The 53,512-nt window shown below is 47.8% G+C and carries 56 protein-coding genes and 1 tRNA gene (1 of these 57 running past the window's edge); 19 read left to right on the top strand and 38 right to left on the bottom strand.

Translation table 11 applies throughout. From position 1 onward, the window contains the following. Positions 1–246: 246 nt before the first annotated feature. Complete coding sequence (locus tag WBL42_RS01600; protein ID WP_424719513.1) at positions 247–456, top strand: hypothetical protein; 210 nt, start codon at positions 247–249, stop codon at positions 454–456. Between the two features lie 20 nt (positions 457–476). On the opposite strand, the gene WBL42_RS01595 is transcribed toward WBL42_RS01600, so the two are convergent. After that, positions 477–1,334, bottom strand: coding sequence for a DNA-3-methyladenine glycosylase family protein (locus WBL42_RS01595; protein ID WP_424719512.1), 858 nt, complete (start codon positions 1,332–1,334; stop codon positions 477–479). 168 nt (positions 1,335–1,502) lie between these two features. On the opposite strand from WBL42_RS01595, the gene WBL42_RS01590 reads away from it, so the two are divergent. Next, complete coding sequence (locus WBL42_RS01590) at positions 1,503–1,832, top strand: hypothetical protein (protein WP_424719511.1); 330 nt, start codon at positions 1,503–1,505, stop codon at positions 1,830–1,832. Positions 1,833–1,865: 33 nt separating this feature from the next. Continuing rightward, positions 1,866–2,360, top strand: a complete 495-nt coding sequence (locus tag WBL42_RS01585; protein WP_424719510.1) for a hypothetical protein — start codon at positions 1,866–1,868, stop codon at positions 2,358–2,360. Between the two features lie 41 nt (positions 2,361–2,401). Here the strand turns inward: WBL42_RS01585 and nifB are convergent, their stop codons facing one another. Further along, positions 2,402–3,295, bottom strand: coding sequence for a nitrogenase cofactor biosynthesis protein NifB (nifB, locus tag WBL42_RS01580; RefSeq protein ID WP_424719509.1), 894 nt, complete (start codon positions 3,293–3,295; stop codon positions 2,402–2,404). A gap of 190 nt (positions 3,296–3,485) precedes the next feature. Here nifB and WBL42_RS01575 point away from each other — a divergent pair, with 190 nt between their 5' ends. Then, entirely contained in the window at positions 3,486–4,055 is a 570-nt protein-coding gene (locus WBL42_RS01575; RefSeq protein WP_424719508.1) for an FKBP-type peptidyl-prolyl cis-trans isomerase, read from the top strand. An 80-nt stretch (positions 4,056–4,135) separates the two neighbouring features. Here WBL42_RS01575 and WBL42_RS01570 read toward each other — a convergent pair. The 6 genes from WBL42_RS01570 to WBL42_RS01545 all read right to left on the bottom strand — a co-directional run bounded on the left by WBL42_RS01570 (position 4,136) and on the right by WBL42_RS01545 (position 8,224). Beyond that, a tRNA-Val gene (locus WBL42_RS01570) sits at positions 4,136–4,209 on the bottom strand. Between the two features lie 244 nt (positions 4,210–4,453). Then, positions 4,454–5,350 carry a pyruvate synthase subunit PorB gene (gene porB / locus WBL42_RS01565; protein WP_424719507.1) on the bottom strand — a complete coding sequence of 299 codons (897 nt, stop codon included), beginning with the start codon at positions 5,348–5,350 and terminating at the stop codon, positions 4,454–4,456. 2 nt (positions 5,351–5,352) lie between these two features. Beyond that, a complete protein-coding gene (gene porA / locus WBL42_RS01560) occupies positions 5,353–6,507 on the bottom strand; it encodes a pyruvate synthase subunit PorA (protein ID WP_424719506.1) in 1,155 nt (384 codons plus the stop codon). Continuing rightward, the gene (locus WBL42_RS01555) at positions 6,508–6,768 is read right to left on the bottom strand and encodes a 4Fe-4S binding protein (RefSeq protein WP_424719505.1); all 261 of its coding nucleotides are present in this window, start codon (positions 6,766–6,768) and stop codon (positions 6,508–6,510) included. Further along, positions 6,768–7,310: a pyruvate ferredoxin oxidoreductase subunit gamma gene (locus tag WBL42_RS01550; RefSeq protein WP_424719504.1), complete on the bottom strand. Its 543-nt coding sequence runs from the start codon at positions 7,308–7,310 to the stop codon at positions 6,768–6,770. Before WBL42_RS01550 ends, WBL42_RS01555 begins: the two co-directional genes overlap by 1 nt. 41 nt (positions 7,311–7,351) lie before the next feature. Next, a complete protein-coding gene (locus WBL42_RS01545) occupies positions 7,352–8,224 on the bottom strand; it encodes a methanogenesis marker 12 protein (RefSeq protein WP_424719503.1) in 873 nt (290 codons plus the stop codon). Positions 8,225–8,263: 39 nt separating this feature from the next. On the opposite strand from WBL42_RS01545, the gene WBL42_RS01540 reads away from it, so the two are divergent. The 5 genes from WBL42_RS01540 (at position 8,264) to WBL42_RS01520 (ending at position 13,346) form a co-directional block, all read left to right on the top strand. After that, positions 8,264–9,199: an NAD-dependent epimerase/dehydratase family protein gene (locus tag WBL42_RS01540; protein ID WP_424719502.1), complete on the top strand. Its 936-nt coding sequence runs from the start codon at positions 8,264–8,266 to the stop codon at positions 9,197–9,199. An 8-nt stretch (positions 9,200–9,207) separates the two neighbouring features. Continuing rightward, a complete protein-coding gene (locus WBL42_RS01535) occupies positions 9,208–10,359 on the top strand; it encodes a cofactor-independent phosphoglycerate mutase (protein WP_424719501.1) in 1,152 nt (383 codons plus the stop codon). 219 nt (positions 10,360–10,578) lie between these two features. Beyond that, positions 10,579–11,703, top strand: coding sequence for an ORC1-type DNA replication protein (locus WBL42_RS01530; protein WP_424719500.1), 1,125 nt, complete (start codon positions 10,579–10,581; stop codon positions 11,701–11,703). A gap of 82 nt (positions 11,704–11,785) precedes the next feature. Continuing rightward, entirely contained in the window at positions 11,786–12,733 is a 948-nt protein-coding gene (gene mch / locus WBL42_RS01525; protein WP_424719499.1) for a methenyltetrahydromethanopterin cyclohydrolase, read from the top strand. Positions 12,734–12,968: 235 nt separating this feature from the next. After that, entirely contained in the window at positions 12,969–13,346 is a 378-nt protein-coding gene (locus WBL42_RS01520) for an ArsR family transcriptional regulator (protein WP_424719498.1), read from the top strand. Between the two features lie 130 nt (positions 13,347–13,476). Here the strand turns inward: WBL42_RS01520 and WBL42_RS01515 are convergent, their stop codons facing one another. The 14 genes from WBL42_RS01515 to WBL42_RS01450 all read right to left on the bottom strand — a co-directional run bounded on the left by WBL42_RS01515 (position 13,477) and on the right by WBL42_RS01450 (position 24,317). Next, a complete protein-coding gene (locus WBL42_RS01515; RefSeq protein WP_424719497.1) occupies positions 13,477–13,977 on the bottom strand; it encodes a DUF350 domain-containing protein in 501 nt (166 codons plus the stop codon). Between the two features lie 282 nt (positions 13,978–14,259). Continuing rightward, on the bottom strand, positions 14,260–14,781 hold the full coding sequence (locus WBL42_RS01510) for a DUF5803 family protein (protein ID WP_424719496.1): 522 nt from the start codon (positions 14,779–14,781) through the stop codon (positions 14,260–14,262). Between the two features lie 53 nt (positions 14,782–14,834). Further along, positions 14,835–16,040: a threonine synthase gene (gene thrC / locus WBL42_RS01505; protein WP_424719495.1), complete on the bottom strand. Its 1,206-nt coding sequence runs from the start codon at positions 16,038–16,040 to the stop codon at positions 14,835–14,837. Between the two features lie 84 nt (positions 16,041–16,124). Beyond that, the gene (locus WBL42_RS01500; RefSeq protein ID WP_424719494.1) at positions 16,125–16,943 is read right to left on the bottom strand and encodes a nitrilase-related carbon-nitrogen hydrolase; all 819 of its coding nucleotides are present in this window, start codon (positions 16,941–16,943) and stop codon (positions 16,125–16,127) included. Between the two features lie 5 nt (positions 16,944–16,948). Next, positions 16,949–17,149: a hypothetical protein gene (locus WBL42_RS01495; RefSeq protein WP_424719493.1), complete on the bottom strand. Its 201-nt coding sequence runs from the start codon at positions 17,147–17,149 to the stop codon at positions 16,949–16,951. Next, complete coding sequence (locus tag WBL42_RS01490) at positions 17,149–17,802, bottom strand: MarC family protein (protein WP_424719492.1); 654 nt, start codon at positions 17,800–17,802, stop codon at positions 17,149–17,151. The genes WBL42_RS01495 and WBL42_RS01490 overlap by 1 nt, the downstream gene beginning before the upstream one ends. Positions 17,803–18,006: 204 nt before the next feature. Further along, positions 18,007–18,459, bottom strand: coding sequence for a nucleoside-diphosphate kinase (ndk, locus tag WBL42_RS01485; protein WP_424719491.1), 453 nt, complete (start codon positions 18,457–18,459; stop codon positions 18,007–18,009). A 5-nt stretch (positions 18,460–18,464) separates the two neighbouring features. Further along, the gene (locus tag WBL42_RS01480) at positions 18,465–18,659 is read right to left on the bottom strand and encodes a 50S ribosomal protein L24e (protein ID WP_424719490.1); all 195 of its coding nucleotides are present in this window, start codon (positions 18,657–18,659) and stop codon (positions 18,465–18,467) included. Positions 18,660–18,662: 3 nt separating this feature from the next. Further along, complete coding sequence (locus WBL42_RS01475) at positions 18,663–18,872, bottom strand: 30S ribosomal protein S28e (protein ID WP_424027659.1); 210 nt, start codon at positions 18,870–18,872, stop codon at positions 18,663–18,665. A 10-nt stretch (positions 18,873–18,882) separates the two neighbouring features. Further along, complete coding sequence (gene rpl7ae / locus WBL42_RS01470; protein WP_424027660.1) at positions 18,883–19,251, bottom strand: 50S ribosomal protein L7Ae; 369 nt, start codon at positions 19,249–19,251, stop codon at positions 18,883–18,885. A 166-nt stretch (positions 19,252–19,417) separates the two neighbouring features. Then, positions 19,418–21,400 (bottom strand): DUF2298 domain-containing protein, encoded by a 1,983-nt coding sequence (locus WBL42_RS01465; protein ID WP_424719489.1) that lies wholly within the window; start codon positions 21,398–21,400, stop codon positions 19,418–19,420. A 23-nt stretch (positions 21,401–21,423) separates the two neighbouring features. Then, positions 21,424–22,392 (bottom strand): lysylphosphatidylglycerol synthase transmembrane domain-containing protein, encoded by a 969-nt coding sequence (locus tag WBL42_RS01460; RefSeq protein WP_424719488.1) that lies wholly within the window; start codon positions 22,390–22,392, stop codon positions 21,424–21,426. After that, a complete protein-coding gene (locus WBL42_RS01455; RefSeq protein WP_424719487.1) occupies positions 22,376–23,092 on the bottom strand; it encodes a dolichyl-phosphate beta-glucosyltransferase in 717 nt (238 codons plus the stop codon). Before WBL42_RS01455 ends, WBL42_RS01460 begins: the two co-directional genes overlap by 17 nt. Next, positions 23,079–24,317, bottom strand: a complete 1,239-nt coding sequence (locus WBL42_RS01450; RefSeq protein ID WP_424719486.1) for an NAD(P)/FAD-dependent oxidoreductase — start codon at positions 24,315–24,317, stop codon at positions 23,079–23,081. Before WBL42_RS01450 ends, WBL42_RS01455 begins: the two co-directional genes overlap by 14 nt. Before the next feature lie 193 nt (positions 24,318–24,510). Between WBL42_RS01450 and WBL42_RS01445 the strand changes: the two genes are divergently transcribed. Then, positions 24,511–25,689, top strand: a complete 1,179-nt coding sequence (locus tag WBL42_RS01445) for a tubulin/FtsZ family protein (RefSeq protein ID WP_424719485.1) — start codon at positions 24,511–24,513, stop codon at positions 25,687–25,689. Positions 25,690–25,808: 119 nt separating this feature from the next. Beyond that, positions 25,809–26,834, top strand: coding sequence for a hypothetical protein (locus WBL42_RS01440; protein ID WP_424719484.1), 1,026 nt, complete (start codon positions 25,809–25,811; stop codon positions 26,832–26,834). A 400-nt stretch (positions 26,835–27,234) separates the two neighbouring features. Here the strand turns inward: WBL42_RS01440 and WBL42_RS01435 are convergent, their stop codons facing one another. Genes WBL42_RS01435 through tuf form a run of 3 tightly spaced genes read right to left on the bottom strand, consistent with a single transcriptional unit; the run spans position 27,235 to position 30,507 of the window. Continuing rightward, positions 27,235–28,899: a flippase activity-associated protein Agl23 gene (locus WBL42_RS01435; RefSeq protein WP_424719483.1), complete on the bottom strand. Its 1,665-nt coding sequence runs from the start codon at positions 28,897–28,899 to the stop codon at positions 27,235–27,237. A 9-nt stretch (positions 28,900–28,908) separates the two neighbouring features. Then, positions 28,909–29,217, bottom strand: a complete 309-nt coding sequence (rpsJ, locus tag WBL42_RS01430) for a 30S ribosomal protein S10 (RefSeq protein ID WP_015286469.1) — start codon at positions 29,215–29,217, stop codon at positions 28,909–28,911. A 12-nt stretch (positions 29,218–29,229) separates the two neighbouring features. Then, a complete protein-coding gene (tuf, locus tag WBL42_RS01425) occupies positions 29,230–30,507 on the bottom strand; it encodes a translation elongation factor EF-1 subunit alpha (protein WP_424719482.1) in 1,278 nt (425 codons plus the stop codon). A gap of 165 nt (positions 30,508–30,672) precedes the next feature. On the opposite strand from tuf, the gene WBL42_RS01420 reads away from it, so the two are divergent. After that, the gene (locus tag WBL42_RS01420; protein ID WP_424719481.1) at positions 30,673–30,969 is read left to right on the top strand and encodes a hypothetical protein; all 297 of its coding nucleotides are present in this window, start codon (positions 30,673–30,675) and stop codon (positions 30,967–30,969) included. A 182-nt stretch (positions 30,970–31,151) separates the two neighbouring features. Here the strand turns inward: WBL42_RS01420 and cobS are convergent, their stop codons facing one another. Next, positions 31,152–31,862, bottom strand: coding sequence for an adenosylcobinamide-GDP ribazoletransferase (cobS, locus tag WBL42_RS01415; RefSeq protein WP_424719480.1), 711 nt, complete (start codon positions 31,860–31,862; stop codon positions 31,152–31,154). Continuing rightward, a complete protein-coding gene (locus WBL42_RS01410; RefSeq protein WP_424719479.1) occupies positions 31,859–32,293 on the bottom strand; it encodes a phosphatidylglycerophosphatase A in 435 nt (144 codons plus the stop codon). Before WBL42_RS01410 ends, cobS begins: the two co-directional genes overlap by 4 nt. Before the next feature lie 99 nt (positions 32,294–32,392). Between WBL42_RS01410 and cobT the strand changes: the two genes are divergently transcribed. From cobT to WBL42_RS01390, 4 genes are all read left to right on the top strand, one after another. After that, on the top strand, positions 32,393–33,403 hold the full coding sequence (gene cobT, locus WBL42_RS01405; protein WP_424719478.1) for a nicotinate mononucleotide-dependent phosphoribosyltransferase CobT: 1,011 nt from the start codon (positions 32,393–32,395) through the stop codon (positions 33,401–33,403). A gap of 37 nt (positions 33,404–33,440) precedes the next feature. Then, positions 33,441–34,004, top strand: a complete 564-nt coding sequence (locus tag WBL42_RS01400; RefSeq protein WP_424719516.1) for a GMP synthase subunit A — start codon at positions 33,441–33,443, stop codon at positions 34,002–34,004. Between the two features lie 59 nt (positions 34,005–34,063). Next, positions 34,064–35,098 (top strand): DUF3821 domain-containing protein, encoded by a 1,035-nt coding sequence (locus WBL42_RS01395; RefSeq protein ID WP_424719477.1) that lies wholly within the window; start codon positions 34,064–34,066, stop codon positions 35,096–35,098. A 622-nt stretch (positions 35,099–35,720) separates the two neighbouring features. Then, the gene (locus WBL42_RS01390; protein ID WP_424719476.1) at positions 35,721–36,233 is read left to right on the top strand and encodes a nitroreductase family protein; all 513 of its coding nucleotides are present in this window, start codon (positions 35,721–35,723) and stop codon (positions 36,231–36,233) included. A gap of 58 nt (positions 36,234–36,291) precedes the next feature. Here the strand turns inward: WBL42_RS01390 and WBL42_RS01385 are convergent, their stop codons facing one another. Next, the gene (locus WBL42_RS01385; protein WP_424719475.1) at positions 36,292–37,599 is read right to left on the bottom strand and encodes a LamG-like jellyroll fold domain-containing protein; all 1,308 of its coding nucleotides are present in this window, start codon (positions 37,597–37,599) and stop codon (positions 36,292–36,294) included. Between the two features lie 343 nt (positions 37,600–37,942). Between WBL42_RS01385 and WBL42_RS01380 the strand changes: the two genes are divergently transcribed. Then, positions 37,943–39,229, top strand: a complete 1,287-nt coding sequence (locus WBL42_RS01380) for an orotidine 5'-phosphate decarboxylase / HUMPS family protein (RefSeq protein ID WP_424719474.1) — start codon at positions 37,943–37,945, stop codon at positions 39,227–39,229. 5 nt (positions 39,230–39,234) lie between these two features. On the opposite strand, the gene WBL42_RS01375 is transcribed toward WBL42_RS01380, so the two are convergent. The 3 genes from WBL42_RS01375 to WBL42_RS01365 are packed head-to-tail and all read right to left on the bottom strand — an operon-like array spanning position 39,235 to position 42,260. Next, positions 39,235–39,669, bottom strand: a complete 435-nt coding sequence (locus WBL42_RS01375; protein ID WP_424719473.1) for an ACT domain-containing protein — start codon at positions 39,667–39,669, stop codon at positions 39,235–39,237. Beyond that, complete coding sequence (locus WBL42_RS01370; RefSeq protein WP_424719472.1) at positions 39,670–40,971, bottom strand: phenylacetate--CoA ligase family protein; 1,302 nt, start codon at positions 40,969–40,971, stop codon at positions 39,670–39,672. Then, positions 40,971–42,260, bottom strand: coding sequence for a phenylacetate--CoA ligase family protein (locus WBL42_RS01365; protein ID WP_424719471.1), 1,290 nt, complete (start codon positions 42,258–42,260; stop codon positions 40,971–40,973). Before WBL42_RS01365 ends, WBL42_RS01370 begins: the two co-directional genes overlap by 1 nt. A gap of 200 nt (positions 42,261–42,460) precedes the next feature. On the opposite strand from WBL42_RS01365, the gene cas1 reads away from it, so the two are divergent. Then, positions 42,461–43,390 carry a CRISPR-associated endonuclease Cas1 gene (cas1, locus tag WBL42_RS01360; protein WP_424719470.1) on the top strand — a complete coding sequence of 310 codons (930 nt, stop codon included), beginning with the start codon at positions 42,461–42,463 and terminating at the stop codon, positions 43,388–43,390. Here the strand turns inward: cas1 and WBL42_RS01355 are convergent. From WBL42_RS01355 to WBL42_RS01325, 7 genes are all read right to left on the bottom strand, one after another. Continuing rightward, positions 43,380–43,667: an acylphosphatase gene (locus tag WBL42_RS01355; RefSeq protein WP_424719469.1), complete on the bottom strand. Its 288-nt coding sequence runs from the start codon at positions 43,665–43,667 to the stop codon at positions 43,380–43,382. The genes cas1 and WBL42_RS01355 overlap by 11 nt on opposite strands. Before the next feature lies 1 nt (position 43,668). Then, complete coding sequence (locus tag WBL42_RS01350) at positions 43,669–47,226, bottom strand: hypothetical protein (RefSeq protein ID WP_424719468.1); 3,558 nt, start codon at positions 47,224–47,226, stop codon at positions 43,669–43,671. Positions 47,227–47,468: 242 nt separating this feature from the next. Next, positions 47,469–48,824: a phosphoglucosamine mutase gene (gene glmM, locus WBL42_RS01345; RefSeq protein ID WP_424719467.1), complete on the bottom strand. Its 1,356-nt coding sequence runs from the start codon at positions 48,822–48,824 to the stop codon at positions 47,469–47,471. A gap of 15 nt (positions 48,825–48,839) precedes the next feature. Next, positions 48,840–49,262, bottom strand: coding sequence for a molybdopterin-guanine dinucleotide biosynthesis protein B (gene mobB / locus WBL42_RS01340; RefSeq protein WP_424719466.1), 423 nt, complete (start codon positions 49,260–49,262; stop codon positions 48,840–48,842). Next, positions 49,259–50,029, bottom strand: coding sequence for a DUF5806 family protein (locus WBL42_RS01335; RefSeq protein ID WP_424719465.1), 771 nt, complete (start codon positions 50,027–50,029; stop codon positions 49,259–49,261). Before WBL42_RS01335 ends, mobB begins: the two co-directional genes overlap by 4 nt. A 238-nt stretch (positions 50,030–50,267) precedes the next feature. Next, positions 50,268–50,603 (bottom strand): helix-turn-helix domain-containing protein, encoded by a 336-nt coding sequence (locus WBL42_RS01330; RefSeq protein ID WP_424719464.1) that lies wholly within the window; start codon positions 50,601–50,603, stop codon positions 50,268–50,270. 1,494 nt (positions 50,604–52,097) lie between these two features. Beyond that, positions 52,098–52,334: a hypothetical protein gene (locus tag WBL42_RS01325; protein ID WP_424719463.1), complete on the bottom strand. Its 237-nt coding sequence runs from the start codon at positions 52,332–52,334 to the stop codon at positions 52,098–52,100. Positions 52,335–52,766: 432 nt separating this feature from the next. On the opposite strand from WBL42_RS01325, the gene xerA reads away from it, so the two are divergent. Then, a protein-coding gene (xerA, locus tag WBL42_RS01320; protein WP_424719462.1) for a site-specific tyrosine recombinase/integron integrase crosses the window boundary here: on the top strand, positions 52,767–53,512 show its 5' portion. Its footprint extends 175 nt past the window's final position; only the first 746 of its 921 coding nucleotides appear in the window; it begins with the start codon at positions 52,767–52,769; its stop codon lies beyond the right edge, outside the window.

The following is a 53,512-nucleotide window of genomic DNA, read 5'->3' as shown; positions in this document are numbered from 1 at the left end:
ATCAATTAACATCATTTAAGGTTTGCCTATTGTTTCAAAAAGTGAGATGAGAGTCCCAACCTTCTGATAAAATCGAAAGAAGAGGGAATAGACTGGCAGGACTGCATCAAAAAAACGGGATTCCGGGTACCGGATTTGTCTCTAAATTATGTCACACCTACTGAAAACTGCACAAAAATATATCCCCACTTCCGATATAACCAAGGCCAGTCCGGTTCGCCGGAATAACAAGGAGTTGGATAAACTATGCATGAACAGGGAACGGGCCCCGGCATGATGCAGCAGCACGAGATGATCATGGCCGAGATGTGGGATATGATGACCGATGACCAGAAAAAGAGCCTGATGAAGCGCATGATCGACGGGAAGATCATGATGAAAGAGGGCATGATCAAGCACTTCCAGTTCAAGATCGAGACCATGAAAATGGTCAAGAAGATGCTGGACGAGTGCTGAAAAACAGGGAACCCGGAATTTCACACTTTTTTACCTTCTCGTGCCCCGTACAGGTATTCCTGTGCATAGCCACAGTATTCCCCGAAATGCCCCTTTGCGAAACGGCGGATCACGTCGTATTCCCGGCTGGTCAGAGGTGAACCGGTTCTGAGCTCCGGGAGGTACTGCTGCTGCATTATCCGGCGGACCCAGACATCCACCGGAAAAGCCTCGTATTTCTGGAATGCAAAGAGAAGAATGCAGTCCGCCGCCTTGGGGCCGACCCCGGCACACTGCATCAGCTCGCGTCGGGCTTCTTCATACGGCATTGCAGATACCATTGCCTCCCATGCCTCCAGGTCATCTATCCGGCATGCGGTCTTAAACACATAGGGGGAGCGGTACCCGAGCTTGCACCCGTCCAGTGCGCTGCTGCCCTTGCAGGAAATGGCTGGAGGGTCAGGGAACGAATAATAGATCCCTTCATCAGTATCTATTGCCTTCCCGAATTGTTCTGCAAGGTGCGCGATGCGTTTTCGGATGGCCGGAATATTGGAATTCGTGGAACATATGTACGAGACCAGGCATTCCCATTTCGGCTGCCTGATCAACCGGAGCCCTTTGCAGGATGCAATTGCCTTATGAATAAAGGAGTCACGGTCAAAGGAAGCAATCACCGGCCCAAGATCCATATCAAGCGAAAAGTATTCCCGGATGAACTTTCCGGAAACCCCGTCAAACGTAAGTTTTCGGCCGTCCTGGCGTATACGGATCACAGAGTTTCCGATCACGCCGGTCCATGTACCGTCAGCGGCGCGGTTCCACCGGAACACCTGCCCGCAATCGAGTGTCTGGTCGAGCGAGAACGGCTGGCCGGAGGGGATAGTAAGGACTGGCATGAAAATTCACTCGGGCTACTTAGTTAGTATCAATTAAACGCCCCTGATTTTTAATGATCCTGTACCTGCAATCCCTGCATTTCTTATAAAAAATATTCCGGACAGTCCAAATGCTACTTTCGCATCGGAACGAATAACCTTTTAATATATAAATCAAAAGTTCTTGTCATGGAATTAACAGAAACCCTCAGGACATTTATTGAAGAAGGGCAGGACTGGGAACGCAAGCATACCTCGGTGAAAGGTGTCTCGATCATCCGCCTGCCAGCCACCAAGAACCGGCCTGCTTCCCTCGCAATTGATATCAACCCCGTGGGTTCTAACGGCCTCCCGATGAAGAAGAAAGGTATCATGATCATGAATGCAGCCGAGATCGCTGCATTCAGGGCCGCCTTCAACAACGAGAAAGTCGACAGCCTCATTGCCGCGCTCGAGGATGTACTCCCTGATCGCAAAGCGGCAGGCAAAACGGTAAAAACGGACGTCCTTCAGATCTAAAAAAATATGGTACCTGATATCCTGCACGGAGTGATGCATATAAGGGACTGGATCGTTGTATTGGTTGTTTTCCTTCTGGTGGTAGTAGCAGCAGCCGGGTGCCTTGGCGTCAGGACACTCCCTGTAGCTAAACCGACACCCCCCGCTGTCATGCTCGACTACCACCGGGTGGGTGGAATCGCCGGACTTGATGACCGTCTTGTAATCTTTGATAATGGTGCAGCAGTTTTTTCGAGCCGGACCCTCAGCCGGGAACTCTTACTGAACCAGACGGATCTTAATCGGATCACCGCGCTCTTCTCTGAGGCACAGTATTCCATGCTTGAGGGAAATTACACTTCATGGCAGGGAGGAGCAGACTTTATTCACTATACTGTTATGTATCACGGAAAAACAGTGAATACCGAAGATTCTGCCGTTCCCCCGTCACTTCAGCCTATTCTCGATGAGATGAACCGTATTATCAGCGAGGCGTCAAAGACCGAAGCCGCGGGTGAGCCGTTTGCGTCCCTGACGCCACAGACTTAATTTTAATCTAAACCGGATCGGTGGAACCGGCAATAAAAAAATTACTTGTTCTCATACATGCACGACTGGACATCGTGGCCGAGTTTGCCGATTGCATCCGCGCGGCAGCGCTGGCAGTGTCGCATCTGCTTTACATATTTCCCGCACTCGTCCTGCATCTTCCGCTTCATTTCAGGAGTAGGTGGGGCGATATTGGCGAACTTGTACTGGGAAATGAGAGGGATCAGGTTGAACGTATAAACCCCCATTTCTCCGACTTTCTTTGCAATGGCAGGGATATGGTCCTCGTTTATTCCCGGAATATAAACCGTGTTGATCTTGACGATCATGTTCCTCTTTACCGCCTCTTCGATACCTTTCATCTGCTGGGCGAGGAGAAGTTTTGCGCCTTCGAGCCCTTCGTAGCGCCTTCCCTTGTAGTCCACGAACTGGTAGATCTTTGCACCGATCTCCGGGTCGATCGCGTTGAGCGTCACCGTGATATTGCCTACATCGTATTCCTGCAGGAGGTCGATCTTGTCGGGGAGCAGGAGCCCGTTGGTGCTGATGCACTTGATCACGTTCGGGTACTGCTCGTGCAGGCGCCTGAGGGTCTCGAATGTCTCCTCGTTGGCGAGCGGATCGCCCGGCCCGGCAATTCCCACGACCTTGATGTAGTTGTACTTCTCCACGACTTTTTTGACCATCTCCATGGATTCGTCGGGGTTCAGTACCTTTGTCGTTACCCCGGGCCTGCTCTCGTTGACGCAGTCGAAGTCACGGATGCAGTAATTGCACTGGATATTGCATTTCGGGGCGACCGGAATATGGCACCTGCCGAAATTATGGCATGCCTTTTCGGAAAAACAGGGGTGCTCCTGGATCTTGCGCATCTGCGCCGGGTCCCACTGGATTTTTTTCCCTTGTACGTCTGCGATCCTCACTTCATCAGACATGGTGAACACCACTACATTCGTTCTGGAGGTATAAATACCGTGCAATTGTAGTAGCACTCCTGGTAGTACTTTCTGTGACAATTTCCCACGGTTTGACAAAAAACGAGTACAGGTTTGCTTTCCTTAGCTGCCAAACGAGAGGAAAAGACAAATGTATAATGGTCAAACGTTTATGGTACTGGTGGATAATATGAAGAAATCAGAGAAGGAGAAAGGGAAGGCTGCAGTAGCCATCCGCAATAAAAAATTGAAACAGTATGCGATGGTTGCAGCAGCTGTACTGGTTGTCCTTGCGGGCATTCTGTTTTATTTTTTCAACCCGTTTTTTGCAAAAACCGGCGATACTGTTGCAATCTATTATACCGGGACTCTTGATAACGGTACCATCATAGACTCAAACCTGAATTTAACACCCTTTGTATTTACCATAGGACAAACGGAGATCATTCCCTACGGCCTTCCGGATGCCGTAATTGGTATGCAGCAGAACGAGACCAAAACGGTAGTACTGCCACCGGAGAAGGCATTCGGTGTCTACCAGCCATCGCTTGTCCAGACGGTAAATCTTTCTTCGCTGCCCCCGAATACAACCTTTGTTGCGGGACAGCCTTATCAGGTAATACGGAAGTCCGATAATGCAGTCGCCCACGTTAAAATCATCAATGTGACACCCACCACGGTCACATGGGACGGTAATCCAGACCTGGCAGGTCAGAACCTCACCCTGAAGATCACGCTTGTGCAGATCGTGAGAAAATAACTTTTTTGCATGAATAACTGTGGCAATATTTAGCCGGATGTGAATTACTGGCTGTTTTATACACCTGATTTTAAAAACGATGGGCCCGGCCGGATTCGAACCGGCGACCTCCGCCGTGTAAGGGCGACGTCATAACCGACTAGACCACGAGCCCGGTAACTTACTAATGTCGACCTTGGGATTATTAACATTGTTGATTATCCTGCAGGAATGCGGGAGAAAAAACCAGAATAAAAATGGTCATCGTGAGAGAAAGATGCGAGGATCATCATCCTGTTTTTTCCATAGCAGAAATAATTCCATCTTCTCTCTTTTACGAGAGGTCGTGCTGCAGGATCATATTACCGTCCTGATGGTACAGATAAAAGGGGAACCCCCGGAAAAAATGATTTATTCGTTCATTCTTTCTTGAGTTTGATATCGATCCCGTACTTCTCGGCGTTCCGGTCTGCCATTGCCTGTATGGCAGCAATTTCCGCATCCTGCTGTTTTGGCTTGAACAGGTGGCGGAAGCGCTTCTGGGTCTTGAGATATTCAGTTACCGGTTTCCGGACAACCTTCTTTGCCCTGGTGATCTTGCCGTCGAGCATCTCGAAATTTACCCAGAGGCCGGTTTCGATGGCGAGCTTTGCGATAGCGATCGTCTGGTCACCTTCGAATCCCCAGCCGGTACAGCACGGTGCATGGACCTGGACGTAACAAGGGCCGGGTGTGTTTATGGCCTTCTCGACTTTCTGCATGAGGTCGGCAGGATAGGCTATGGATGCGGTTGCAACGTACGGGGCGCCGTGTGCCGCAAGGATCGCCGGCATATCCTTCTTGGGGCGTTTGTTGCCAAACGAGTGAGAGCCGGCCGGGCTTGTGGTGGTGCTGGCATCGTAGGGGGTTGCACCTGAGCGCTGGATGCCGGTGTTCATGTAAGCCTCGTTGTCGTAGCAGATGTACGTGAAATCGTGACCACGTTCGAAGGCACCGCTGATACAGATCATACCGATATCAAACGTTGCCCCGTCACCGGCCATGATTACGATCTTCTCTTTACGGCCCTGTTTTTTCAGCGCAGCCTCGATACCTGATGCAACCGCAGCGGCGTTCTCGAAAAGAGAGTGGATCCACGGGACTTTCCACGCTGTCTCAGGATACGGTGTGGAGAATACTTCCATGCATCCGGTGGAAGAGACGACAATCGTATCTGTCCCGGCCGCTTTTGTTACCAGCCGCGCGGCCAGTGCCGCTCCGCATCCGCCGCAGGCACGGTGGCCCGAGTCGAACAATTCGCATGTCTTGCATGCCATAATCAGAGCACCTCCTTGCGCAGGCCGATGAACTGGTCTCCCTGCCCCTTCTCGACCAGCGAGACGATCTCCCTTATTACCCTCTTTCTCACGTCACGGCCTCCAAGCCCGAGGATATACCCCTTGACCAGGATTGTGGAGTCATAGAGCGCGTCCTTCACTTCAAGCACCGTTGCTCCCTTTGCGCCAAGAGAGATGTTTTTGTCCAGGACGGCAACGCGTTTTGCTCTCTTAAGGAACATTGCCACTTCTTCTGTAGGGAATGGACGGAAGACACGGATCTTCAGCAGGCCGACCTTCTTGCCTTCGGCGCGCATCTCATCAATGGTATCTTTAACCGTGCCGCAGATCGATCCCATTGCTACGATAACCGTCTCTGCATCATCGAGCGAGTATCCCTCGACCGGAGCACTGTAATCCCTGCCAAAGAGCGTTTCGAATTCCTTTCCTGCTTTTGCAATGACATCTTTTGCCCCTTTGAGGGCCCTGTCGGTCTCGTACCGGAATTCGAGATAATACTCCGGCGTTGCGTACATCCCGAAACTGACCGGGTCTTTTGCATCGAGCCGCTCTGGCGGCGCAAACTTCGGGAGGTACTTATCTACGTCCTTCTGAGAGAGAGTGTCGACCGGTTCATACGTATGCGAGAGGATGAACCCATCGAAGCATACGAATGACGGGAGGAGGACTGCGGGATCTTCTGAAACGCGGTAAGCGATATAGTGGAGATCTGTAGCTTCCTGGTTATCCTCTGCATAGAACTGGAGCCAGCCGGAATCCCTAAGAGAGATGGAGTCCTGCTGGTCGTTCCAGATCGAGAGCGGGGCGCCCATGGCCCGGTTGGCAATGGACATGACGATGGGCAGCCGCATCCCGGCTGCATTGAAACAGACCTCAAACATCAGGGCAAGGCCCTGCGAAGTCGTGGCGGAGTATGCGCGCGAGCCTGCTGCGCTGGCACCCACGCAGGCCGAGAGGGCTGACAATTCATTTTCCACCGTAATATATTCGGCATCGAGCGTTCCGTTTGCAACAAAATCGGCCAATGCCTCAACAATATGGGTCTGGGGGGTGATTGGATATGCAGAAACCACCTGAGGGCGGCAGAGCCTGACAGCTTCCGCCACCGCATGTGACCCCTCGGTAATCTCCATCATTTACTTCTCCTCCTGTTTCATGGTGATCGCCTCTTTCGGGCACTCAGCGGCACAGATCCCGCAGCCTTTGCAGAACGAATAGTCCGGATCGAAGAACCCTTCTTCATCTTCGTGGACGCAGCCTTCGGGACAGAGGGTCTGGCACATACTGCATTTTGAACATTTTTCATGGTCGAATATGGGCTTGAAGACGCGCCACGAACCCGTCTTGTTATCCCCTGATTTTCCAGGCCGGGCACGACAACCAACAGCAAGTGCCATTATGCAGCCCCCTTGACGGTATTGAAAGCCTGGCGCGCTGCTTCTATATTCTTGGCCGCAAGTTCCTTTGGGAACCGGTGGATAAGCGCGTTCTCAAGTGCTGAGAACTGGATCTCACCCGTGGCTGCTGCGAACGCGCCCATCAGGGACGTATTGGTGATGGGCAATCCGAGGGCTTTGAGTGCGATGGATGTCGCATCAATCGTGATGAGTTTCACTCCTTCGGGCACCTTGTAATCCGGCATCTTCTCTGTGTTGACGATTACGATGCCGCCGGGTTTAACTCCCTGGAACACGTTGACGTCCTTGATCAGCGTGCTGTCCTGGACAATAATGTAATCCGGTTCGTAGACCTGGCTCCGGAGCCGGATCTTTTTGTCATTGAAACGGACAAACGCCTGCACCGGGGCCCCGCGCCGCTCGACACCGAATGCCGGGAAGGCCTGGGCAAAGACGCCGCCTTCAAAAGCGGCGACAGCAATTAGTTCGGCAGCAGTGACAGACCCCTGGCCACCCCTGCCGTGGATGCGTAGCTCTCTCAAGAAAAATCCCTAATAATCTTACATGATAAATCAATATAAATCTAGAGATCCACACCGAGACCCAGAATGTCCGTACTCCCCGAAAAGACCTCACGGGCAATTTTTGCGAGACCCCGGGAAGCGCACCATTCATCGTATACCGCCACCTCATCTCCCAGGAGTCGCCGGACTTCCGGCGCGATAACCGGCGCAAGGCTCCCGGCCAGGGCAACAGGTGCGCGGGGATTCAGGAGTCTCATCGCGGCACATTCCATGGCCACGAACAGGGCAATTGCAGGCAGGCGCTCTTCTTCGGGAAGGGAAAAATTCACGCCCGCGTGCTGGAACGCATCATTCGCTGTCCATTCCCCTGCATCGACTTTCCGGATTGCATCAACATCCAGCGCACCGTGGAGCGTCCCCGGGGCAAAGATGCAGGCATCGAATGCGCCGATCAGGTTTCCTGCGGAAACCAGCAGGGTGACTGTGTTTGAGCTGACATCCGAGACAATGAGATCGTCCCCAAGGCCCTCGCAGACCTCAAAAGCAATGCCGATCTTTTCCGGGCTGGTCTGGTGGGAGTAGGCCTTGAACCGGGGATCGATAGGTGAGCCCCGGTGGAGTCCGGGGATCGCGACAGCAGGGATCCCGCTCGCTGCTATTTCGTCAAAGACCTGTGTCCCTCCGCCAATATGCTTTCCCGCGCCCTCACGGCTCACAAGGCCACGGTTTTTTATTTTACCGATGCGGGTGATCTTTGAAAAATTGTCACCCATGGAATAACAGACAGCGATCCCCTCGATCTTATCGACCGGGCAGATACGGACAAGATCCGCAATAACAAATTCCTTTGCGGCTTCGCGCGAGATCTTGAACTCGCCTGTTTCCCCGGCGAACCGCATGGCGGTTGTGCCGTGATCGACACCTATGAACATAGCAGTAATCCTATAGCATGTATGACATATTAGGTATTGATGTTTGATGTGGTGACAGGCGGGGCCGGGTTTATCGGCTCGCATCTGGTTGACACCCTTGTTGCCCAAGGCAACGAGGTGCTTGTCATTGACTCCCTCTCTGCAGGGCGCCGCGAAACGATCGCCCGGCATATCGATGACTATAATGTCAGGTTTGTGCAGATGGACCTGCTGGATGATGGCTGGCAGGAACACATCGGAGGTGCAGACCGGCTGTTCCATCTTGCAGCAGATCCCGATGTCCGGCAGAGCGCTGTCAATCCGTATCCGACCCTGAAGAACAATATCCTGGCCACGTACCGGGTGCTCGAGGCCATGCGCCTGCACACTATTCCTGAACTGGTTTTCACCTCTACTTCCACAGTATACGGTGATGCGACAATTATCCCGACACCGGAGAATTATACACCTCTCGAACCAATCTCCGTGTACGGTGCGAGCAAGCTCGCGTGCGAAGCCCTGATCTCTTCGTACTGCTACTCTTTTGGCATGAAGGCCTGGATCTTCCGGTTTGCCAACATCATCGGTGCACGGAGTGGCCATGGTGTGATCACGGATTTCATCCGGAAACTCATCGAGAATCCTGACGAGCTGGAGATCCTCGGTGACGGGAAACAAACCAAGTCGTATCTCGAAGTGCATGAGTGTATAGCAGCAATGCTCTATGCCACCGGCAAGGCCCGGGGCACCGTCAACACATTCAATATCGGATCGGAGGACTGGATAGATGTGAAGAGTATCGCAGAGATCGTTACTGAGGAGATGCACCTCCCCGCAACGAAGTTCAGGTTTACCGGTGGAGAGCGTGGCTGGGTGGGTGATGTCCCAAAGATGCAGCTCTCAGTAGAGAAGATCAAGGGGCTCCGGTGGAAACCGCAGATCGGCTCACGGGAAAGTATCAGGCTCTCGGTCAGGGAACTACTGAAAGACCGGTGAGGTATTTTATGAAATACATCGTCGTTCTCGGAGATGGCATGGCGGACGAGCCGCTTGCCGAGTTGGGGGGAAAGACCCCCTTGGAATATGCGAAGATCCCTAATATGGACCGGCTGGCCAGAGAAGGCGGCTGTGGTATGCTGTCCACGATCCCTGACAGATTTGAGGCCGGCAGTGACATCGCGAACATGTCGATTCTTGGTTACGCCCCGGAAAAATACTACACCGGGCGGGGCCCTCTAGAGGCGTTGAGCATGGGGATTGACCTTGCGGCGGAAGATGTCGCGTACCGCTGCAATCTCGTAACCGTAAAGAATGAAATCATGACCGATTTCTCATCCGGCCACATCTCCAATGCGGAAGGAAAAGAGCTCTTCGCTTCGCTCCAGCTCGAAATTCCCGAGGTGATGGTCCGGGCCGGTGTCAGTTACCGGAACCTGCTGGTGGTCCGCGGTGGAAACGGGGTCACCTCCACGCCTCCACATGATATTGTGGAACAGGCGATAGCTCCCTACCTGCCCAAAGGAAGCGACGCGGAGCTGCTCCTGCGCTGTATGGACAAGAGCCGCGCGGTGTTCGCGAACCACCCGGTGAACCGTGCCCGTATTGCCGCTGGCAGACCCCCGGCAACCCAGATCTGGCCCTGGAGCGGGGGGCACAAGCCTGTGTTCCCGATGTTCGGGAAAAAGTACGGGAAAACCGGCGGGATCATATCTGCGGTGGACCTCCTCAACGGTATTGCCCGCTGCGCGGGAATGGAAGTCATTACGGTGCCGGGTGCCACCGGCTATCTGGATACGGATTATGAAGCCAAGGGGAAGTATGCGCTCGAAGCGATAAGGCATCTCGATTTCCTTTATCTTCACATCGAAGCACCTGATGAAGCCGGGCACCTTGGCAGTGTTGAAGAGAAGATCAGGGCGATCGAAAATGTGGACATGGTTGTCGGAATGATCCTTGACGGGTTCGATGGCATTGTTGCGGTGCTCCCGGATCATCCGACACCGATTCGCGTAAAGACTCATACCCGTGATCCAGTACCGTTCGTGGTAAGGGGGAAGGGAAAAGACGGCACTACTGTGTTCTCGGAAAAAGCGGCACAGACCGGCATGTTCGGCAGGAAAAACGCAGTGGAGTTCCTTGACTTCCTTTTCGCCTGAGTAGTGCGGCATCAGTCCCCTGCGTCATCATGGATCAGTGGGGGTAACTTTCATCATCTGCCGCACATAAGGCCCGTTTTTTGTTTCGCGTCTAGGGCGATATAGGTTTGTCCGCGACCACAAAACGCTTTTTGATAGCGATCCTATCTGATGTATAATTCTTGAAACCCTGCAAAAAAGCCAATGCAGTTAATACCGATCGCGTCGAGGTGTAGTGAGATGAAGAAAAACCTGCTTATGTGGGATGAGACCTTGTTCCGGGACCCTGAGGTACTGGAGATCGATTTCGTTCCCGAGCAGTTCGAGTTCAGGGACGACCAGATGCGTGAGCTAGCGTTCCAGATCAAGCCCGGGCTTCGTGGCGGCAGGCCGATGAATACGGCCTGCAAGGGCCTGCCCGGTACGGGAAAGACTACAAGCATCCGGAAATTGTTCCAGGAGATCGAGGAAACGACAAAAAAACTCGTCCCGGTCTACATTAACTGCCAGATTGACAATACCAAGTTCGCTGTCATCTCCCAAATATACAGGAAACTTGTCGGGCACCTCCCGCCCTCATCGGGCACTTCGTTCAAACAGGTCTTTGATGCCGTGGCCCGTCATCTGACGAAGGAAGAGATCGTCCTCCTCGTTGCACTCGATGATGCAAACTACCTCCTCTATGAGAACGAGATCAACAAGGTACTCTATACGCTGCTCCGCTCCCACGAGACGTACGAGGGAACTCGTATCGGCGTGATCGTTATTATTAGCGACATGGACGTGGACCTGTCCCGGGCTGTGGACGCACGGGTTGCATCGGTTTTCCGGCCTACTGAGATCTACTTCCCGCCTTATGGCGATCAGGAAGTCCGGGACATCATGAAGGCCCGCGTCACGCAGGGCCTTTTCACCGGAGTTCTCTCTGATGAACTGCTCAGCCTTGTCATCGGACAGACCCAGAAAAGCGGGGATCTCCGGGTTGGTATTGACTTGCTGAAGCGTGCAACCCTCAGCGCGGAACGGGCTGCCCGGCGCAGCATCGAACGTGACGACATATGCGGGGCATACGAGATCTCGAAGTACCTCCACCTCTCGTATACCGTGAAAACGCTCAAGGGGGAGGAGCGGCAGATTCTCAAATCCCTTGCCGAACGGAGCGTAAAAGAGCATGAGATGAATGCGGGGGATGTCTACAAAGCCTTCAAGGAGATGCAGGCCATCGGCTATACGCGCTTTTACGAGATCGTTAAGAAACTGGATGCAATGCGCCTCATCAACCTGCAGTACCGCGAAGGCAAAGGGAGGACGCGGATCATCACCCTCCGGTATGACCCGGTAAAAGTGCTCGATTATCTCGCATAGCCGGGTAACCCGACCCTGTTTCAATATTTGAAAAATCTTATCTATTTCCAGACCATCTGTAATAATGCAGGGGTTTTCTATAATGCTGAGTGTTAACGAACTGGCACTGGAAATATTTGATAATCTGGCAGATCTTGCCGAGGAATTTAACTGCGCATACCATGAACTGGACAATGGCGCACGTATCGTCGATTGCGGTGTGAGCGTCCGGGGCGGATACGCAGCGGGCAGGGCCTTCACCGAGATCTGCATGGGCGGTCTCGGGGAAGTCAACTTCCGGAATGGAGAGATCACGGGCATTCCGATGCCTTTCATCGATGTGAACACGGACTTCCCGTCCATTTCCTGTCTCGGCGCACAGAAGGCAGGATGGACCGTGAAGGTTGGCAATTATTTTGCGATGGGAAGCGGTCCGGCCAGAGCGCTCGCACTCAAGCCGAAGCACACCTTTGAAGTGATCGAGTACGAGGACGACTATGATTGTGCAGTTATCTGTCTCGAGAGTGATCACCTGCCTAACGCGGACGTCATGAACAAGATCGCTGAGGAATGCCATGTGGATGTGGCAAATGTCTGCGCAGTTGTCGCTCCAACTGCTTCGATGGTCGGCTCCATTCAGGTATCGGGGCGCTGTGTCGAGACCGCAATCTACAAGCTCAACGAACTCGGATTTGACACAAAGAAGATTATCTCCGCTATGGGTTCCGCCCCCATCCCACCGGTTAAGAAGGATGCAACCAGGGCAATGGGTACCACCAATGATGCAACCATTTACTATGGTCGGATATCACTGTCAATGAAGGCGCCCGAGATCAAGGACTATCTCGAGAAGATCCCGAGCAACAAGTCTAAGGGTTACGGTAAGCCGTTCTACGAGATCTTCAAGGAAGCCAAGTTCGACTTCTACCAGATCGATACATCGCTTTTCTCACCAGCTGAAGTGACCATCAACGAGCTCACCGATGGTGTTGTTTACCATGTCGGTGCAGTGAACCCTGAAGTGACCCTTAAATCCTTCGGGTACCAATAATTTTTTCCCATATTTTTTATTCTTTTGCCTGTATTCCGGAACATATTGTATCCCTTCCGCAGGTCATTTTTATGTTTCTTTTCCCGGTAAATGCTCCTCATATAATTATATCCGGTTAACATTCAGCCTCTCTTCGAAATTGTATCTTCCCGAGTAATCTGCGCGATCACTGCCTTTATGTAGCCCTACGGAATATATCTACAAAATTATTTCGTGAAAAATGTGGATGTGATGCATGAAGACAAAATCTGTGGTTTATTTCACTCAGAAAGAGGAGGAGCTTGTCCAGCTTCTCGTGGACATAGGGATCAGGAAAGTGACCGCAAAAGTGCTGGTATTCATGGCCGATACTCCTGAGGCTACATCGAGAGAGATCGAACGGGGAACGGATCTCCGTCAGCCGGAAGTCAGTATTGCCATGAATTACCTTTCTGAACAAGGCTGGATGTCCAGCAGGAAAAACAAGGCGGCAGGCAAGGGACGCCCACTGAAAATTTACCGGCTCGCAAAATCCTTTGCACAGATTATGCAAGTTATCGAGAAACAGAAGAAGGAAGAGGCAAAAAACCATCTTGAACTTGTGCAGAAACTCAGGTCCTATACCCCTCGTTGAAGGCACCGATCGCACTTACGATCTCCCTTCACCTGCCATATAATCAGCTTTTTTTGCTGATATGGGCCCGGCGTTCTTTTTACGATACAGCTGCACGGGATTGTGCCGGAACAAATAAAAAAGAAGCAATTCAGGCAAGTGCTGCAGTGATTCCGATAACACCGGACTGGATGATCCAGGCCACAGCGATGATGACCCCAGCCATTTCCAAGGCAACAGCAACATTTCCTTTTTTGAGTTCCTCAAATTCCTTAACATCTTTTGTCAGCTTATCAAGGATGGTGAGCGCGAGATAGATTGATCCAACCGCAAGGACAATGCCGAGAATAAGCTGGAATACTGCAAGACCCACAACCATCAGGCCATCCGAGGTGAAAAGACCAAAGGCGAGCGCTTTGTTGATCCCCGCTGAAAGGCCACTGACACCGGATTCAATAACGAGAGCGATAGCGACAAAAACTGCTGCTACGACAATCCCGACTGCCGCATTTCCTTTTGCAAGTTCTTTCTCTTCATCTATATCCCTGGTGATCCTGTTGAGCACTGAGAAACCGATATACAATGCCAGTACAGCAAGTACTATAGCGAAGACCAGCTGAACCAGACCTACAAATATATTTTCAAGAAGCATGACCAGACCTTTTTTATTTTATTGGGTATATTGCGGTAAAAACATTTCTACCGCCGGAGTTAATGCGAAGAACTCTGTGGAAGATCCATAAAAACCGCCGATTCCCGATTACATTCACGGATCATATCGGCCCGTCGTACCAATGATACTATGGCATCTGTTTCAGGTAAAGACGGCGCATTTTAGGAATTACAATGGCGATTACTTTTGACAAGTGAAGTTTCGATGGCTTCAGGGACGATCCGGTTATCCTGCATACTTGAAAACAATATAATGAGGGTTTCACTCTGCTTTTTTCAAGGAGAGCAACCATGGAATAACAACAAGTATCAACACGAGAATTCCCATGAACTGCAGGAAGAACCAGAGGAGTTCCTCGTGTCCGCTATCATAGAACCTTACATTGAATGTGACCGTATTGTTCCACTGAACTGTTGTTGTATTATCCCCATCACGGGTTACTGTTGCACCTTGGCTGATGCCTGCAAGCAGCGGGTTCCGTACATCGAATTCTTCCGGAATGGTAACATTTACCTGATATGGACTATCGAAGGTTCCCTGAAGTGTATTATCCTGGAGCGGTGCGAGATAGGAGACTGTGTAATTCCCTTTTGCAAATGTGATGGATGACGGAGCACCCCACGGCATGCTCCAGTTATAGGTACATGGTGAACAGTTCCCTGAGAGCTGGACGTTTCCCACCTGGACCGGCACATTCTCTCCCATGATTCCGACATCGGCAAACACATACTCCGAGGCACCGGTAATCTCGACTGACGCGTTGTACGCCGTTCCGTTTGGCAAAACGGTATAATCCGCTGAAAGAGCCCCTGCAGCGGGAATTCCCGCAAGGGCAATTACAAGCGCAGTGCAGAGAGCAGCGAATGCATATCTGCGTCGATCTCTGTTGGTGGTTCGCATTGTTTTATCACCGTATCCGGATCTTTCAGGAGGTGCCCGGTTACTACACATACAATCTTCTCGTTACGATCGATCATGCCGTTTTCTGCAAGTTTGCGGATGCCTGCAACTGATGCTGCGGATGCCGGCTCAACACCAATCCCCTCCATCCGTGCCAGATCACGTTGCATCTGGAGGATCTCAGCATCTGTTACGGACTCCGCAAGGCCGCCGGTTTTTCGTATGGCAACTAGGGCTTTCTCCGCGTTAACCGGGGCCCCGATGCGGATGGCAGTTGCGACGGTCTCAGGATTCATTTCGGGCACTACTTCGGGAAGGTTCTCACGGATGGCACGGACAACGGGGCTTGAGCCCGCCGCCTGAATCCCCGTCATCATCGGGAGCCGGTCAATGAATTCCAGTTCCTGTAGTTCCAGCAGCCCCTTATATACTGCCGAGATATTTCCTGCATTGCCTACCGGAAGTACGATACGGTCCGGCACCTCCCCAAGCTGGTCGACTGCCTCAAAACCAATAGTTTTCTGGCCTTCGAGCCTGTAGGGATTTATCGAGTTGAGCAGGTACAGACCGTGGGAGAGGCAGAGATCGTGCACCATCTCGAGAGCACGATCGAAATTACCCCGGATAGAGATGACCTTTGCACCATGCATCAGCGCCTGTGCCACCTTTCCCACAGCCACCTTGCCAGCGGGTAAAAGGACAACTGAGGGTATGCCAGCTTTGGCGGCATATACCGCGAGGCTTGCCGAAGTATTCCCGGTACTTGCACACGCAACGCTCTTTTTCCCGAGCTGGAGTGCCATGGAAACCCCCACGGTCATACCGCGATCCTTGAATGAGCCGGAAGGGTTCATACCTTCGTGTTTGGCGTAGAGATGGGGGATACCCATCTCTTCGCCGAGTCGTTTGAGGTGGTACAGGGGAGTTCCCCCCTCCTGCAGGGTAACCGGTTCGATATGAACCGGCAGAAGTTCCCTGTATCTCCAGACCGAGATTGGTCGCTTGTTCCATACTGCCCGGGTAATGCTGATTTCGTCCAGCGGGTACCTGACGGCAAGGAGGTGACCGCATTTTGTACAATTATACAGGATCTCGTCAGCGGGATAGGTGGCTCCACAGTTGACGCATGCGAGATGGTACATGGCTAAGTATTGGTTTTCTGATTACATATAGGCGTGCGGGCAGGTTCAGTATCCGGTAACCGGTATTCACTGAAGGAATCCTCGTCATGATCTCTTTTGTGAGAGTTTTTCGTAGATCTGATCTTTCCGGTCTTTCGCTACCGGAAGGGATTTTCGTGCGGCATCTACCGCAGATGGATCGAGATCGCAGAAGATCAACTGCTCGGCATCGGATGCCCTGCATATAATCGTGCCATGCGGATCTGCAGTCATAGAGGCGCCTCCGTAGGAATCGACCAGAGTGATACCGGTCGTGTTGATTCCCGTAACATACATCTGGTTCTCCAGGGCACGTGTCTGGATAAACAGCTCCCAGTGACGGGTGCGGGCCCGGGGCCAGGCTGCAGGTACAAAAACTGCCTGAACTCCTTTCTGCGCGTAGATACGAAAGAGATCCGGGAACCGGAGATCATAACAGATGGCGATGCCACATCTGAGTGAACCCACGGTAAAAAATCCCAGTTCATTACCCGGCGTGAACCGCTCGTGTTCTTCCTTGGGACTGAACAGGTGCATCTTTGCATACGTTTCAAGGATTGTCCCATCACTCCCTATGACAACAACCGTGTTTTTGGGGAGCGGATCATGCCGCTCCCTGAATGAGCCCATGATCCCGATCGCATGATCTTTTGCCATGTCACAGAGGGATGAGATTATAGGGCCGGAAATTTTCTGGACGTTCCTTACGGAACGGGGATCCCATCCTGTAGCAAATTGCTCGGGAAAACAGATGAGATCAGCACCGGAACCTGCGGCGTGGCGTATGAATATTTCAGTTTTTTTCAGAGTCTTTTCCGGATCCTCCCAGATGCTCGTAATCTGGGCGCTGCAGATCCTCACCGCCATCTGATCAGCCATATCCATACCGTTTAAATTGGTGGCGGGCTTCTCGGAGTACTCAGTACGATCAGCACCGCGCTCATTACAATAAGTATTGTTGTTGTCAAGAGAAGAAATGGGGCAAGGTTAACTGATATGCCAAGGAGCAATGCTGCCATAATAGTACCGGCGGCAGTGATACTGCTGCCGATCAGCACAAGCCCGATTGATGAAAGATCCCAGTCCCCCATTATGATCCTCCGGTGAGCAGCGGGAACGCGATCTTGATACCGTTGATAACAAACTGCACCGCAATTGCGATGAGCAGCATTCCCATCAGGCGGTTAATCGCCCGGTATTCCCTTTGCCCGACCCGTTTCATGATATAATCTGAATTCCGCATCATATAATAGGTGATCCCTATCGAAAACATGATCGAACAGAGTACAATTCCGATAGCAAACGGGGTCATTCCGAATGCCTCATTCATCATGACGATTGAGGTTGTGATTGCACCCGGTCCGGCAATCATCGGAATTGCGAGCGGCATGATCGCGACATCATCGTTCTCCCGGGATTCATATTTCTCCGTGGCAGTCAGTTTTGTACGGGACACTTTTGCATATACCATCTCCATGCCGATACCGAAAAGGAGAATCCCGCCGGCAATCCGGAATGCCTCGAGACTTATACCAAAGAGCTGGAGGATCCACGTGCCAAGGATTGCAGCAAACAGCAGGATGAGGAGAGCAAACTTGCAGGAATCTTTTGCAATGGTCAGTTTTGTGGCAGGTTCGAGACTTGAGGTGAGAGATACATAGATCAATGTCGCGCTGAGGGGATTGACAATGATAATTATCGAGGAAAGTGTAAGAAGTGTGAAACTGATAATATCCCCGGCCATTAAGGATAGTGCAGTGTTGAAGGCTAATAGAGATTATGGTTATTAAAAAATCTGCTCTGTAGAAATCATTTTTTTTCGAAGAGACGATGCCCCGAGTCAAATGACAGGTAATACATCGTCATCGCAACTGGGGGATGCCATAGCGGCGGGGGCAAAGCCCAAAAGAGCGTCAGCGATTATGAGGTTTTCTACAGAGCAAAAAAATCAATACTCGTAGACGACGGATTCGTCAATCCGCGTGTACGAGAATACTTCGTTGTTTTTGAAATGGATTGCAATCTCCCGGGCTGCACTTTCCGGTGAATCGGAGGCATGGATCACGTTCCTGCCGATATCAATCCCGAAGTCGCCACGGATGGTTCCGGGTGCTGCTTCCTGCGGGTTGGTGGAGCCAATCATTTTACGGGCAATAGCGACAACATTCCTGCCTTCCCAGACCATGAGAAAGCACGGTCCTCCCATGATATATGTCTTCAATGATGGGAAGAATGGTTTTGACAGGTGTTCTTTGTATTGTTCCGTAACACAGGTTTCCGGTAGATTTTCGAACCGGGCTGCAACGAGTTTCAGACCTTTAGCCTCGAATCTTGAGACAATATTGCCCACAAGACCTCGCTGGACACCGTCTGGTTTGACCATGACAAATGAGCGGTCCATAAGGATCACTCCTTCTTGGTGGTTGCTTTCCTGCCTGCGGTGGTCCATTCAACCCGGCGCGGGACACGCCCGAGTTTGTGGTTGTTCTGGCACTTTGTGCTGCAGAAGAAGAAGATGGTGCCATCTTTCTTCACGAACATCTTACCGGTTCCCGGCTCGAGCTGGCTGCCGCAGAAACTGCACACATGCTGTTCGACCATCGCTTACCGCCTCGACATTTTCTTCGCTTCGCGCTCGGTCTCAAGGAGCATGACGATGTCTCCTTCACGGATCGGACCCACTGTGTTGCGGGTGATGATCCGTCCCTTGTTGTTGCCGTCTAGAATGCGGCACTTGACCTGCATTGCCTCACCGTGCATGCCGGTCGAGCCGACGACTTCAATCACTTCTGCTGGCGTTGCATCATCTGCCATGATGGAATCCTCACGCCTTCAGAGCAACAAGCTGCTTGGCAAGGTCATCGATCGTTTCTTTTGCCTTGCCGGGCTTGACTATGGCTGCTGCAGCAGAGCCAACGTCAAGACCGCTTGCGGCACCGATGTCATTCTGTTTGTTGATGAAGATGTAGGGGACCTTCTTCTCCTCGCAGAGCGGGGCAAGGTGCATAACAATCTCCTCGGGTTCGACATCCGCACCGATCAGGACAAGTGCTGCAATGCTGCGTTCGATGGCTTTTGTTGCTTCGTTGGATCCTTTCTTGATCTTCCCGGTGTCTCTTGCAACTTCAAGGGCTTCGAGCGCCTTGTTCTGGAGCTCCTCTGGAGCCTCTGTTTTTACGTAACCTTTTGCCATAACTCACCTCATTCAGGAGCATCTTTGCCCCTTCATTACTCATCAGTTTGCAATGATGTAGCCATATCAATTCGACAGGGACGGAAATAAATGTTTGTGCACTGATGGGATTCCGGATATCCGGATAATTTGGATGGCCAATCGCTGCTGGGTTACAGCCCACCGGTTATCCCGCAAGTCTATATATATCGGTGTTATCTGCAGAATAAACCATTTCAAGTCCGGCAGAAGGAAGGCTGACATTATACCGTTCGCGCTCCGCATCGCCAACGTACAGAAGCGTTGCATTGTATTTTTTCATGAGGGGGATCGTCATGTCTGGATTTTCGTAAATCATCTGAATATCCGCTTTTCTTGTACTAAACCAGCCGGTGGTGTCTCCTCGCCACATGAATTCATGGAACGGCTGACCGATAATTGACGGAATACCCGTGAACGAGGAGATCCTCGAATAATACGTATAGTCTCCATTTTCTGCTTCTACAATGCGATCAGTATCCCCCGGCAGTGCCATAAGGTAGGCAACCCCGCCAGCATCACCGGGATGGGTTGTGGAGAGGTACGCAAGCCCGTCAAGGGTACCTGTCCCATATCCCGCGTTATACTGGATCACAAATGGGAGTGCAAACAGGATGCAGGCGACCGTGATGGTAATGATCGTACCTTCCCTGAATGAAAAAACAGGTATCTTTTTCCAGTCTGCTGCTTTTTGCGCTACCATTGTGAACGAGGAAATACCCAGAATCAGCCACGCGGGAAGGTAACACTTGAATACCGTGTTCATCCGGAAATACGTCTCCCCCATGTTGTCTTTAAGGTAGACCAGCTCGCAGAGAATGATAATTGCAAGGCCTGCCATACCGAGGATACCGGGTAAATCCTGCTCTTTACGGGCAAGTAAATAGACGAGGGGAACCACTGCAACAGCTGCGGCGAAATAACCCGTGATGATAAACGGGACCACTGCGAGAAGGAAGATTGGGCGTCTGATGATCTCACGGTGAAGGACTGCTACAAAGATGGCAATGAACAGGCCGTTGACCAGCAGAAATTCCGGGACGCTGGATGATATTGAGGAAGGCACAATTCCGATCCCCCCGGTATTGGTCTGCAGCTCAATGTAGAACGGAAGATAGCACAGGATAGCAAGAGGTGGGACTGCGCACAGGTAAATCCACGGTGTGATATTGCGAAGGGAGGTCCTGTTCCTCCAGAGAATAAGCAGACCGAAGAGCAGTGTCAGGGGTGCGTAGATTAATACATCCCATGTATTGATCAACGGCATGGATCCCAGACTCAATGCGGACAAGATGCAGACGAGCCATTTTCCCTGCGAATCGAGAGTTTCCCAGCGTTTGTATGCGAAGAGGAGCAGGAATATCAGGAAGACCTGGTTGAAGATGGAAATTACATGTGCGTGGACATCCCCCCAGATAAATGAGAACAGCGGGTATTCGTTAATCGTATTTGCAATCGTCCGTGTACTGTTCCACACAACGGAAGTCAGTGGCTCACCGAGTGCCATGTTGTAAAAGAACGAAGGATTCGGTAAGAAAAAGATAAGCAGTGTAACCCACCGGAACCGCTCGAGCAGCAGGGTTCCTATCGCGTACGTGACTACTCCGGCAAGAGCGAAGACTGTTGGCAGGGCCAGGTTGAACGCAACATTTGAAGGGACACCGCTTACAATTGCCAAGCACCCGAACATCCAGTACCCGAGATAATAATATACATTGAGGGTGCCTCCTGAAAACCATGGATCGAGCGGAGGTACAACTGGGTTTCTCATGACTGATGCAAGAAACCCGTGGTCCATAAATTTCTCGGCGTAAGAGATGGTGGGGTTGACAAACCGCACATCCAGCATGAGGAAGAAGAGGATAAGGAAGAGTGCCACCCAGTGCCATTCCGCTTTCAGTTCATCGATACGGTAGTTGCGATGGTAAATGTGCCAGGCAATGAGTGTAAGGAATGGCACGAGTGCTGCATGGACGGGAATTCTGGCAAGGCCACAGTACCAAGATACAATGGTGAATGCAAGTATCGAGACCGGAAACGAGATAGGAAATGAAAACGCGCCAAACGTCTTTTTCAATGACGGGTACACGGAAAGTTGCAACAGGAAGAGGACAACCAGCCAGCTGATCACGGAAAATATCTGCTGTTCAGGAGTCAGGTTGTTTCCCCTCCTCCGAATTTTTCAGCAAGTGCCTCTTTTATGCTGGGCACCACCCAGTCACCGAAATAATAATTCGATATGACTCCCCCGACGAGGGTTACAAGGTTTTTGACAAGGTGATCTATTATTGCGATCAGGGTAGCAGTTGCAAGGGCAACACCGGCGACGAGCGTGAAGGTTGTATACAGAGCGTACTCATAGGTGCCAATGCCCCCAGGTGTCAGGGGTACTGCCTTTACAAGATTTCCGATTACTACCGCAAGGACGATTACTGCAAACGGGATCTGCTGTTCAAACATCCTCACGACAGCTACGCATGCCAGGATGTCCAGTAACCAGGCCACCACGGAAGATGTTCCCAACAGAACGATGGATCTTGGCGTGAGCGAGGCACGTTTTATTTCGTGAAGCATGTTGAGGATTATCACAATGTACTTATTTTTTGAGGAGAAGTTCCCGATGATCAGGAGAAATGCAAAAAATACAACTCCCGCTCCAAGAGGTACGATAATGAACGTTAGAAACCCCGACGGTGCGTTAAGGACAAAAAAAAGCGAGATCGCACCCAGAAATGCCACTGTGATAACATCAAAGACCCGTTCGACTACAAGGGAAGATACCCCTTCGGAATACGTGGTGTTGTATTCGTGCTTGAGTATGAAGACCCGGACAAAATCCCCCAGCCTTGCCGGGACAACGAGATTGACGGTCTGGCTGACAAAAATGCAGGCAGTTGAGACCTTCACACTCACTGAGTAATTCAGGCCTTTAAGAATCGTATGATAGCGCCAGCCGCGGATCCACCAGGCACAGAGACAGATCGTAACCCCCACGACGAGGTATGCAGGTATCATATGCTGGAGCGCGACGAGAAGCTGATCCCAGACGCTATATAGCATATAGGCTATTATACCGACGGCTATCAGTGTCGGGACAACGATTGCGCTAATCTTTCGATACATGAATCTGCCACCAGAGTCTCATGATTGCTGAGCCCATTGCAAACACATCTTTTAGTCTGACTGTAGTTCCTTTTCCCGCACGCCAGTGGACAGGGAATTCCCGGATCCTGTAACCCTTTTTCTGGGCCCTGACAAGGATCTCCGTATCCCAGAACCAGTGGTTATCGCGTATGGCTGGGAGAATGGTGAGAATACGTTCGCGGTTAAAAGCCTTAAACCCGCACTGGTGATCAAAAACCCTGCTTCCAAGCATCGTGCGCACAAGGAGGTTATAGGTCCTGCTGGCAATCTCCCTTCCCCCGGTGCGCACAATATCGCTATCCGGCATGAGCCGTGACCCTGTGGAAATATCATATCCCTGGCGGATCGCACCGATCAGTTCCTGCAGGTGACGCATGTCAGTAGCGAGATCAACGTCATAATAACACACAATATTTCCCCGGGCCTCTCGGATTGCTCTGTTCAGTGCCCGCCCCCTTCCCTGTCGGTCGTCACTATGAAGGAGATTTATTCTTGAATCCTGTTTTTTGTATTCATTTACCAGTTCTGCACTGCTATCGGAGCTTCCATCTTCGGCAATAAGTATCTCAAATGACGGGGTGATCTCCGAAAGGGATTTAATTGAAGTCGGGATTGCAATTTCCAGCGATTTGCGGTCATTAAAAACCGGAATAATCGCGGTTACTTCAGTTACCGTCATAAACGCTCCGTTGCCTGATTGTTTCAGCAACCTCCAACCCGGCCCTTACGGATCCCTCCATACTTCGCTCAGGATAATTCGTTGCCGAAAACATCCCCGCCGAATACATGCCCGCATTTTCGTAACCCCTGATGAGTGACCGGTACCCCGTGGTATAGACCGGACCTGCCCACGGATCCACTGCCATCCTGTGCCAGTGGATCTCGTGTTCGGCTACCGAAAAACGCTGGCAGAAGTCTGATAACATCCGTTCATCCAGCTGAGGGGGAACAAGTCCCGAGAAGTATGATGCAAGATAAACGATATGCTCACCGTATCTTTCCTTTGGGATGAAATTAGTATGAGTGACGACTGCACCATAGGGTGCAGGATCTTTCATATTCAGCCAGTAGATGCCCTTGGTAACCTGTCTGTCCATGGCGAGGGTCATGCAGGCTGCGCCCTGGTAGGGCATGTGAGGTGCAGCAGGTCCTCCGAGACGCTCCAGTTCCTGTGGAGGGATCGTGGAAACCACTGTATCATATCGGACTCCATTGATCTGCCACATTTCACCTGTGCGGGTCAGATTACTGACAGGTTCCTGTTTCTGGATTTTTCCGCCTTTCGCAGCAATTGCAGATTCCAGTGCCCCGACGATCTGGTGGAATCCTCCGTTGAGATATCCGAGTCGTTCCCCGGATACACCACGATCCGATCGGATTGCGATGCGGCTGAAAAGCCATGCGGCAGAGACTTCTTTCCTTTGTTCACCGAATTTACTTCTCAGGAGGGGTTCAAAAAAAGAGGAGTATATGTTCGTACCGAGATTTTCGATGATGTACTGGTCTGCAGGAATATCGTCGAGAGCGCGGAGATCCGTTTTCTTTGCCCTGAGGGTGAGCCAGGCAAGTTTTGCCTTGTCGACGATGGTAAGTTCCGGATACCTGAGAATCTCCAGTGGTGTGTTCAGGGGAAAAATCCTGGATTGTGCGAAATATCCTGTTGTCCCCCTCATCCATTCTAGTTTATCGCTAAGTCCCATTTCTTTGAAGAGTGAAAAAAGTGCCTCATCTCCTGAAAAACAATGGTGGTAGTATCGCTCGATCCAGTAATCCTTCATATTGTATGAGGATAGACAACCCCCGAGATAGGGCATTTTTTCAAAGAGTTCAATATCGTGCTCTCCCGCAAGTGCGTGTGCTGCGACAAGCCCGGTCAATCCCCCGCCGATAATCCCGATCTTCATGGTTGATGATCTATAGTACTTTTCGGGGCGAAATGAAAAAGGCTCCGGAAAAAAAGCCGGAATTGTGTATGCCACCTCGAAGATCTTATAAGAAAGTTTTTGAACTGTCGAATTAAAGGTTCATATCAGCAAAAGGACTTAAAAGAATTAAGATAAAATAAGTATCTGTTAGCCCATTGGATGGTGTCACCGGATGCGGGTATTTTTCATAGGTTTTGGTCAAGCGGGTGGCAAAATTGTTGATATGTTCATCGAGCAGGATAAGAAGCTCGGCACGAACAGCTTCAGAGGCATCGCTGTCAATACCGCGCGAACGGACCTGATGGGTTTAAAAAACATTGAGATGAAGGACAGGATTCTTATAGGCCAGACCATGGTCAAAGGTCACGGGGTAGGCACCGACAACGTGACCGGGGCCCGGGTTACCGCGGATGAAATAGACAGTATCATAAGTGCAATTGACATCCGGGGTACGCATGACGTTGATGCCTTCGTTATTGTTGCCGGATTGGGAGGAGGTACCGGTTCAGGGGGATCACCCGTGCTTGCCCGGCACCTCAAACGTATCTATCGTGAACCCGTGTATGCACTGGGCATAATTCCCGCTCCCGAGGAAGGCCGGCTGTACTCCTATAATGCCGCACGAAGCCTGACCACTCTTGTTAATGAGGCAGACAATACCTTCATTTTTGATAACAGTGCCTGGAAAAACGAGGGTGAAAGTGTCAAGTCCGCATTCCAGCGCCTGAATAATGAAGTCGTGAGGAGATTTGGTGTGCTCTTCAGGGCCGGGGAAGTTGGCCGGATGGGTGTCGGTGAGATGGTCGTCGACTCCAGTGAAATTATCAATACGCTTCGTGGTGGTGGGATTACTTCGGTCGGATATGCAATAAGCGAAGTTATGAGCAAGCGTACAAAGGATAAAAAAGGACTATTCGGGGGTCTGAAGGATAAGTTCGGACCTAAAAAAGAGGCAAATGAGGAAGTATTACTTGGTGAAGACAGGTCCGCCAAGATCGTGGCCTTGGTTCGCCGGGCAATGCTCGGTCGGCTGACTCTTCCCTGTGATTATTCCACAGCTGAACGTGCGCTGGTTCTCCTTGCCGGACCCCCAGATGAGATGGATCGTAAAGGTGTCGAGAAAGCAAAGAGCTGGGTGGAAGAGAACATTGCCGGTGTAGAAGTCCGTGGCGGAGATTATCCGGTGAACAGCGAATATATTGCAGCAGTTGTCATGCTGGCAACCGTTGGCAACGCACCCCGGATAAAGGAACTTCTTGATATCGCAAAAGAAACAAAAGAAGATGTTATTAAGTCAAAAGAGAAAAAATCGAGTATGTTCGAAGAAGGTATTGATCCGTTGTTCGAGTGAGGTTAATGATGAAGGGATTAACAAAACTGATTATTCTTGCGGCAGTTATTTTTTTAGTGTGCATTCCGGTAGTATCGGCATGGGATGTTCAAGGTCTGACCATTGATCCATCCGGGTCATTGACACCGAATACACCGGTAACGGTTTCATTCAATGTCGCATTTGCAGCATCCTCCGGGTATACATTCCCTGCCGGGAGCGATCTGGTGATGACAACCGATCTGGCAAACCCGAAATGGACCTATACTGTTGTCCTTAATACCGTAGAGAACCCCAGGAACCCTGTTGGAGGACCGACGCTGGATCTGAGTGGGTTTGAGTTGTCATATGCGTCAACAGTTGATGAATCGCTCAGTGTCACTCTCGAAGGTACAGCTCCTACCGTTGCCACAACAACCAACCAGACTATTCTGGATGTTCATGAAGTTGATTCCAACGGAGACACGGTTACAAGTTCTGAAGTGACCCAGTCAGTTCTTGTTATCAATCCTGGCGATGTTCAGGCCGCTATCAATAATGAAAATACGAACCTTACTACGCTTCGATCGGATATCGATGAGAAAAGTGCGATCGGTGTCGATACAACAGATGCAGAGGCAGACTATAACGACGCCAGTTCTAAACTCTCTTCAGCAAAAGCCCGTCCGGCAACCCAGTACTCCGATGCTTTTAACGATATAGCTGCTGCACAAGCATCGATTGATGCAGGGGAAACTGCACTGGACAAATCATGGGCTGAAATGGTAGTAGCCAATGCGCAGGGCCCTGTTACTAACGCAGACGGGATAATCGCCTGGTTCAAAGGTAACACGTCAACAGCAAACGATCCCCAGCTTTCTTCCATTGTGACAGAACGGGAAATTGCCGTGAGTTACATCTCAAATGCGAATGATTTCATCACCAATGGTAACTATGACCAGGCCCGCTCCAAGGCTCAGCAGGCCTATAACGAGGGCAATCAATCCTATACGGATGCACTCGCACGGCAATATACCCTTACCCATGGAACTGATATTATCGGTATGGTTACAGGAATCTTCAAATCCGGTGTTTTGGTAATTGTTGTCGGTATTGTTGCAGTTGTTCTGATCGCTGTGGGTATCATCATTTACCGTAAACGCTCCAGTTGGGATGAACTGGGTTAATCTCACTTGATAATTCAATAATTATCAATTTTTCTCCACTTCACATTTCGGATAATTCCTTCTGATGGCATGCAGTTATGCGGGGTGGATGTCCTTGTAACATGTTCCTGAAATGATCCGTTATTGCCGATTTTATCTGAACGATCATAATCTGTAAACCCCTCACCGGTATCACAGAAATTTTTCCCACGTATCAGGTGACTAACATCATTCTGGATTTTACGTTAGATATTTCTGGAACGAAAATTGCACTTTGTAAATGGCTTTTTTTGACGGATTCTTTTGAACGGATCCTGTGTAAATAGTAGGATCTCTCAATGAAAAATCACTATCGAATAGATATCACTTCAGAATAGTCTGTTCAGGAATTCATTGGTCTGATAAAAAAATAGAGTGTGTATTATCCTGCAGTCTGGGGGGTGAATACATCAATATTGATGCTGCCCATTTTCCCGTCACGGTGGAGATAATAGTCAACAAACCGGTTACTGTTATCATAATATGAGAACCAATAATCAAGCTTGTAGGTCTTTTTATCATAACCTTCGATGGAGGGCAGGCTCTCTGTATCGTGCAATATGATAACCCCGGGATGTTTCTCCGTGAGGGTTTTTTCATCAGGAACCGTACTGTAAAGTGTTATCTTGTTCCACAGATCTCCCCGGAAGTACCAGGGAAGCGGCCAGTAATCCTGCGATGCGACAACGACATAATCCGAGTTATCCATGAGCTGCATCACCTCTCTGAGATCCTCAGAATTCTGAACCTGAACTATGGGCTCATTGATATCCATGGGAACGAATGCAACATGCCATGTCATGGTGATGAGGAATACGCAGCCTACAAGGGCAATTACCGTCTTCTGCCAGTTGAGTTTGTACACCGCAACAAAACACATCGGCAGGAGCTGATGAATAAGCAGCCAGGGGACTTTTTCCCCAACATAGGCATAGAACGCCATGGTGAGTAGCATCCAGAATACACAGAACCGGAAAAACACCTCGGATTTTTTTTCGCCAAGATGCTGTGAATTAAACTGCTCGATACTTGCAACTGCAAGATCGCCGGTCGAGAGTTCAAAGCGCCGGGTTGACCACCAGTTCTTCACGCGCCTGATAAATGGTGAAGAGTTGATACCGGAAAACAGGATCTGGAGTGTCCCGATCATTGCCAGGATAAAAATTGGCAGTTCATAAAGCAGGTAGAACGGGATATAATAGAACCATGGCCCGCCAAGACGCTGCTCGTTACTCATGGAGGTCCAGTGGTCGATAGCCTGGTACCATCCTGTGGTGTTTGCCTCAAAATGAATTCCCTGAATGCCAACCTGGAAATTTTGTCCAATAATAGTTTCTGGATGACCGCCAAACCCGGTATATAGAGTACTCGTAAGGGCAATTACCAGAAGACCTCCGATTATTAGATCCTTCTTCCACTGTGTAGGGAGAATGAACCCCCCTTTCCATATTTCATAGATGAAGAAAATGGCGAATATGATGAGGATTACGGGCATCTCTTCTTTACAGCAAAGTGCCCCTGCCGCAGCGATCGCAGCGATGACTGCAAACCTGGTCTGCCCGCGTTCAAAATAATAGAGAAGGGCAACAACAAGAAGAAATGTAAAAAACAGCATGAATATGTCATGTCGCAGGAACCGGGAGAAATAAACCATATCCGGTGAAATTGCGAGAAAAAGACTGACAATAAGTGTCTGGTTGCGGTTGATATACCCGATACGGTAAATACAATATACGAGCGGAATTAGCAGGACTCCGAATAAGGCTGGAAGCAGGCGGGCGACGAGATCAGAAGCGCCAAATACTGCAAACATTCCGGCTGTAACGAAGTAGAGAAATGGCCCGTGATAACTCGGATCATATACCCAGGTCCCTTTTGTGAGCAGTTGATACGAGAACCAGGAATGGATGGCTTCATCATGATGAAACAGTTTGAGATCAAGTTGCCAGAATCGTATAATGATCGCGGCTACAAAGATTATTAAAAAAATACGTTCAAAGGTAAAAAATTGTTTTATCTTATGGGAAAATCCAGCGGCCTGCTGCACGCTGCACCTTCAACTCTCTAAGACAATTTCAATGCCGATATCTTTTGGCACCTGAATGCGCATCAGCTGGCGGAGTGCACGTTCATCTGCATCGATATCGATGAGGCGCTTATGTACGCGAAGCTGCCAGCGGTCCCACGTTGCAGTCCCCTCCCCATCGGGACTCTTTCGGATTGGTACAACCAGGCGTTTGGTTGGAAGCGGTATTGGGCCGGCCAGATTTACACCTGTACGTTCTGCAATCTCACGGATTCTGTCACAGACCATCTCAACTTTCTGGAAGTCTGTCCCTGTCAGGCGAATTCTGGCTTTCTGCATGGTACCCACCAATTATCTCATCTGTTTTGGCTGGATGGCAATGCACATGCCAGCGGCAATCGTTGATCCCATATCTCGGACGGCAAACCTGCCGAGCTGCGGGAGTTCCTTGACGTTCTCGATGACCATCGGCTTTGTCGGCTTGATCACGACAATTGCTGCATCACCGGACTTGAGGAACGTGGGGTTCTCTTCCTTGGTCTGGCCAGAGCGCGGGTCGAGTTTCTTCTTGAGCTCGATGAATGTGCATGCAGTCTGGGTGGTGTGACAGTGGAATACTGGTGTATATCCGACCGTTAGTGCGCTCGGGTGCTGGAGTACGACAATCTGCGCAGTGAACTCATCTGCAACTGTCGGTGGTGCTTCGGCAGGTCCACAGACATCGCCACGGCGAATGTCGCCCTTTCCGATACCCCGGACGTTGAACCCGATGTTGTCCCCGGGTACTGCCTGGGGGATCTCTTCGTGGTGCATCTCTATAGATTTGATTTCCCCGTCCTTGTTGGCGGGCATGAAGGAAACTTTCATTCCTTTCTTCATGATACCGGTTTCAACACGGCCAACGGGCACGGTGCCGATACCGCTGATGCTGTACACATCCTGGATGGGCAGGCGGAATGGCTTGTCAGTCGGTTTTTCCGGTTCCTTGAATGTGTCAAGTGCCGGGATAAGTGCAAGGCCTTTGTACCACGGCATCTCAGTGCCGACAGTCTTTATGTTTGCACCTCCAAGGGAGCTGATCGGGATGAAAAGAGTCTCTTCCGGTTTGTATCCTACCATCTTGATAAGATCTGAAAGATCCTTCTTTACTTCATTGAACCGCTTCTCATCATACTTTACCGCGTCCATCTTGTTGATGGCAATGATGATCTGCGTAATGCCGAGGGTTCTTGCAAGGAATACATGCTCCTTGGTCTGCTCCATGACCCCATCAGGTGCTGCAACAACAAGAATCGCTGCATCGGCCTGGGATGCACCGGTGATCATGTTCTTGACGAAGTCTCTGTGTCCGGGGCAGTCCACGACCGTGAAGTAGAACTTGGGGGTGTCGAACCGCTTATGGGCGATATCGATGGTGATACCTCTCTCACGCTCTTCCTTGAGGTTGTCCATAACCCATGCAAATTCAAAGGTCGCCTTACCCTTTGACTCGGCTTCCTTGCGGTAGCCTTCGATGATGTGGGCCGGTACTGCGCCGGTCTCGAACATCATTCGTCCGACGGTGGTTGACTTTCCGTGGTCGATGTGGCCGATTACGGCCAGATTCATATGGGGCTTGTCAGATGCCATTTACGTGATCCTCCAAATGTGGGACTGTCCGCTTACAGTCAGTTTATGCGAGTATTACTTATATGAGAGCCATCTATTTAAATTATTTCGATTGGTGATAGTGATTTTCCGGTGTAAACTCGGGCATCGATATCATGATATCGGATGGTTGAATAACTTCACTGTATGAAGACATTATCTTTTCTGCGGGATGAGAAAAAAAACCGGGTCACTGTTGAATGTGTCAGGAGTCAGGTGTCCGTGTACAGCCACTGCGCGTACTGCCGGCATTGCCGCGGTGTAGTGGTGGGGAACCGAAAAGTCCCGATGCCCCAGATGCAGGCCCTTAACGATATGAAACGAGGAGCTGCAGCTGATGAAAATCTCATGAATGCAGCGATGATGTTCAATACTCTTGTCCGGGATGGAACTGCCATCGAATGTGATGATGACGGGAACCGTGGCTATGAAGGATTATACTAATTTTTGTCCACTTTTTGTATCCCGAATACTCGATTATTTATCCTGTTGATTATCACGGAACTGGAATTTTTTAACCCCCATCTCGCCCTGAAATTCATTGGCAGTGACCGGGAAACTGACTGCATTATGAACGATCGGCAATCACCCGGATAGAATTCCCGGCAATTCAACGCAATTACCCTTCAGAGAAGTGCAATGGCAAGGATTACCAGGGTCCGTGTGATCTCGTTGGAGGCTCCAACAACATCCCCGTTGACTCCCCCGAAGATCCTGTTGGAAACTAATAGCAGGAGTAGGGGACAGATGAGCATACTTATGAAAGCCCCGAATATTTTTACCGGAGCAATGGGAAGGAGAACGAGCGGCAGGCAGATCAGTAATGAAATTGCCGGGAAATATGGTTGTGAGTACTGGTGCAGGTAACTGTGCATCCCTTCCCTGAATGGCGTTCCATATGTAGTTAAAAATGACATGGAAAATTTCGCACATACCTCTCCGGCAATTATCGCAATAACGATAGACGGAGATCCCTGAAGCCCGGCAAATGCAAGAAGTGTTACTGAAACACCAAGAGCAATTGCTCCTGTCCCAACATTCCGATCGGTTAACGCGCGGATCCTTCGTTCCCGGTCACCATGTGCCATCAATCCATCCCCGAAATCCAGTAATCCGTCGAAATGATGGGCTCCTGTCACCAGGAGAAGGAATGTAATAGCTACTGCTGCAGCTATCGTGCGATCCGCAATAAAGAAAACCGGCAATGCAACAATGGACCCGATGAGATATCCGGCAACTGGATATAAGTACGATTTCCTGGCAAAAAACTCGAGATCATGTGATTTACCTAATGGCAGGATCGTGGTGAACTGGAATAGTGAAAGAAATGCTTTCATAGGGATTCGCTATACAGTCTGGATGTGCAGCCTGCGATCAGTCCCGCAATGGCATCATCGAGGAACGGGCCGAGCTTTGAGAGGATGCCCGGTTTTTTCTGGTCGTACCGTGTGAATTCAAATCGGGCATAGGTCCCGCCGATACATTCTGCAATTGCCATCCCGATAATCTCGTCGCTTAACAGGAACACCGGATCATCGGCTATCTCCGAATTTTTTCGTTTGTTGTAAAGTTCATCTTCGAGTAGTATTGCACCGAGAAGCAGGGAAGATACATTTGGATCACCGAGATATTTTTTAATTTTCTGTTTTATCTCAACAGCTGCCTGCTCTTCCGGCATCCCGTGAGATACATACAGCCCCATTGCGGCAGACACTATGTCATCTATTGTTATCCCATTGTCCTGCAGCCGCTTCTCAATTTCAAACATGCTACTAGGTGTTGTACCAATGGAACTATTATATCATTGTGAAATTTTTGCATCGATAGATTCAAAACCGGTAAAAAAGAGATATGTACTTTGATTGCTATGGGATTTCTCTCGGAAAAGCCCCCGTTTCCCTGTAACCGCCCGGTTTTTTGCTGTATCCTTGCCAATACTCTGTTGTCTACTGTTCCGGGAGTTTCCGGAGCAGGCCCCTCGCCGGAAAAAACACTTCTCACTCCTATTCTTGATGCAGAACTGATTGCAACGGGAGCAATAACCAGTTACCCAATAAAACCAAACACACCTACCGGATGCCCGACACCAGCGACCATCACGCGGGCGATGATGACTCTCTGCAACATCCCCCCGCTCTTTATCAATGCAGGCCTCCGCCATACCCCGACCGTTCCTTGCTATGACGTCTATGGGTGTGCAGGAGAAGATCCCCGTTTCCGAGATGCACTTCCGCAAGTAAAAGATCTGTATCACCGGGGGGAAGCGATAGGGACGCTTCTTTCACAGTACAGTGATCTCCTAGTTATCGGCGAGTGTGTGCCTGGAGGAACAACCACCGCCCTCTGTGTACTGCGAGCACTGGGATATTCAGCATCGGTCAGCAGCAGTTTTGCTGATAATCCTGTATCAATAAAGGAAGACATCTGCTCAGCGGCCCTGTTAAGGATTTCATCCGACGGGATTAAGGATCCGCTTGATATTGTCAGATATACGGGTGATCCTATGATGCCGGTTGCATTGGGTATGATAAAATCTTATACCGGTAATCTCATTCTTGCCGGCGGAACGCAGATGCTTGCAGTTGCGGCACTTTCCAGGGCTTTGAACTTTCGCATGCCCTATGTCGTAACTACGTGTTATGTAAGGAATGATTCAACTGCCAATGTTCAACATCTGGCTGAACAGATCCGTGTGCGGATCTCGTACGTGGATCCGGAATTCGGCAACATTGGTCACCCGGGTCTTGCACGGTATTGCATTGGAGAAGTCAAAGAGGGGTTCGGTGCAGGGGGCGCTATGTGTCTTGCGCATCTATTAGGGCATTCTCCTGAGGAGATCCGGAATCTGATTCTTTCAACGGTAAATGCCTACAGCTGAACAGACTTATAGGATTTCAACACAAAATGTACGAATAATGTTTCCTATATACGTTGTAAATAATTTCGGACAGTTCAACCATCTTATTCACCGGGCATTGCGGGATCTTGATATAGATGTCGCACTTATCCCCAATACCACACCCCCGGAAGAAATTCTTGAATGTTCACGGGGAATAATTCTGGGCGGCGGACCCGCGATAGAACGTTCTGGGAACTGTAGTAAATATCTTGAATTGGGTTTACCGGTTCTTGGAATCTGTCTGGGCCTCCATATTATCGCTACAACATTCGGGGGCAGGGTGCAGACAGGTCAGAGCGGTGGATATGGCCCGATCGAAGTCGAGATCTCTGAACATGATGACATTCTTGCAGGATATCCGGAAAAAATCCATGTTTGGGCCTCGCATGCGGATGAAGTCGTTCAGATTCCCGATGGTTTTACCCGGCTCGCCCGATCAGAAATTTGCAATAATGAGGCGATCGCGTTCCCCCAAAAACATATTTACGGTCTCCAGTGGCATCCGGAAGTCAGCCACACGTTCGAAGGAAGGCGTGTTTTTGAAAATTTCAACAGGATCACACTGGAAAATAAAATGTAATCATTTTCCCCGCGTCTTGTCTTGAAAATTTTATATATCCAGAAAAGACATGGATGAATATGGCAATTAAAAACATTCATGCCCTCGCAATCCTTGCAATAAGTTGTTTTTTGCTAATAGGCTTCGCCGGAGCCGCAATCAATACGATTAACCCGGGAAATACGGTCTTTATCGGAGAACAGGGATTGGATATAACCGCCGCAATGCAGGGCGATACGCAAATTGGATGGTGGGCGTCGGGGGCTGCGATCTCTACCAGTTCCCCGGACCAAATTGTAAATATTCCGAATCCCGGTAGTTTTTCTGTATCTCCATCACAGTTCAGCGCCTATACGGGCAACTGGTATCATCTCTCCCCCTCAGGCAGGGTAAATGGATCAGCATTAACGGTCGCCGATCCCCAGTTGTCCTTACGGGTGGAAGATACCTCTGTCAATGTTGACGTGACGAATAAATGGGTACCTACAGGGGATGACGTCCGGTTCAGGATTGATACGAATCTGGTGTCGATCACCCAGAGGAGTGTTTCCTCTGTACCGATCACTATCAAGGTCCAGTCGCCTTCCGGAGGAGTGTATACCGCACTTATCAATAGTGCCGGAACTACAACCTCCCTCGTTAATATCCCGGTGAATACGAACGATTATTATACTGCATCAATATGGAATACCGGAATTCGTAATATCTATCCGCCGGGTACCTACTCGATATGGGCTGAATGCGATGTCAATTCCATGAAGGACAATTATGGCCAGTTCGGGAAGACAATCAGCCAACAGGTGAGCCTGCTCAACCAGGATCAGAATCCGTTGATTGTCAACAGCGGGTACGTGACAAATCCGACAACGCAGGTAGCAACGACCGTTACACCAACACTGCCGGTGACCTCTATGTCAGTGACCTCTACTCCCGTAACAACCACCCCCGTTCCCGTTACAACTATTCTTTCTTCATCAACGACCCCTCCCACGGAACCGCTCCCTGCCACCTCTACTGCTGTTGCAACACCAAAACCCACCTCTCCTGGATTTGATGGAGTCCTTGTTGCATTAGCCTCTATGGCAGGGATTATTGCCTATACCAGACGAAATTAATTTTTGTGCGCACCAGAGAATTCTGAAAATAATCCGGAAAGACCAATTTTTTTCGACCAGGGTTTGCAAAAAAAATTTCAATCATAATATGATTGGCCCTGATCGCATTTTCAATCACTTGATTGCGTTCAAAAAATTTCAGGCAAAGTTTGCTTTAAAATTTTTAATCTTGGTCTGGTGAAAAATTTTAAGCAGGGCCCGATTAGTTTTCCGGATGGGTCGTCACATCGGAGTGGCAATTGCAGGCTCATTTTTCAATCAGAGTCTGGCCTGTACATTTTCAATCAACATTTGATGAAAAAGATATCTGGAGACCCCCCTTCTGAATATTATTAATGGATCTCAAGCAACTTTTTTATTTGGTAGGAATGATGCAATTGCCACGGGCGATGGTCATCCAATCAAGTCAGATCTGTCGCGCCGGCGGAAGTGGACGCGATGCCATATCTCCCAAGAGAGTCCGTGGCAAAGAACCCTCCAGATTCTTTTCTCCAGTCCGGGGTTCCATTCGGACACACCGGCGTCATGCCCAAAGGGGATTATTTTGTCTTTTAATGATTTTGCCAAAATACACTTTTTGTGCTTCGCAACATTTTATTACCTGACTTCCCTATTCAGGTGCATGAATGTTGTAACTACCCTTATCAAATCACGGCACAGTGTTCGGAAATTCAAACCGGATCCGGTAAATGAGATAGTTGTCAGAGATGCGATTGAATGCGCATCACTCGCTCCAACGGCAAGAAACCTTCAGCCCTGGCTGTTTGGTGCAATCAAAGATAAGGAAACCCTGGCGAAAATTGCAGGTCTGGCCGAAAACGGGAAATTCATTGCAGACTGTGCTGTGTGTTTTGCAATTTTCGGAGAAAAAAAGGAGATGTATTATCTGGAAGACTGTTCTGCCGCCACGGAAAACCTGATCCTGGCACTGCAGGCACATGGTGTCGCTTCCTGCTGGGTAGCCGGCGATAAAAAGCCGTATGCGGAACCGGTCAGGCAATTACTGAAGGTACCTGATAAATTTACTCTGGTATCTCTTGTTGCAGCGGGAACTCCAGCGGATATCACTATTGCGAAGAAAAAGGCATTGAAACTTGTATCATTTGCTGAAATTTATGAAACTGAAGACCATTGAATCAACCTTTTTTAACCGGCACTCTGGAACATTCAAGAAAAAAATTGATAATGGGGAATCAGGTCAGGTAATTGTTAAGATTATTGGATATTGCTGACTGGGTAATAGCCTGGTTGTAGAATGTTACAGCACTCATACTACCGGTGTAGTAGAATGGGTACGACGCAGAATTCTGTTTGCCGATCGTGATCCCATTATTCACATTATCGAGGACGACACCGGGAAATGTTGGAGGGAGCGTGGTACATGACGGTGGATTAGTACAGCTTCCGATTACATTAGATAATGGGGTATTACTGTTTGAAAGGGTATAAGGCTGGGCCACCCCATTGATGTATATTTCCGGTGCCCCGTTGGCAGTTGTAGTCACCGCAACGTAATTCCACTGACTGTTGGTGAGCGACCCGGCTGGTGTCACGATATTATAATGCTGACCTGTACTGGTGTCCCCCCATTCAAAGTAGAGCTGGTTCCCCATCTGGGCAAGCTGGTAATTATCATTCTCGTTGCCACTGGAATCGATCGATCCTTTTCCCACCAGGTTCCCCCAGTTGCTGCCGGATGAACTCAATGGACTGGTTGCAGTTGTGGGATCGATCCATAAGGACAGAGACATATTCCCCGTGAAGTCAAGGCCGGCATTATCCTGTCCGGAAACGTACGATGATCCATTGAAATAGAACGCATTGGTTCCACCCGGGCCCGTAGTTGGGGTAACTCCGTAATTTGTAAAGTTGATCTCGTATCCGGAGGAGTTTACCAAGTTCCATGAGCCATTTGCCCATGTCGTTGTTCCGGCCAGTGGATTGATCGATCCACCCCCGTTTGATCCAATATTTACCGTCATCTGAGTAAGAGGAACATTTGCCGTATTGTCAATCATTTTGATTGTCCATACACCATTTGCAAAAGGCCGTATCTGGGATGCGGCAGCGAGGACTTTTTGCTGTGAGTCGGTCACCCACATATTGTAATTCTGGTCCTGGTAGATGAATAATGGAGTCCCATATCGGTTTGCCGATGCTGAATAATTCAGGGTTTGGACGATATAGTTATTCCCGCTTGGATCATTCAGGACGAAGGAGGCAACCGGGTAATTTGGGAGAATATTCGATTGTCCTGAAAGATAATATTTCTGGCCAGAGGCGGGCAATGCGTATAGTATCTGGGTGGAATCTGAGGTGCCCAAAGGAACATTTACCGTACCTGCTGTTGCAGCAACAAGTGAGGTTGACTTCAGGTAACCCGAAATAGTTCCAAAGAATAAGGCGTACACCACCATCGCGAGAACGACAACCAATACAAGTACCAGAATAACGGATACGACTTCTGACAAAGCATTTAGATTTGTATTTTTTATCTTCATTATTGGGCTCTCCATTAACAGGGGATATGGTGATATGGTAGATTATTCCCCAGACAGTGTAATTATTCATTTACTTTTTGATATATATCAAATTAACTCAATTTTTTTTTGTGGATATGGGCAATTGGAGGAAAAATATCCGATGTTGAAAAACGCTTTTCAAAATATTGGATACTACTGGGCAAAATTATATCAGAAAATTATTTTTAAATACGAATTAAAACAGTCGTTATTTCACCCCCAGACTATCTGGAAATAAATAATTCCTTCTCCCTCGATATCCATGAATGGCTTTTAACCTATCTCGTAATCATTAAGCATCAGGCATGTCACATCTTTGATCATGAAAAAAGCGATTCTGCAAGTGGCACTGGATATTCTGGAATTGGAAAGAGCTCTGCAGATCGCTCATGAAACGGTCTCGGGAGGCGCAGACTGGATCGAGATAGGGACGCCCCTTATTAAAAGCGAAGGAATGCAGGCTGTCCGGGTAATGCGCCAGAAATTTCCGGATGCGATCCTTGTGGCCGATATGAAAGTTGCCGATACCGGTGCACTTGAAGTGGAGATGGCTGCAAAAGCCGGCGCGAGTATCGTATGTATTCTTGCAGATGCCGATGATTCTGTTGTCGCAGAATCGGTGAGATCTGCGCGGAAATATGGTATCAGGACCATGGCGGATTTGATTAATGTCCCCGATCCGGTATCACGCGCCGGCCAACTCGAATTAATGGGTATTGATATCATCTGTGCCCATGTTGGCATTGATCAACAGATGACGGGAAAGGATTCGCTCGATCTCTTCAAACGACTCACTGACAATATTCATGTCCCCATTGCGGTTGCAGGAGGTATTGATGCAGACCGTGCAGGCGAAGCTGTACATCTGGGTGCGGATATCATAGTCGTGGGGGGGTGGATTGTTCGTTCTGCCGACGTAACCGGCTCTACAAAACGGATCCGGGAAGCGATGGACAAAAAATCTCATAAAATTCGTGAGAAAAAATCTGTTGACGAAGAGACCCGTTCACTGCTGCTCCAGGTATCTGCGCCCAATATATCCGATGCGATGCACCGTAAAGGTTCAATGTCAGGGCTTCTCTCCATCTGTGGCAAGATCAAGATGGTCGGGCGGGCAGTGACCGTCCAGACGGTAGCCGGGGACTGGGCAAAACCGGTCGAAGCAATCGATGTTGCCAAGAAAGAAGAGGTTATTGTGATAAACAACGACGGTGTGACGAGTGTTGCACCCTGGGGAGAACTTGCTACCCTGAGCTGTGTGAAAAAAGGAATTGCCGGCGTTGTCATTGACGGGGCCGTGAGGGATGTCGACGATATACGGGCGATGAAATTCCCCCTATTTGCAAAAGCAATTGTACCCAATGCTGGAGAGCCGAAAGGTTTTGGTGAGATAAATGCTGAAATCCAGTGCTGTGGCCAGTGCGTTCGTGCAGGAGACTGGATTGTGGGTGATGAAAGCGGAGTTGTAGTTATTCCTGCAGAACGCGCGTACGAAATTGCACGACGGGCCCTTGAAGTCAGAAAAACTGAGGAGCGGATACGGGAAGAGATCCGTCGGGGAAGTACGCTCTCTGAAGTAGCACAACTGATAAAATGGGAAAAAAAGTGACTTTTTTAGTGGAAAACGGATCTTTCCAGCAGGGTTGCACCCGAATTTTTGATCTTTTTTATTGCATCTTCAACCTGATCAACCCGGAGAATAAGGACCGCCCCCTCTTTTCCGGAATATGCATAGGAATATTCGATGTTGATCCTGGAATCTCCGAGGATTTTGGCTACTTCATATAATCCACCGGGCTGGTCTTTCATCTTGACAGCAATTACATCCGTAAATGCGATATTGAATCCCATGGACAACAGTTTGTCGTGGGCTTTTTCCGGATGATCCACGAGTGCCCTGACAACTCCGAAACCATTCGCTTCGGCGATACTGAACGCGAGTATGTTGACATTCTCTTCCCCGAGTGCGTGGGCAATTGCCGCAAGACGCCCCGGACGGTTTTCAGAAAATATTGAGATCTGCTTAATTACAAATTTTTTTGTATCCATTTACAACGACCTCTTGTCAATGACTTTTTTCGATTTACCTTCAAACCTGGGTAATGATCCCGGCTCGACGAGTTCCACATCGACATTCACATTCAGGGAGTTCCTGAGCCGGTGCTCTACTTTCTGCCGTACCTGCATCAGATCATTTATTTTGTCACTGAATGAGCCTTTATTCAGCTCAACACGGACAAGCATGTCATCCAGTGCCCCTTTCCGTTCGACGACGATCTGGAAATGCTGCCCTACCTCAGGTATTGCCATCAGAGTATACTCAATCTGCGAGGGGAAGACGTTGATACCCCGTATGATCAGCATATCGTCTACCCTCCCCTGAATTCTCTGGATTCGCGGATGGGTTCTGCCGCAGGGACAAACGCCCTCATCCATGGATGAGATATCCCCGATACGGTACCTGATCATAGGGAGGGCTTCTTTTTGCAGGATGGTGATGGTGAGTTCACCCTTCTCACCGGCTTCGAGAGGCTCTTCAGTTTTGGGATCTATGATCTCAACGAGCGCAATATCAGACCAGATGTGGAATCCTCTCTGTTCTGAGCATTCTGTGAACATCGGGCCCGACAACTCGCTTGTACCGTAAATGTCGTATGCTTTGATGCCAAGCCAGTCCTGGATCCGGTTTCGCATACCCTCGGTCCACGGTTCAGCACCCAGAATTCCCGCCCGGAGTTTTGTATCGGTTTTTATGTTCACCCCCATTTTTTCAGCAACTTCCCCGATATGAAGGAGGTATGAGGGTGTACAGGCAATAGCGGTCGCTCCGAGATCCTGCATCAGTTCAATCTGCCGTTCGGTGTTCCCGACACTTGTCGGGAGAACCGTTGCACCGATCCGCTCTGCCCCGTAGTGCATACCCAGTCCTCCGGTAAACAGCCCGTAACCATAACTGACCTGGATGACATCCCCTCGTCCGAGCCCGATAGAGGTCAATCCCCGTGCAAGTGATGTTGTCCATGCATTCAGATCGTTCTGGGTGTACCCGACAACCGTTGGCTTTCCCGTGGTTCCGCTCGAGACATGGTACCGGACGAGTTCCTCCTGCGAAGCAGTAAATATCCTGTCGGGATAATTATCCCTCAGGTCCCGCTTGAACATGAACGGGAGTTTCCTGACATCGGAAAGCTCACGGATATCATCCGGATGCACATTCTGTTCCTTCATCCGGTCATGATAAAATGGTGAAAAACTGTACAGACGATAAACGAGACTTTTGAGCAGTTTATACTGCATTTTCTGGAGATCAGCCTTTGGCATCTCTTCCATGCGGGGATCCCAGTAACCCATTATATTGCCCCCCGTCGATCGATTACTCTCTTTGCCTTCCCCTCAAATCGCGGCAGCGTTCCCGGCTCAACGAGTCTGACTGTTGTCCTCAGCTCGAGGGTATCCCGAAGTTCCTTGACAACTTTTTTCTGCAGTCGTGCAAGATCCGAAAGTTCGCCGCTGAAAAATTCCCTGTTAATTTCAACTTCGACAGTCATTTCATCCAGATGATTGATTCTGTCAATATACACCATAAACTGATTGCCGACTTCCGGTATTTTCAGGAGGACATGTTCTATCTGGGAGGGGAAGACATTGATACCCCTGATCACGAGCATATCATCGCTCCGGCCGGTGATCCGCGCAATCTTCTTTCCTCGCCTGCACAGGCATCCGTCTTCCATAAGCAGCGTAACATCCCCGGTGCGGTAACGGAGCAACGGCATCGCTTCTTTAACGAGTGGAGTTACGACAAGTTCCCCACGTTCACCATTGGATACTTGTTCACCGGTTTCTGGATCGATAATCTCTACGAGGTAACTGTCGTGCCAGATATGAAGTCCGTCGCGTTCCTTGCATTCGAATGCCACTCCAGGGCCAAACAGCTCGCTGAGCCCATAGGAATCGTATGCTATCACACCCAGTCTCTTCTCTAGAGTTGTTCGGATACTCTCCGACCAGGGTTCGGCACCAAAAAGACCTGTTTTCAGCGATTTAAGTTCCGTTCCCATCTCTTCTGCAACTTCGGAGAGGTGCATTGCATAGCTCGGGGTGCAGTGAATCGTTGTAACTCCAAAGTCATTGATCATCTCGATCTGGCGTTTTGTATTTCCTGTTGCGCTGGGTATAACCGTCATACCTATTTTTTCTGCCCCATAATGAAACCCCAGGCCTCCTGTAAACATGCCATAGTTCACCATATTCTGGAACACATCGTTCCGGGTTATCCCCACCATGGTCATATTCCTGCCAATGAGGTCTGACCATGTCTCAAGATCCTTGCGGGTATATCCAACTACCGTTGGTTTTCCCGTCGTTCCTGAAGTAGTATGGATCCGAACGACGTCTTTAAGTGGGACAGCAAAAAAGCCAAATGGATATCCGTTCCTGAGATCCTGTTTTTTTGTGAAGGGGATTTTCGTGATGTCATCAAGGGTCTTGATTGAAGAATTTTTAACCCCGGCATCCTTGAGAAGTTTCCGGTAAAATTCAACCTTTTGTACCTGATTAAGTGTTTTTTTCAGACGTTTGAGTTGGAGTTCCTGTAAGTCACCACGTTTTAATGTCTCCATCTTTTTATCCCAGAACATAGGACACCCTTGTTATGCTAATGCATGACAGATCATATATGCCGTTTAGTACAGTTTATACTCACCGACTAATCTGATGATACCCCCTTAAATGAGTATAAAAAAATCGGGCTTGGAATCATCGTCTGGGTAAAACGATGAATTAATCTGTAGGACTGTGGAAGTATTTACCAGAGTCGGGCATTATTTTTGGTGTTAGCGTGGCAGAATATCCCTGGGTTTCGGTTAGCGGGTTTGGAACGCATATAAAATCGACGCAAAATCACCTTGTTCTCCAGAATAAAAGCAATACCGACCGCATCCCTCTGGAGTCAATAAAACATCTTCTTGTAATTGGCAGTCATACCCTCAGTACAACGACCGTTCTTCGCCTGCTAAAAAATGGTACTTATGTCACGTTTTTTGAACCAGATGGAACTCCCGTAGGAATAATTACACCCTTTGGCGACCGGAGCAGAGCAGAAAATTACCGCACCCAGCAGATGATCCCACGCCATCGGTACGCGATAACAATCGCGCAAGCTGCCCTAAAATCACGGATATTTGCAATCGAGCGCGCACAGGAACTGCAGAATGTCCATCTCTTCTACGAAGGTGAACTGGACGTTCTCATGAAGTCCCATGATGAATTTGCCTATCTCATAAAGCTGGAAGAGATCCGTCGCCTCCATAAACTCACTTCAGATATGTATTATGAGATCATGTCACGGAATCTCCCCATGGATTTCAGATTCAGACGCAGGACTATGCGTCCCCACATTGATCCCATCAATGCCCTGCTCTCATTTGGCTATGCGATGTTATTTGGCAATTGTTGTGTATCGGTCATTGGCTCAGGTCTTGATCCTGATACGGGTTTTATGCATGAAGGGAATGGCAGTCTCGTATATGATCTAATTGATCCCCTTAAAGTAGAAATGGTTGATTCCGTTATTTTCGACGTGGCCCGGAATTCCCTGACCGTGGCAGATTTTGAAATCACCCCGGATCGTTGCCTGTTATCAGATGAACTCATCGGAACCTTGGCAAAAAAATTCCATGCAACAATACAGGACAAAAAAATCAACGAGTGGGTATTTCATCTCTTTGCGTCAATTAAAAATGGCAGCGAATTTAAAATCATGTACTGATATTTTCCTCTCCTTTGATTATGGAAAACTCGCTAAATGGTTTATAGAAAATTTCATGTACCTGGATGTCCCTGATGACCGCCCTCGGACACCCATAGATCATAGATATAAATTTTTCGAGGATTATCGGTTCACCCGTTGCAAAAACATGAACCCTCCCGTCTGGAAGGTTTACTACCGTTCCCGCTACATTCATGTCTGACGCGATTTTCCTGATACATGCCCGGAATCCCACTTTCTGAACTCTGCCCATGATAAAAATTTCTACGGTTTTCATCCTAGATCCCCTGCATCAGTTTGATCGCAAGACCCAGTTCATCGAAAACCCCATCCCTTATTGCAGATTGCCTGATATTTGTGGCCGCATCAATCGCAAAATCAAGAATTTCCTGTGCACTTCGTTCACAACCGGCAGCATATATTTTCAATGCTATGTCACACAAGACAAACGATCTTCGGGAAAGAGGTCTAATAATCCGTGCTTCCTTAATCGAATTCTGGATCATCCTCTTGGAGAGTTTCTCCTCGCCATTTTTCTTGAAATGAATAGCAAGATTACAGAAAAAAATGGCCTCTTTTCCACGATCAGCAACCGTCCGGACAAGCCTTTCCAGTGTAGCAATCTGGTTGGGATGAATCCCCTCCTCAACCATCTTCTCTGAAAGGGACTTTATTTTTAGATACTGGGGCGGAATTTCGTACATTTCTGTATATCCCAGTTGACTGAGATGCTGAAGCCGCATGTCATCATCATCAATTGTTTTCGTTATCTGGATAGCGTGCGAGAGAATTTTCTTATCTCCTGACTTTTTGTAGAGTGTTGAATAGATGTCTGCAATATTGTTCCGGACGCTGTCTGCAATTGATTGAATGTTTATTTTATTTGTCAGGGCCTCAGTTTTTTTGAGAAGTGCCAAAGAAAGTTCTTCCGGAGAGTTCTGTATAGCAAGGGGAATAATATTCAGCAGAGTTGAAGCTTTCTCATATGGAGATGAGATCCTGTCAACCGCAGCATCCATGGCATGTATAATCTCTCCCCGGCGATCTTCATTCTCCCGTGTCAGATTATATACCGCGATAAGAGAATTGATGTACTCAATAGGATTATCTATTTTTTGAACTACTTGTATGGCAATTTCATACCATTTGGTATTCGGCCGGATTGCATGAATCCGTATAATGGCATAGACAATTTGCCGGCGGCTGACTGCATCCTTGTCGAATTCTACAGAATCTAGTTTCCGTATACCCATAATTAGGTAATCAGAAGCAATCTGAGGATTTATCTGGCAATAGAGTGTTGCAAGGTATGACAAAATCAGGATTTTTTGATATTCCGCAAGGAGGCTATCCAGCTTGTTATAAACCTCCTCAAGAATTTCCTGCGCCTGACTTTTATTGTTTATTTTAATCAATAGATCCGCAAGCTTGCATAATCCCCTAAACTTTATATATGGATCACTTATCATCCGGAGTACCCGTGATCGGATTTTCAGGACAACCGGATTTGATTTACCCCGCTCGTTCCTTCGGAGGAGATAAGCTATTGTCTCATAGGGATCAGTCGTATTAGGATGCTCAATATCCTCACTGAGACTCGATATAATCCGGGATACCATCGCATCCCTTTCATATGAATTTTCGATTTCTATTACATACATTGCTAATGGAATAATGTATTCAGGATTGTTGCTTGTCCGGGAATACGATATTATAATATCAATCATTCCGGCAAGTTTGAGGGATATCTGTGGTGTTCGTATGTTTTGTTTGATTATTTCAAGACCCCGGTTGAACGGCGGGATTATCTCGGAAATGTCTTTCTGCAATCCCAGTGTGTTTTGATCTTTAAGGATGATGCATCCGATTTTTATAAAACACTCGGCGATCCGTTCATATAATTGGACTTTCAGAGAGGGATCGCTGATATCTTCCGCAATGAGATATGCCTCTTCAAGTGCCTCATAGGAATGTCTGTCTATTGCATATTTTATCACACCGTCGATGATGTTGGCCATCGCGAAGGCAGCAAGATCTTTTTCAAGAAGGGAATTACTCCATTCTTTCATCCTGAGAAGCAGGTCAAGATCACCTTGTTGTGCTGCAAGTATCGACGCCTCATCGATGATACTGCTCAATGTTGCTGAACGGGTATTCTGGCCATCGATTTCACAAGTCAGACCCACAGCTCTCTGAAGAAAGTCGCGGTTTTTTGATTTGACAGCAATTTTTGCTATTTTTATTACAATATTTGAAATTGCCCGTTCTTTGAGGGATTGTTCCTTGATCGATTCTGCCTGGCGGATCAAAATCTCCGGATCATGGAAGTCAAGAAATCCACGATCTACAAGAATCGTTATATTTTCAAGAAGGAGGTGATCCTGATGCGGGTGCAATAAGATGAGATTTAGTACTGAGAGGATATGAGTGATAATATCTTTGAAGGAATAATCCTTACTCACTTCAATAACGGATCTATATATTCCACCGTTGGCAGTATCAGGGTTCAGTTTTACGAGTATATTTTTATTAATCAAGGGGATACTGTCATTAAGAATCCCCTCTTTTAGGACTTGGATTAGACATTCGGTATACTGGGGGTAGCTTTCAGCCTCATGCCGTATTTTTCCAAATAATCCTAATGCGGCATTAAAATCCCCGGAAATCAGCATGATTTGGGAGAACTGGAGGTATATACGTGACAAAAAAACAGGATCACAATGTTTTTCGATCACCGGTATAAGCCCTGTCAGGACTTGCATATTACCGGAATTTTTTGAGACCGATATGCCGGCACGGACCATTTCCTTGATTGGATAAGCATTTTTGTTGGAAATGTGTTTTTGCAGGTCCATTGCAGAAGAAAGGAACCAGGGATCTCCGGATCGCTCCGCTTTTTTCAATAGAACAATTACGATATTTCCCGTAACCTCCGGTTTTTTACTGCATAGTGATTCCAATACCGCAATTATCTGTTGTTTGTCTTTGACGCGCTCGAGCAATTGTTCAGTTAAGGAACTGATTATTTCCAGATATGCATCATCCGGGATTTCTTTAAAGTTTTGCAAAAAAAGCAAAATATCCTGCATTTCCTTTCCAAAAACCGATTTCGCTCCTTTTTCTATTATGATCGAAATACAATCCTGCCGACGAATTTTCTGGTGGATCCTCGTTGCACTATATAGACTGTCAAAGAACGAATCACGGTCTTTTTCAAGAATTGCAGTAGTTGCCAACGCTTTTGCAAGTTCTGCATGAAGGACTGCTCGTTTTGATATATCCCCGATTTCTTCAATCAGATGGAGGGAGGTATGAAGAAGTTTTTGATTCCGTGTAGTGATTGCCCATACGATTAAGAGTGGGATAATATCAATCATTATATCCGAACGATATTTTCGGAAACTTATACGGTCGAGTATGATCATGCCCTGATCAATAAAATCCTGATTGGCATCGGATACGCCAGCATCAATAAGATCCCGGGCAATCATCGCAAAGACCCGTGACTGGTTACTCTTTTTCCCGATTTTTTCCGAAAGGGAAAATACCTTGTGCAACCAAGCGCTGTCTTTTGTTGTAATATACTGCTTTATTATCCGGGAAAAAAGATCATCATTATCGCTTTCCTGGATCGCCCTGAGTGCCAGAAGAAGTTCGGGTTTGTTATTTTTAAGTGCAGTATCAGTGATAATGCGATTTGCCTCATGGACAATATTTTTTTTCGCACGTCGTCCCTGTTGGTTTTGAAGCCCATCTATAAATACCTCAAGAGTTTTCCTCTCTTCTGATGGGAGGGCATTTTGTATATCTTCAAGTATTTCTGTGGACCGGACCATGCTATATCACAGGTGAGTTGTTCTAGGTGAGTAAACTCAATTTGACTAAAATATTAAATAAACTTACCGATTTTAACTACGTGCAAATTATTTTTATTTAGTTATAATGGGCGCTAATTTTGGCTTTTCGGCCAAATAAACGGTAATTATTGTTCATTCTAAAATAAATAGGATTGTTGTACGATTTTATCTTACCTTGCACTCAGACAAGCAGAATAATATTTTTTAAATTTTTTCTTGGACTATTTTTCTACATAGCTCTTAAGTTCCTTATGGAACCTGATACCTTTATCTTTTGTATCGGAATCAATGATGAAACGGACAATTGGTTCAGTTCCTGAAGCCCTTACAAGCGCCCACATATTCTCTTTGAATATCTTCACGCCATCTGTTTCATCGATAATATCTTTGGAATAACTGGATTTTACCGTTTTGAGTAAATCAATTCCGTTTTTTGTGGCAATTTTATCTTTTATTATGTAACGTATTGGCAATTGAGCGATGAGTTCAGAAAGCGGTTTTCCGGTTGACTTGAGAATATGTACCATCATTGCAGCGGTCATTCCCCCGTCACGACAGAACTGGTGTTCTGGAAAAATCAGTCCCCCGTTTCCTTCACCACCAAAAATCACCGATTCTCCCTTTTCGGTTAATGTGCGCATTGTTCGTGCTACGTAAATACTGCCCACTGGAGTATATTTTATCGAACAATTCTCCTGTCTTACTATAATTTCCACTATCTGACCTGTACTCACCGGGGTAACAATAATACCCTGTTTATTACGGCATATTTGCCGGGCTATCAAAGCGAATTCCTGATTTTCTTCAACAAACTGTCCGTTCTCATCGATGAAAACCGCCCGATCTGCATCACCGTCATGGGCAACTCCGAATGCAGCACCACTGGTTTTGACCAGGTCTGCAAGATTCTTTAAACCCTCGGGTGACGGCTCTGGAAGCCTTCCAGGAAATGTCCCGTCCATTATTCCATTGATCGTTATTACTTTACAGCCAATTTCTGTAAGAATCCGTGGGGTCGTGATGCATGCTGGCCCCGATCCTGGATCGACAACTACAGTAATTCCTTCCCCGGGTTTACCGGGAAATTTACTGGTTATTGCGTTGATATATTGTTCAAGAAGGTGAGGCGCAGAAATCTCGTGGCCTATTTTGTCCCATGTCTGAGTTAAAAACGATCGTGCAAAGAAAATTTTTTCGAGACGGATAGTCTCTTCGTCGCCCATTTCAGTACCATCTGATTCTATGATCTTGACACCGTTATATTCTGGAGGATTATGCGATGCAGTGATCATTGCCCCACTATCAAAATATTCTTTGACAATATATTGCAGTGCGGGTGTTGGAAGTATGCCGCAATCTACAATATCACACCCGGAAGCAAGAAGACCGGCTTTAATGACTTTTACAAACACCTCTCCTGAGGTACGTGTATCGCGTCCCACTGCAATCCGTCCTTTACGCATTGTTCCAAGAGATTGCCCTATGGCTAACACCATGTCTGGTGTGAGATCTTTCCCCACAATCCCTCTGACACCATTGGTGCCAAATAGTTTTTTTTCCATTTTCGTTGCTGACATTTCTGTTTCAACTCATTAATTTTTTTGTGAAAAATCATTAAAGCGGTCAATCGATTGTATTACTTCCCTGATAGTGGGATTTCTCAGAATGCATTGATCAATTTCAAGAGAACCGATAACGATTTTTGCATACTCTCGTTCCTTATAACCTTCGATCACTGCAAAATCTATCCCGTATGTGAGATATGCGTGTAATGTTTCGTCCAGTGTGTTATTGTGTATTGCCATCACGGTTTTATGTACGTCAATTCCTGAGGTTATATCGGCGCCCGCCTCGAAAAAAAATGTTGTATCTTTTCCATCTTCAAGCACAAAGTCATGATCCCCCAGATGTTTGATGACGCCGACCCTACCTTTTTTTTTCAATTCCGGTATGAGATTTCTGATAAATGTGGTTTTCCCGGAGTTTGATCTTCCTACTACTTGGATGATCTTCATGAATTTTCACTCTCGTAATTGTTGTTTGATAACTCCCCGACGCGTTGATGGTTCGATTCCCCGGCATCCCCGGATTGTGTTCCGGCAGATATCGTATCAGAGGACTTTGGATGATGGTGTCGTGTTGTGCTTTCCTTTAGTATATCTGCCTGCATTATCTCTTTCTCACTGGAGGAAGTCTCTTTTCGTGATATCTCCAAAATCTGTTCTTGTTCGGATTTTACCGGTGCCAGATCAACAAGGTACGTTTCCGGTGCAATCTCTTCATTCCGGTTTTTCAGAATTATCTTTGCAGCTTCACCAACACTTCTCATAACTTTCGTTATCCGGTCTTCAATATCGATCTCTTCATCGATATCTAATGTAGTTCCTTCGACTTCGAGTAAAAATCGTGAAACTTCACTTGCTTCAAAAAGAAGATCATCCAATTCATCCGTTGTAAAAAAACCGCACATTGCACCGTAAAAAAAAGTGGCGCTCGCTTTTCTGACTTTCTTTTTAAATGAATTTCTAGCCTGATTGACTGCCTGCGGAGTATACGTTTCCTGCATAAACGGCACAAGTTCCGGAAGATGTTTCCCGATGAATGTCATCTCGGCTCCCCCGGATGTGCGGAAATCTGTACATAACCTGGCCAATGCCCATTCCCGTGCGGTAATATATGTTCGTTTGCGCAGAAACTGATTCACTTTCCTGTATGTCGCCCCGTCGACTTTTTTGAATTTTTTATATTTGTTAATCTCATGTTGGATACTGGAATCATCCATCTGCCAAATTCCCCCTGTGTTTTTGAATATTCATATAATAACAATTTAGAGAATTAGATTGGATTTTGCAGTTTTTGGTATAGCGCTATATGGTTTATATCTATAAAAAAAATACCGTTTTTATCGAGATTATAAACAACAAACGGGCAAAATCAGAATACATTGTTTATAAAACAACCGCGAATCCGGAATGATAACCAAAAAGTAGCTCGAGAATATATGAAATCAGTGCGATTTATTATTTTTCATGAGGTTGCTCACCCATAATATCCCGGATATAATATTTCATTTTGTTATGGGTATGGTTGGGTCCATATTCCTGCTGATTCCCTTCGGCTCCCTTTTCCGCCATTTCCCTGCTGGAATTATTATTAGGGTATATGGTCTGTTTTGAGAGATTACTGTTATTTTCGATAAAAGAATTTAAGGCTGATCTGGGTATTCTCCAGGCACGGTAGGATATTTTTGTACCTGTGAGTCTCCCGGAACGTAACCAGAGATGAACTGTTTTCTGATGGATTCCCAGGATCTCAGCAACCTGTTTGGGAGTCAGCAGCTGCGTATTATCATCCATGATATAATATTACCAATGATTCCCTTTCCATATAATCTTTAATCCGATTTATGGTATGATCCCCAAAAACTACACTGTTTTTTAAATGAGAGATCTCGAGACCTGTGAATTGCCGTTTTAATTTCATGAATATTTTAATACCCGCATGATTTGTTTGATTTTCCCTCAGGTTGGTTATACATGAACATTAATTATCAATCCGCGCAACCGGGATTGATTTTTTTATTGCTTCCATGATCGCGGCTAAATATCTAAGAATTTCAAGAAGACATAATAGTCTGTTAAATGAGATCGGTTAACTTTTCCGAATTATCACGCTGATTCATACAATCATATTTTTTTGATCAATAGAATGTGTCATATTATTCCGAATATCCGATTGAAAAATATTCAGGGTACCCTTTTTTTGTATAGCATCATAAGGTTTATCTAAAGATCATTTAAAGAAAATTTGAAAAGGTATATATGATCAATTTCGACCGATTCTAGAAAAATACGACTAAATGAACCGATTTTACATGACAAGTGAACTCAGGAATCCCTTTTAATTTCTATCAGCCAAAGTTAAGCCCGATCACATTCCTAGGGACAGCCTTAACGAATTATAGATTGCTGGGGCTCCTGACCGCGGATTATTTTATAGTATGTAATAAGGCCAACGATTCATTGGACTCTAATTATCAGATTTGGGGAAATATCGTTGATCTGCAGAATCAAAACGATTACACAAATACGATGCTAATTCGTTATTTCAGGGATATTAGATCTCAATCCTCTGACTGGAGAACACCATTCTCTCCGAATTCGTGGACTTACCCGGGAGAGTCAAACCCAAAGCGGATTTATCATTTATCAAATCCCTGAAAATGCCCAACCTCAAGATCTGCAAGTGGCATGAGTTTTCTATTCCGTGAAACGATCTCCTGGGACTGGGATAATGGGATCCCGTATCGTGCATCTCCGGTGGGATGATAGAGATTCGGAAAAAATTCTGGCTGCGGAAACATTCCGGATGTTCCAGGTAGCTGTAAGGATCCAGCGGGCTCAGTTCACAGATATTAGATAGTAAAGGCGGTCTGATCGGCCTTAAGCTGATGATTTATATACTGGACCAAATAACCTTTTTAAAACGGAATAATGGAGATTTCTCCGAATGAATGAGCAGACAAAAAACGAGTTAGAGATAATCGGTGAGGGAAGGCAATAGAGGACCTTCTTTTCCCATTTTGTAGGATTAGCGTACCGAAAATCCGCGAATTGAAAAGAAGGCCTGTTTTATGGAGGGATCGTCTGCTGGATCTTAATTTTCATTTTGGGATATGAGAAGTCGACGGTTGCACCATTGGGAGTTATCGAGGTAATTTTTCCGAGTCTGAACCCCATCGAAGAGGTATCAGCAACTTCCATCGAAATGAAATTTCCGACGGTAAGATTTGATATATCTATATTTTCAGCGGTGAGTTGTTACAAACTCCAGGATTGGGTTAATCCCAATCATGAGGTTGGCTCTGGGATTATTATTTCCTCACCGGTTTTCATTCCGATAACCCCGGAACTGATGGCATTGTATTCAGGAAAATATAAAATATATTTTTGAGGACTGCCTGCATTTTGAGGAGAGGTTCCATTAAAAAAAAAATTAGATCCATCAAGAATTTGATTCGCAATGACGATAAATTGAGATTCTATGAGGGTATTTCCTGGGGCATCAGGGATAGTTAAATCGAACATAGACGTGATCTCCAGGGTGGATTGTCACGGAGGCCGTAGCGTTGGAAGATGAAGATGAAGGTTGTGAGGAAGTGCATCCGGAAATTATAATCCCTGAAATTAAAAGTCCTATTGCAAAACACGTCGATATCTGCATCCTGTTCATATTTTTGTATTCGGTAATTTGATGTAATAATATAGAAAATATAGTATTATATCCCATCCCTTCATTCAGGTACTAAGCACACGGCTGGTACAGCGCCGGATTAATTACCCGCAGCTGTTCTTTGCCCAGGCCAAGAGGCCAAGTAAGTTGCTGTCCGAGCGAGAAACGTGTCTGGAGGGGTTTACGCAAAACAACCTGTAATGCGAAGTCCAATTCAAAAACGGACTTGTCGCAGAATAGGTATTCTGCGCAAACCTTTATTTATTTGAGATAAGATAGAATAGAGCATGGAAAGCGGGTATTTTTCGGAGTGGCTCAAAAGCTACCGAAACTATCTCCGCATGCGAAATTATTCCCCTCGTACACTGGATAGTTATGAACAGGTAATTAAACACTTTGGATATTATGTCTGGCTCAGGCGAAATACCGATGTGACAAAGCTTGTTTTCTACTGGAAAGATTTCGAAAAGGCGCGACTTGACACTAGTGTGGATGTTACCCCGGTGATAATCAACGATTTTCTTTCTTTTGTGTCATCAATGCAGACATACAAACCGAAAACCTTCCATCGCATCATCTCGACGCTGAGCTCGTTTTATCGGTACCTATATACACAAGGGATCGTCACTGCAAACCCAATAACAGGTATTGATCGGCCCAGAATCAAACAACAGGACATCAAGTATCTGAAACATAATCAGGTTCTTCGGCTGATTGATTCCATTGAAGATCCCCGTGACAAGCTCATTGTAAGAACGATCTATGCCACTGGCGTACGTGTGTCCGAGCTCTGTAACATGAATCTTGAGGATATTGATTTCGATGAACATACGATCAAAATCCGTGGAAAGGGGGACAAAATCCGTGTCGTGTTCGTTGATGATGATACAACTGCGGAGATCCTCAAATTCATCGGCAACCGTATCGTAGGGCCGCTTTTTGTTGGACAGCAGGGAAAACACATTTCTTCACGGGCTATTCAGCATATCTTCAAGCATTATGCTCCTTCTGGTATAACTCCCCACAAGATCCG

This window comes from Methanoregula sp. (genome assembly GCF_049686655.1).
Classification (GTDB): Archaea; Halobacteriota; Methanomicrobia; order Methanomicrobiales; family Methanospirillaceae; genus Methanoregula.
The sequence above is the reverse complement of the archived record's forward strand: the minus strand, read 5'-3'. Positions and strand labels throughout refer to the sequence as shown.

Coding starts and splice junctions, on each gene's coding strand:
- WBL42_RS01540 (WP_424719502.1), top strand. CDS start 8,264: ATGTTTGATGTGGTGACAGGCGGGGCCGGGTTTATCGGCTCGCATCTG.
- thrC (WP_424719495.1), bottom strand. CDS start 16,040: ATGTACCATCTCGCATGCGTCAACTGTGGAGCCACCTATCCCGCTGAC.
- WBL42_RS01450 (WP_424719486.1), bottom strand. CDS start 24,317: ATGAAGATCGGGATTATCGGCGGGGGATTGACCGGGCTTGTCGCAGCA.
- WBL42_RS01595 (WP_424719512.1), bottom strand. CDS start 1,334: ATGCCAGTCCTTACTATCCCCTCCGGCCAGCCGTTCTCGCTCGACCAG.
- mch (WP_424719499.1), top strand. CDS start 11,786: ATGCTGAGTGTTAACGAACTGGCACTGGAAATATTTGATAATCTGGCA.
- WBL42_RS01585 (WP_424719510.1), top strand. CDS start 1,866: ATGCATATAAGGGACTGGATCGTTGTATTGGTTGTTTTCCTTCTGGTG.
- WBL42_RS01420 (WP_424719481.1), top strand. CDS start 30,673: ATGAAGACATTATCTTTTCTGCGGGATGAGAAAAAAAACCGGGTCACT.
- WBL42_RS01495 (WP_424719493.1), bottom strand. CDS start 17,149: ATGGGGGACTGGGATCTTTCATCAATCGGGCTTGTGCTGATCGGCAGC.
- porA (WP_424719506.1), bottom strand. CDS start 6,507: ATGATGGAGATTACCGAGGGGTCACATGCGGTGGCGGAAGCTGTCAGG.
- WBL42_RS01530 (WP_424719500.1), top strand. CDS start 10,579: ATGAAGAAAAACCTGCTTATGTGGGATGAGACCTTGTTCCGGGACCCT.
- WBL42_RS01325 (WP_424719463.1), bottom strand. CDS start 52,334: ATGTTCGATTTAACTATCCCTGATGCCCCAGGAAATACCCTCATAGAA.
- WBL42_RS01460 (WP_424719488.1), bottom strand. CDS start 22,392: ATGTATCGAAAGATTAGCGCAATCGTTGTCCCGACACTGATAGCCGTC.
- WBL42_RS01500 (WP_424719494.1), bottom strand. CDS start 16,943: ATGGATATGGCTGATCAGATGGCGGTGAGGATCTGCAGCGCCCAGATT.
- porB (WP_424719507.1), bottom strand. CDS start 5,350: ATGGCATGCAAGACATGCGAATTGTTCGACTCGGGCCACCGTGCCTGC.
- WBL42_RS01515 (WP_424719497.1), bottom strand. CDS start 13,977: ATGCTTCTTGAAAATATATTTGTAGGTCTGGTTCAGCTGGTCTTCGCT.
- WBL42_RS01535 (WP_424719501.1), top strand. CDS start 9,208: ATGAAATACATCGTCGTTCTCGGAGATGGCATGGCGGACGAGCCGCTT.
- WBL42_RS01370 (WP_424719472.1), bottom strand. CDS start 40,971: ATGGGTTACTGGGATCCCCGCATGGAAGAGATGCCAAAGGCTGATCTC.
- WBL42_RS01545 (WP_424719503.1), bottom strand. CDS start 8,224: ATGTTCATAGGTGTCGATCACGGCACAACCGCCATGCGGTTCGCCGGG.
- WBL42_RS01330 (WP_424719464.1), bottom strand. CDS start 50,603: ATGGATGATAATACGCAGCTGCTGACTCCCAAACAGGTTGCTGAGATC.
- WBL42_RS01390 (WP_424719476.1), top strand. CDS start 35,721: ATGAATGTTGTAACTACCCTTATCAAATCACGGCACAGTGTTCGGAAA.
- WBL42_RS01520 (WP_424719498.1), top strand. CDS start 12,969: ATGAAGACAAAATCTGTGGTTTATTTCACTCAGAAAGAGGAGGAGCTT.
- WBL42_RS01335 (WP_424719465.1), bottom strand. CDS start 50,029: ATGGATGATTCCAGTATCCAACATGAGATTAACAAATATAAAAAATTC.
- rpl7ae (WP_424027660.1), bottom strand. CDS start 19,251: ATGGCAAAAGGTTACGTAAAAACAGAGGCTCCAGAGGAGCTCCAGAAC.
- cobT (WP_424719478.1), top strand. CDS start 32,393: ATGGGATTTCTCTCGGAAAAGCCCCCGTTTCCCTGTAACCGCCCGGTT.
- tuf (WP_424719482.1), bottom strand. CDS start 30,507: ATGGCATCTGACAAGCCCCATATGAATCTGGCCGTAATCGGCCACATC.
- WBL42_RS01380 (WP_424719474.1), top strand. CDS start 37,943: ATGAAAAAAGCGATTCTGCAAGTGGCACTGGATATTCTGGAATTGGAA.
- WBL42_RS01395 (WP_424719477.1), top strand. CDS start 34,064: ATGGCAATTAAAAACATTCATGCCCTCGCAATCCTTGCAATAAGTTGT.
- WBL42_RS01575 (WP_424719508.1), top strand. CDS start 3,486: ATGAAGAAATCAGAGAAGGAGAAAGGGAAGGCTGCAGTAGCCATCCGC.
- WBL42_RS01480 (WP_424719490.1), bottom strand. CDS start 18,659: ATGGTCGAACAGCATGTGTGCAGTTTCTGCGGCAGCCAGCTCGAGCCG.
- WBL42_RS01355 (WP_424719469.1), bottom strand. CDS start 43,667: ATGAAAACCGTAGAAATTTTTATCATGGGCAGAGTTCAGAAAGTGGGA.
- WBL42_RS01475 (WP_424027659.1), bottom strand. CDS start 18,872: ATGGCAGATGATGCAACGCCAGCAGAAGTGATTGAAGTCGTCGGCTCG.
- WBL42_RS01365 (WP_424719471.1), bottom strand. CDS start 42,260: ATGTTCTGGGATAAAAAGATGGAGACATTAAAACGTGGTGACTTACAG.
- cobS (WP_424719480.1), bottom strand. CDS start 31,862: ATGAAAGCATTTCTTTCACTATTCCAGTTCACCACGATCCTGCCATTA.
- nifB (WP_424719509.1), bottom strand. CDS start 3,295: ATGTCTGATGAAGTGAGGATCGCAGACGTACAAGGGAAAAAAATCCAG.
- WBL42_RS01410 (WP_424719479.1), bottom strand. CDS start 32,293: ATGTTTGAAATTGAGAAGCGGCTGCAGGACAATGGGATAACAATAGAT.
- WBL42_RS01400 (WP_424719516.1), top strand. CDS start 33,441: ATGTTTCCTATATACGTTGTAAATAATTTCGGACAGTTCAACCATCTT.
- WBL42_RS01555 (WP_424719505.1), bottom strand. CDS start 6,768: ATGGCACTTGCTGTTGGTTGTCGTGCCCGGCCTGGAAAATCAGGGGAT.
- WBL42_RS01590 (WP_424719511.1), top strand. CDS start 1,503: ATGGAATTAACAGAAACCCTCAGGACATTTATTGAAGAAGGGCAGGAC.
- ndk (WP_424719491.1), bottom strand. CDS start 18,459: ATGGACCGCTCATTTGTCATGGTCAAACCAGACGGTGTCCAGCGAGGT.
- WBL42_RS01455 (WP_424719487.1), bottom strand. CDS start 23,092: ATGACGGTAACTGAAGTAACCGCGATTATTCCGGTTTTTAATGACCGC.
- glmM (WP_424719467.1), bottom strand. CDS start 48,824: ATGTCAGCAACGAAAATGGAAAAAAAACTATTTGGCACCAATGGTGTC.
- WBL42_RS01350 (WP_424719468.1), bottom strand. CDS start 47,226: ATGGTCCGGTCCACAGAAATACTTGAAGATATACAAAATGCCCTCCCA.
- WBL42_RS01385 (WP_424719475.1), bottom strand. CDS start 37,599: ATGAAGATAAAAAATACAAATCTAAATGCTTTGTCAGAAGTCGTATCC.
- WBL42_RS01490 (WP_424719492.1), bottom strand. CDS start 17,802: ATGGCCGGGGATATTATCAGTTTCACACTTCTTACACTTTCCTCGATA.
- WBL42_RS01445 (WP_424719485.1), top strand. CDS start 24,511: ATGCGGGTATTTTTCATAGGTTTTGGTCAAGCGGGTGGCAAAATTGTT.
- mobB (WP_424719466.1), bottom strand. CDS start 49,262: ATGAAGATCATCCAAGTAGTAGGAAGATCAAACTCCGGGAAAACCACA.
- WBL42_RS01600 (WP_424719513.1), top strand. CDS start 247: ATGCATGAACAGGGAACGGGCCCCGGCATGATGCAGCAGCACGAGATG.
- rpsJ (WP_015286469.1), bottom strand. CDS start 29,217: ATGCAGAAAGCCAGAATTCGCCTGACAGGGACAGACTTCCAGAAAGTT.
- WBL42_RS01375 (WP_424719473.1), bottom strand. CDS start 39,669: ATGGATACAAAAAAATTTGTAATTAAGCAGATCTCAATATTTTCTGAA.